At 58.4% G+C, this 57,671-nt stretch carries 38 protein-coding genes and 3 tRNA genes; 25 read left to right on the top strand and 16 right to left on the bottom strand.

From position 1 onward, the window contains the following. Positions 1 to 211: 211 nt before the first annotated feature. On the bottom strand, positions 212 to 1,678 hold the full coding sequence (locus AB8C10_RS02815) for an NCS2 family permease (RefSeq protein ID WP_368866775.1): 1,467 nt from the start codon (positions 1,676 to 1,678) through the stop codon (positions 212 to 214). 347 nt (positions 1,679 to 2,025) lie between these two features. On the opposite strand from AB8C10_RS02815, the gene AB8C10_RS02810 reads away from it, so the two are divergent. Further along, on the top strand, positions 2,026 to 2,430 hold the full coding sequence (locus AB8C10_RS02810) for a DUF2218 domain-containing protein (RefSeq protein WP_368866774.1): 405 nt from the start codon (positions 2,026 to 2,028) through the stop codon (positions 2,428 to 2,430). A 296-nt stretch (positions 2,431 to 2,726) separates the two neighbouring features. After that, positions 2,727 to 4,130, top strand: a complete 1,404-nt coding sequence (locus AB8C10_RS02805) for an FAD-dependent oxidoreductase (RefSeq protein ID WP_368866773.1) — start codon at positions 2,727 to 2,729, stop codon at positions 4,128 to 4,130. A gap of 356 nt (positions 4,131 to 4,486) precedes the next feature. Here AB8C10_RS02805 and AB8C10_RS02800 read toward each other — a convergent pair whose 3' ends face one another. Then, positions 4,487 to 5,068 (bottom strand): hypothetical protein, encoded by a 582-nt coding sequence (locus tag AB8C10_RS02800; RefSeq protein ID WP_314363369.1) that lies wholly within the window; start codon positions 5,066 to 5,068, stop codon positions 4,487 to 4,489. Between the two features lie 1,007 nt (positions 5,069 to 6,075). Between AB8C10_RS02800 and AB8C10_RS02795 the strand changes: the two genes are divergently transcribed. The 7 genes from AB8C10_RS02795 to AB8C10_RS02765 all read left to right on the top strand — a co-directional run bounded on the left by AB8C10_RS02795 (position 6,076) and on the right by AB8C10_RS02765 (position 10,097). Further along, positions 6,076 to 6,148: transfer RNA gene (locus AB8C10_RS02795), tRNA-Glu, on the top strand. 68 nt (positions 6,149 to 6,216) lie between these two features. Beyond that, a tRNA-Asp gene (locus AB8C10_RS02790) sits at positions 6,217 to 6,290 on the top strand. Positions 6,291 to 6,363: 73 nt separating this feature from the next. Further along, positions 6,364 to 6,436, top strand: a tRNA-Phe gene (locus tag AB8C10_RS02785). A gap of 277 nt (positions 6,437 to 6,713) precedes the next feature. Further along, on the top strand, positions 6,714 to 7,664 hold the full coding sequence (locus AB8C10_RS02780; RefSeq protein WP_368866772.1) for an ABC transporter ATP-binding protein: 951 nt from the start codon (positions 6,714 to 6,716) through the stop codon (positions 7,662 to 7,664). Then, on the top strand, positions 7,661 to 8,425 hold the full coding sequence (locus AB8C10_RS02775) for an ABC transporter permease (protein ID WP_368866771.1): 765 nt from the start codon (positions 7,661 to 7,663) through the stop codon (positions 8,423 to 8,425). The genes AB8C10_RS02780 and AB8C10_RS02775 overlap by 4 nt, the downstream gene beginning before the upstream one ends. Before the next feature lie 3 nt (positions 8,426 to 8,428). Next, positions 8,429 to 9,127 (top strand): ABC transporter permease, encoded by a 699-nt coding sequence (locus AB8C10_RS02770; protein WP_368866770.1) that lies wholly within the window; start codon positions 8,429 to 8,431, stop codon positions 9,125 to 9,127. Positions 9,128 to 9,131: 4 nt separating this feature from the next. Continuing rightward, on the top strand, positions 9,132 to 10,097 hold the full coding sequence (locus AB8C10_RS02765) for an ABC transporter substrate-binding protein (RefSeq protein ID WP_368866769.1): 966 nt from the start codon (positions 9,132 to 9,134) through the stop codon (positions 10,095 to 10,097). 156 nt (positions 10,098 to 10,253) lie between these two features. On the opposite strand, the gene AB8C10_RS02760 is transcribed toward AB8C10_RS02765, so the two are convergent. Further along, positions 10,254 to 12,059 carry an alpha,alpha-phosphotrehalase gene (locus tag AB8C10_RS02760; RefSeq protein ID WP_368866768.1) on the bottom strand — a complete coding sequence of 602 codons (1,806 nt, stop codon included), beginning with the start codon at positions 12,057 to 12,059 and terminating at the stop codon, positions 10,254 to 10,256. 427 nt (positions 12,060 to 12,486) lie between these two features. Between AB8C10_RS02760 and ilvD the strand changes: the two genes are divergently transcribed. Next, positions 12,487 to 14,331, top strand: a complete 1,845-nt coding sequence (ilvD, locus tag AB8C10_RS02755; protein WP_368866767.1) for a dihydroxy-acid dehydratase — start codon at positions 12,487 to 12,489, stop codon at positions 14,329 to 14,331. A 253-nt stretch (positions 14,332 to 14,584) separates the two neighbouring features. Continuing rightward, positions 14,585 to 15,619, top strand: a complete 1,035-nt coding sequence (locus tag AB8C10_RS02750) for a 2-oxoglutarate dehydrogenase (RefSeq protein ID WP_368866766.1) — start codon at positions 14,585 to 14,587, stop codon at positions 15,617 to 15,619. 130 nt (positions 15,620 to 15,749) lie between these two features. Here AB8C10_RS02750 and AB8C10_RS02745 read toward each other — a convergent pair whose 3' ends face one another. Then, positions 15,750 to 16,028 carry a putative quinol monooxygenase gene (locus AB8C10_RS02745; RefSeq protein WP_044150828.1) on the bottom strand — a complete coding sequence of 93 codons (279 nt, stop codon included), beginning with the start codon at positions 16,026 to 16,028 and terminating at the stop codon, positions 15,750 to 15,752. A 282-nt stretch (positions 16,029 to 16,310) separates the two neighbouring features. On the opposite strand from AB8C10_RS02745, the gene AB8C10_RS02740 reads away from it, so the two are divergent. Next, positions 16,311 to 17,507: an RNase H family protein gene (locus AB8C10_RS02740; RefSeq protein ID WP_368866765.1), complete on the top strand. Its 1,197-nt coding sequence runs from the start codon at positions 16,311 to 16,313 to the stop codon at positions 17,505 to 17,507. A 253-nt stretch (positions 17,508 to 17,760) separates the two neighbouring features. Further along, positions 17,761 to 18,861, top strand: a complete 1,101-nt coding sequence (locus tag AB8C10_RS02735; RefSeq protein ID WP_368866764.1) for a YdcF family protein — start codon at positions 17,761 to 17,763, stop codon at positions 18,859 to 18,861. Between the two features lie 126 nt (positions 18,862 to 18,987). On the opposite strand, the gene AB8C10_RS02730 is transcribed toward AB8C10_RS02735, so the two are convergent. Together AB8C10_RS02730 and cls are read right to left on the bottom strand one after the other, a co-directional pair. Then, positions 18,988 to 19,545 (bottom strand): hypothetical protein, encoded by a 558-nt coding sequence (locus AB8C10_RS02730; RefSeq protein ID WP_368866763.1) that lies wholly within the window; start codon positions 19,543 to 19,545, stop codon positions 18,988 to 18,990. A gap of 62 nt (positions 19,546 to 19,607) precedes the next feature. Then, a complete protein-coding gene (gene cls / locus AB8C10_RS02725) occupies positions 19,608 to 21,086 on the bottom strand; it encodes a cardiolipin synthase (protein ID WP_049340251.1) in 1,479 nt (492 codons plus the stop codon). A 113-nt stretch (positions 21,087 to 21,199) separates the two neighbouring features. Between cls and AB8C10_RS02720 the strand changes: the two genes are divergently transcribed. The 11 genes from AB8C10_RS02720 (at position 21,200) to AB8C10_RS02670 (ending at position 40,835) form a co-directional block, all read left to right on the top strand. Further along, positions 21,200 to 21,871, top strand: a complete 672-nt coding sequence (locus tag AB8C10_RS02720; protein ID WP_304274324.1) for a TetR/AcrR family transcriptional regulator — start codon at positions 21,200 to 21,202, stop codon at positions 21,869 to 21,871. A 126-nt stretch (positions 21,872 to 21,997) separates the two neighbouring features. Further along, positions 21,998 to 23,740 carry an MDR family MFS transporter gene (locus AB8C10_RS02715; protein WP_368866762.1) on the top strand — a complete coding sequence of 581 codons (1,743 nt, stop codon included), beginning with the start codon at positions 21,998 to 22,000 and terminating at the stop codon, positions 23,738 to 23,740. Positions 23,741 to 24,266: 526 nt separating this feature from the next. Continuing rightward, positions 24,267 to 25,262, top strand: a complete 996-nt coding sequence (locus AB8C10_RS02710; protein WP_005507218.1) for an ABC transporter permease — start codon at positions 24,267 to 24,269, stop codon at positions 25,260 to 25,262. Next, positions 25,259 to 26,260: an ABC transporter permease gene (locus tag AB8C10_RS02705; RefSeq protein ID WP_005507216.1), complete on the top strand. Its 1,002-nt coding sequence runs from the start codon at positions 25,259 to 25,261 to the stop codon at positions 26,258 to 26,260. Before AB8C10_RS02710 ends, AB8C10_RS02705 begins: the two co-directional genes overlap by 4 nt. Continuing rightward, positions 26,260 to 28,353 carry an ABC transporter ATP-binding protein gene (locus tag AB8C10_RS02700; RefSeq protein WP_314672892.1) on the top strand — a complete coding sequence of 698 codons (2,094 nt, stop codon included), beginning with the start codon at positions 26,260 to 26,262 and terminating at the stop codon, positions 28,351 to 28,353. The genes AB8C10_RS02705 and AB8C10_RS02700 overlap by 1 nt, the downstream gene beginning before the upstream one ends. Before the next feature lie 431 nt (positions 28,354 to 28,784). Beyond that, complete coding sequence (locus AB8C10_RS02695; RefSeq protein WP_294625951.1) at positions 28,785 to 30,485, top strand: ABC transporter family substrate-binding protein; 1,701 nt, start codon at positions 28,785 to 28,787, stop codon at positions 30,483 to 30,485. A 367-nt stretch (positions 30,486 to 30,852) separates the two neighbouring features. Next, entirely contained in the window at positions 30,853 to 32,583 is a 1,731-nt protein-coding gene (locus tag AB8C10_RS02690; RefSeq protein WP_368866761.1) for an ABC transporter family substrate-binding protein, read from the top strand. Between the two features lie 408 nt (positions 32,584 to 32,991). Beyond that, positions 32,992 to 34,692 (top strand): ABC transporter family substrate-binding protein, encoded by a 1,701-nt coding sequence (locus tag AB8C10_RS02685; protein ID WP_368866760.1) that lies wholly within the window; start codon positions 32,992 to 32,994, stop codon positions 34,690 to 34,692. Between the two features lie 442 nt (positions 34,693 to 35,134). After that, positions 35,135 to 36,844: an ABC transporter family substrate-binding protein gene (locus AB8C10_RS02680; RefSeq protein ID WP_368866759.1), complete on the top strand. Its 1,710-nt coding sequence runs from the start codon at positions 35,135 to 35,137 to the stop codon at positions 36,842 to 36,844. Positions 36,845 to 37,176: 332 nt separating this feature from the next. Further along, positions 37,177 to 38,877 (top strand): ABC transporter family substrate-binding protein, encoded by a 1,701-nt coding sequence (locus tag AB8C10_RS02675; protein WP_368866758.1) that lies wholly within the window; start codon positions 37,177 to 37,179, stop codon positions 38,875 to 38,877. A gap of 254 nt (positions 38,878 to 39,131) precedes the next feature. Next, entirely contained in the window at positions 39,132 to 40,835 is a 1,704-nt protein-coding gene (locus tag AB8C10_RS02670; protein ID WP_368866757.1) for an ABC transporter family substrate-binding protein, read from the top strand. Between the two features lie 182 nt (positions 40,836 to 41,017). Here the strand turns inward: AB8C10_RS02670 and AB8C10_RS02665 are convergent, their stop codons facing one another. From AB8C10_RS02665 to AB8C10_RS02635, 7 genes are all read right to left on the bottom strand, one after another. Beyond that, positions 41,018 to 42,046, bottom strand: coding sequence for a dihydrodipicolinate synthase (locus tag AB8C10_RS02665; protein WP_368866756.1), 1,029 nt, complete (start codon positions 42,044 to 42,046; stop codon positions 41,018 to 41,020). A 183-nt stretch (positions 42,047 to 42,229) separates the two neighbouring features. Then, positions 42,230 to 44,314 (bottom strand): glucose PTS transporter subunit IIA, encoded by a 2,085-nt coding sequence (locus tag AB8C10_RS02660; protein WP_368866755.1) that lies wholly within the window; start codon positions 44,312 to 44,314, stop codon positions 42,230 to 42,232. A gap of 556 nt (positions 44,315 to 44,870) precedes the next feature. Further along, positions 44,871 to 47,429: an HAD-IC family P-type ATPase gene (locus AB8C10_RS02655; RefSeq protein WP_368866754.1), complete on the bottom strand. Its 2,559-nt coding sequence runs from the start codon at positions 47,427 to 47,429 to the stop codon at positions 44,871 to 44,873. Positions 47,430 to 47,670: 241 nt separating this feature from the next. Further along, positions 47,671 to 48,441, bottom strand: a complete 771-nt coding sequence (locus AB8C10_RS02650; protein ID WP_368866753.1) for a heme ABC transporter ATP-binding protein — start codon at positions 48,439 to 48,441, stop codon at positions 47,671 to 47,673. After that, complete coding sequence (locus tag AB8C10_RS02645; protein WP_368866752.1) at positions 48,438 to 49,517, bottom strand: FecCD family ABC transporter permease; 1,080 nt, start codon at positions 49,515 to 49,517, stop codon at positions 48,438 to 48,440. Before AB8C10_RS02645 ends, AB8C10_RS02650 begins: the two co-directional genes overlap by 4 nt. Further along, positions 49,517 to 50,680 carry a hemin ABC transporter substrate-binding protein gene (locus AB8C10_RS02640; RefSeq protein ID WP_368866751.1) on the bottom strand — a complete coding sequence of 388 codons (1,164 nt, stop codon included), beginning with the start codon at positions 50,678 to 50,680 and terminating at the stop codon, positions 49,517 to 49,519. The genes AB8C10_RS02645 and AB8C10_RS02640 overlap by 1 nt, the downstream gene beginning before the upstream one ends. Positions 50,681 to 50,875: 195 nt before the next feature. Beyond that, complete coding sequence (locus tag AB8C10_RS02635; protein WP_368866750.1) at positions 50,876 to 53,242, bottom strand: HtaA domain-containing protein; 2,367 nt, start codon at positions 53,240 to 53,242, stop codon at positions 50,876 to 50,878. 234 nt (positions 53,243 to 53,476) lie between these two features. On the opposite strand from AB8C10_RS02635, the gene AB8C10_RS02630 reads away from it, so the two are divergent. Next, positions 53,477 to 54,139: a heme oxygenase (biliverdin-producing) gene (locus AB8C10_RS02630; protein WP_368866749.1), complete on the top strand. Its 663-nt coding sequence runs from the start codon at positions 53,477 to 53,479 to the stop codon at positions 54,137 to 54,139. Between the two features lie 94 nt (positions 54,140 to 54,233). On the opposite strand, the gene purL is transcribed toward AB8C10_RS02630, so the two are convergent. Genes purL through purS form a run of 3 tightly spaced genes read right to left on the bottom strand, consistent with a single transcriptional unit; the run spans position 54,234 to position 57,647 of the window. Next, positions 54,234 to 56,552 carry a phosphoribosylformylglycinamidine synthase subunit PurL gene (purL, locus tag AB8C10_RS02625; RefSeq protein ID WP_368866748.1) on the bottom strand — a complete coding sequence of 773 codons (2,319 nt, stop codon included), beginning with the start codon at positions 56,550 to 56,552 and terminating at the stop codon, positions 54,234 to 54,236. A 25-nt stretch (positions 56,553 to 56,577) separates the two neighbouring features. Beyond that, a complete protein-coding gene (gene purQ / locus AB8C10_RS02620; protein ID WP_368866747.1) occupies positions 56,578 to 57,390 on the bottom strand; it encodes a phosphoribosylformylglycinamidine synthase subunit PurQ in 813 nt (270 codons plus the stop codon). Between the two features lie 5 nt (positions 57,391 to 57,395). Beyond that, positions 57,396 to 57,647: a phosphoribosylformylglycinamidine synthase subunit PurS gene (gene purS / locus AB8C10_RS02615; RefSeq protein WP_005507194.1), complete on the bottom strand. Its 252-nt coding sequence runs from the start codon at positions 57,645 to 57,647 to the stop codon at positions 57,396 to 57,398. Positions 57,648 to 57,671: the final 24 nt, after the last annotated feature.

Below are 57,671 nucleotides of genomic sequence, written 5' to 3'. Positions count from 1 at the left end.
GGCGCCGCCTCCTAGCTTGTGCCGTTGAAACGCGTTGTGTGCGGCGGTTCAGTCGGTGCTGTGGTGTTTCCCCGACCCCTGCACCCAGAATCGGTGGTTGGGGCAGAGGGAAGAATAGCGCAGGGCGGGGTACCGGCAACCCGAAGGTGCCGATACCCCGCCCTGATGGCGCCCGCGCCTCCACATGTGGAGGGTGAGGCACCTGATGTATTTAGTGCATCCAGCCGGTAATCAGGCCGTTAGCGAAGAAGATGAGGAACACTGCGGAAACCACGTACATGAGCCAGTGAACTTCCTTGCCGCGACCCTGCACCAGGCGGATGAAGACGTAGGACAGGAAGCCTGCGCCGATACCGTCCGCGATGGAGTAGGACAGGGGCATGAAGATGATGGTCATGAACGCGGGGATACCCAGACCCCAGTCGTTCCAGTCGATGTTCACTGCCTGGCGGATCATCAGGAAGCCAACGAACACCATTGCGGGTGCAACAGCTTCGAAGGGCACGATGGTGACCAGCGGGGACAGGAAGATTGCGACGAGGAACAGTGCGCCGGTGACGACGTTCGCGAAGCCGGTGCGTGCGCCCGCGCCGATACCGGTTGCGGACTCCACGAAAATCTGGCTGGAGGAGGAGGAAGTGCCACCGCCGACTACGGAGCCGAGGGCGTCCACGAGCAGGACCTTGTCGACGTTCTCGATCTGACCATCCTTGATGGTGCCTGCTTCGGTCGCCAGACCGACGGAGGTGCCCATTGCGTCGAAGAACGCGGAGATGAGGATGGTGAAGATCAGCAGAACTGCAGCCATGCCCCCGAGGGTGCCGAAGGCACCGAACAGGTCAGCGGCACCGAACAGGGAGAAGTTGGGCAGCTTGCTGGTGTTGGAGTCCCAGACGGGGACGTTCAGGGACCAGCCGGTCGGGGACTGAAGCGAGCTGCCGGAGGGCACGACCTTCTCCAGGATGATGGAGAGGGCGGTGGAGGCGAGCACGCCGTAGAGGATTGCACCCTTCACATTGCGGATGAACAGCGCAATGGTGAGGAACAGGCCGAACAGGAAGACCAGGGTGGGCCAGCCGAGCAGGTGGCCGCTCACGCCGAAGGAGACGGGCACGGTGGAACCGGCTGCGTCGGGCATGCGGCGGATGATACCCGCGTTAACGAGGCCGATGAAGGCGATGAAGAAGCCGATACCGACGACGATTGCGACCTTGAGCGATTCGGGGACCGCGTTGAACACTGCGGTGCGGAAACCGGTCAGCACGAGGATGGTCATCAGCACACCAGCCCAGACGACGAGGCCCATGATGGCGGGCCAGGTCAGTCCGGGGGTGGAGGCGATGGTGGTTGCCAGCAGCGCGTTCACGCCTAGGCCTGCCGCCATGGCGAAGGGCTGCTTGGCGATGACGCCCATGAGGATGGTCATGACGCCTGCGACCAGTGCGGTCATTGCTGCGACCTGCGGCACGCCGAGCGCGTTGCCGGATGCGTCCTTGCCGAGGCCGATAATGAGGGGGTTCAGCACGACAATGTAGCTCATCGCGAAGAAGGTGGCGAGGCCGCCTCGGAATTCTGCTGCGATGGTGGAGCCACGTTCGCTGATTTTGAAGTAACGGTCCAGTGCGCCCTTGGCTTCTGCCTTGGGGTTCTGGGGAGCCGCGGTGTTCTCAGAAGACATTCGTGAAAATCCGTAGATACTCTTAGTAGGGGCGGGCGCCGGGGTTCCGAACCCGCATAAAAAAGTGCCACTTCCCGGTGTGTTGGGGAGGTGACACTGTTGTTACCGAAATATTCTACGGTTAAAGTTTCTCTGAGCGTTAATCCAGGAAATTCCCAGCTTTCGTTCAGTGGGTCTGTCTTGGGCAGTGTCATAGGGCTTAACTATCCCTCGCTCCGCGCGAACACCGGTGACATATAAGGTTAGTGAACCCTAAGTTCCTGCTATATTCGAGGTGAAACAACGCGTCGCCGGATGCAGGGTTCCGTGTGGTGAGCCTTTTCGGCATAGATAAGAAGGAGTCCGCCGTGACTGAAACCCCGCAGGAAAAAACTGCTGCCCCCGCTGAAAACCAGCCTGCTGAAAACCAGTCTGTCGAGAACTACCCCGCCGCAGAATCCCTGCCGGTACGCCAGCGCGCCGTCGTCGCAACCGCCCGCCCCGCCCGATACATCAAGCAGCTCGGCTCCCACATGGGCCGCAAACTTGGCACCGCAGAACTGCCCGACGGCCTGCGCCTCACCTTCAATCGTGACGGCATCTTCCGTGGCTACGGCGACCTGCGCGAAACCGACGGCGCACTCATCATGGAGGTGCGCGCCGCTAATGACGAGTTGGCCGCTGGTCTGGCGGATGTGCTGGGCCGCCACCTGGTCCGCTTCGGTGAACGCGAGGAACTGGTCGTAACCTTTGAGGCGGTACCCGCCTCCTAGTCCCTGCTTTCTAGTCTTCGTTACCCTGCCCCGCCCTCCTGCACCTCGGAGGGCGGGGCAGCTTTTATGCCCGCTACGTGCGGAGGCGCCCGGAACCGACCGCGCCGCATCTCCCCGGATTAGGTGACCCCGCCCGGATTAGGTGACAGAAAATTGTCCTATTTAGTGGGCGAAGACATATAAGCCCCCGAACACCCGTCAATCCCCGGTAAAATAGGCAGGAAGTGAACACTAAGCTCACCGCCTGTTCGCGCCGCACCGGGCGCCTGACGGTGAACTTCGAAAGGAAGATTTTCGTGTCTGAAGCAGCACGCCCCCTGCGCGTCGCCGTTATTGGTGCAGGTCCCGCCGGTATTTACACCGCCGACATCCTCACCAAGTCTGAAGAGGTCCGCACCGGCGCCGTCGAGGTCGCCATCGACATCTTCGACCGCTACCCCGCCCCCTTCGGCCTGATCCGCTACGGTGTGGCACCGGATCACCCCCGCATCAAGGGCATCATCACCGCACTGCACAAGGTCCTGGACCGCGGCGACATCCGTTTCTTCGGCAACGTCGAATACGGCAAGGACCTGACCCTCGCCGACCTGCGCGAACACTACGACGCCATCATCTTCGCAACCGGCGCGATTTTCGATGCACCCCTGAACATTAAGGGCATCGACCTGGACGGCTCCTACGGCGCAGCAGATTTCGTCTCCTGGTACGACGGCCACCCCGACTACCCCCGCACCTGGCCGCTCGAAGCTGAGCAGGTCGCAGTGCTCGGTAACGGCAACGTCGCCCTGGACGTCTCCCGCATCCTCTCCAAGCACGCTGACGACCTGCTCGTCACCGAAATCCCCGACAACGTCTACGAGGGTCTGAAGGCTTCCCCCGTGACCGACGTGCACGTCTTCGGTCGCCGCGGCCCCGCACAGATGAAGTTCACCCCGCTCGAGCTGCGCGAACTCGCACACTCCCGCGACGTGGACATCGTCCTGTACGAAGAGGACTTCCAGTTCGACGAGGCTTCTGAGGAAGCCATGGAGAAGAACGCCCAGACCAAGGTCATGATGAAGACCCTGCGCGGCTGGCTGGAAGACCAGAAGACCAACGAGCAGACCGCATCCCGCCGCCTGCACCTGCACTTCCTGCAGTCCCCGCACGAAATCCTCGGCGAAGACGGCAAGGTCGTGGGCCTGCGCATGGAACGCAACAAGCTCGACGGCAACGGCGGCATCATCGGCACCGGCGAGTACGTGGACTACCCCGTACAGGCTGTCTACCGCGCAATCGGCTACTTCGGTTCCGAACTGCCCGAAATCGGTTACGACGACAAGCGCGGCGTCATCACCAACGTTGAGGGTCGCGTCGTGGACGAGAACGGCGAGGTCGTTCCCGGCCTGTACGCATCCGGTTGGATTAAGCGCGGCCCTGTCGGCCTGATCGGCTCCACCAAGTCTGACGCGCTCGAGACCATCACCCACCTGCTCGAGGACCGCGAGAACCTCTACACCGCAACCGAGCCGGAGGCAGAGGCATTCAGCGCCTACCTGGACTCCAAGGGCATCAAGTACACCACCTGGGAAGGCTGGCACCGCCTGGACGACCACGAGAAGGCACTGGGCGCCGCATCCAAGGACGCTGCCGGTGAGCCTCGCGCCCGCGTGAAGGTTGTGGACCGCGACGAGATGATCAACATCTCCCGCGGCGAGTAATCCTTACCTCTAGTACGTAGAGCATAGAAATCGACCCCGTACCGTGAGCCGGTGCGGGGTCGATTTTTGTCTGTATATAAGGAGGTGGGGGAGTCACGGGGTGCAAGCCCGAGAAGCTCCTGCCCGGAAGAGTTATCGAAAGAGCGGTTAAAGAAACCCACCCCGCACCATGAGGTCATGCGGGGTGGGTTGGGTAGGTGCCGAAGACACTCGAGGACATACCCTCCGGCTACCCGGACGCGCAGCGAGCCCATGCAGTGACTCCACGTGCGGCGCATCCCTTAACGGGGTCTAGAAAGCTAAAGAAACACCAAGATTAGCTCTCTAAACAAGTGCATAGCCGTACGGTGTGTAGACTATGCACACTTTTTGAGGACGTCTTCAATGCCCAAAATGGCCTTGAGTACGGTTTCAGTTTCAGTACCCAGCTTCTTGCGGGCTTCACCAGAAATGACGGCCTTCACGATGTTCTTGAAGGTCTTCCACTGCTTGAAGGCGTTAACGAGTGCCTTAATAAGCTTGTAAATGGCGATGCCTAGCTGAATGACAAACTTTGCAATACTGACAACGCAGGCAATAACACCAACGGGGGAGAGTGCTGCGTGGGCGCGTCCATCAGACTTACGAACAGCGGCCTTAGCGCTTGCAATCTGACGGCCTGCGTCAGTGCCCTGGACGGTGGTCAGGTTGCCCAGTGCGCTCTCAATGCCGCTATTAACGCGGTTGGAGGATCCAGGCTTCGCATACTTCAAACGGGCAGGTACCTGCTCTAGGCGGCGCAGAATCAGCTTGAGCTGCTGGTCGGCAGTCATTGCCTTCTGCGGATGTGCGATCTGCTGTGCCTGCGCTGCGGGTGCAGCTGCACAGCCGAGAGCGATGGTTGCGGTGCCTACGCCGAGTGCACGGAATGCTGTGCGGCGATTCATCGTTGCGGACACTGGATCCCCCTTTGGATCTCTATGCGGTTTATCGGTGCTGTAATGTGCGGTGACTTTACGTCTGGGGCTCCGGAAGTGGCCCCGTGCAAGGTCCGGAAGTGACCTCACGCCCTCTATAGTACGGTGCTCAAAGAGGGGGCTTCAAGCTATTTCAGGGGGTATTTTCAGCTGGCTTTCATCTCTCCTTGTCAATCGCTAGAGGTTTATCAAATCTTTATATTTCTGCGTCGTCATAATTGCGTAGATATCTGCACTGAGAGAAAAATAAGCGTCTGACAAGCCGGTTTATTGTATTCCCAAGAGTGAATATTTGCATCTACGTGCATTCTGGCCTGTAGTTGCTTTGCGCGGCAGAATTTTGTGGGTCGCTTGAAGGTTGAGACGAGTCTTGCTGAAGGGATGCGCCGCCAGATTCACCGAAGATGCACCACGGAGTCCATCGCAGGATTCACCACAGAATTTGCCGCAGGATTCACTGCAGAATTCGCCGTGCACTCTCTTGCGTTTTTGCACTCCGGGTAGCGCCTCCGTGTGCACCTTATATAGGCGCTGCAGAAAGTACTGAAAATTTTTTGGAGATTTTTTGGACTGCCGTGAGGCGAGTGGGGGAGCGGAAAACGGATTTTCGGAACTCTTGTGAAGGGTCGTTCAAAGATCTTTGACTCTCTTTGGAGCAAAATTTTGAAAGATTCTGAAGGAAATTTGTAGAAATCAGAGCAAAAAATAGGGCTTCCTCGAGGCCTCTGTAGGCGCCCAAAAGTCGCTAAAACCCCTCCAAAAGCCCCTGATATGGGGTGTTGTGAAGAAATTTTAAAATTTTTTGAAGTTTTTCTGAATCCTCATTGACAAGCTTAAATACATATGTGCCAGGCTATAAATCGTCGAAAATGGGGGTCAAAATCGGGCAAAATCGAACAAAACGGTTTGCGCGCCTCCGCAAACCTGTCATAGACTAGTGGAGGTTCGAACGACGGGATGAAGAAAACGGAACCTGTTCGATCGACTAGGCCCCCATCGTCTAGCGGCCTAGGACGCCGCCCTTTCACGGCGGTAGCACGGGTTCAAATCCCGTTGGGGGTACTTGCAAATCTCACGATTTGCAAAGCCAAGTTAGATGATATAGAATTTACTTCTGTTGATTCCAACAAGGCCCCGTAGCGCAGTTGGTTAGCGCGCCGCCCTGTCACGGCGGAGGTCGCGGGTTCAAGTCCCGTCGGGGTCGCTCTGGCCGCGTAAGTTCAGATGATTATTCATCCGAAGACGCGGTCATTGCGTATCTAAAAGTAAATACGCAAGGCTCTGTAGCTCAGTTGGTAGAGCGTACGACTGAAAATCGTAAGGTCACCGGATCGACGCCGGTCGGAGCCACGAAATCCGCCTCCAGGCTTCTACAGTGGGGCGGGTTTTGTTTTTAAAAAACTTTGCGGTTGCAGATACTGCAAAACCGTCGAAAAGGCGGCATTTTGGGAATAAAACCCTGAGATGCCGCCTTTTGTATAAGAAAACAACGCCACGCTCACTCTAGAAAGCTTCCCGCAGAAAACTGACCCAAATATTTCTGCGGGCACGGCGCATGCACCGGGTTATAAAACCGGGCTGTAACACCAGGCTGTAACACCAGGCTGTAGAAAGGATTGCCGCACCCATGACCGCTCAGAATCCCAGCGCTCAGCCTCCGGAAATCTCACCCCAAATTCCGGGCTCACCCCAGATTCCCTGGGCAAAAAATGCTGCTGTCGATAGTGCTCAGGCGGGCGGAATCCGCTTCGAGAACATCACCAAAAGCTACCCGAGCCGAACCGGTGAACCCACCACGGTGTTACAGAACCTGAACCTGCACATCCCCGCCGGGCAGATTACCGTGTTTGTCGGCCCCTCCGGCTGCGGTAAAACCACTAGTCTGCGCATGATTAACCGCATGGTGGAGCCCAATAGCGGAACCATCACCATTGACGGCGTGAACGTGCACGAGAAGAACCCCTACGAGCTGCGCCGCGGCATTGGCTACGTGATGCAGCAGGGTGGGCTCATGCCGCACCGCACCGTCGCGCAGAATATTGCCACCGTACCGCGCCTGCTCGGGGCATCCCGCAAGGAGGCGCAGGCGCGCGCCCTCGAACTGCTCGAAGTAGTCGGTCTGGATTCTTCGTACGCCAAGCGCTACCCCGCCCAGCTTTCGGGTGGCCAGGTGCAGCGCGTCGGTGTGGCGCGTGCTCTCGCTGCCGATGCGCCCATCCTGCTGATGGACGAGCCGTTCTCCGCGGTGGACCCGGTCGTGCGCACCGACCTGCAGCGCGAGCTGCTGCGCCTGCAGGCTCGCCTCGCCAAGACGATTGTGTTCGTCACCCACGATATTGATGAGGCGCTCCTGCTGGGAGACCGCATCGCCGTCTTCGCGGAGGGCGGTCGCCTCGCGCAGTTCGGCACTCCCGAAGAGATTCTGTACAGCCCAGCAGATGATTTTGTGCGCTCCTTCGTGAGCCGCTCCGTCGCCGGTCTACTGGATGAACAGACGATGCGCCAGGTGCGTGCGCGCCGACTTGCCGCCTCCCGAGAAGCGCAGAATAGTGCTGTAGAAGGCGAGAAAAGCGAATGAGTCTTCTAGAAAATAGTGTGCTGGCGGCACCACCTATTGCCGCATCACCGCTCGCGGCAAGTGACATGCACTGGGAGTGGGTCGCCGCCAATAGCCAGCGCATCCTCGAGCTGACCCTCAGCCACCTCTACCAGGGCGTCGTGCCCGTCGCGATTGGTGCTCTCGTCGCGCTGCCGGTCGCCTACTACGCGAGCCGTCGCCGCGACCGCGGTTCCGAACGCCGCATCGGTGCGCGAACCCTCATACATCTCTCCTCGCTGCTGTACACCATCCCCTCAATCGCACTGTTCGTGCTGATGCCGCTCATTCTGGGAACCTCGATTATTTCCCCGCTGAACGTGCTTGTCGCCCTGAGTGTCTACTCCTTCTCTCTGATGGTGCGCTCCGGCGTGGATGCCTTCGACTCCGTTCCCGATAGCGTGCACGAATCTGCCCGCGCCCTCGGATACACGCCCCGACAAGCGCTGATGGAGCTATACCTGCCCCTCGCGGCGCCCGTCATCATGGCGGGAATCCGCGTAGCAACCGTCGCCAATATTGCGATGGTGTCCGTGGGTGCCCTCATCGGTGTGCCCTCGCTCGGCACGCTCTTCACTGACGGCCTCGCACGCAATATTCCCTCGGAGATTCTCGCTGGCGTGATTCTCAGCCTGCTGCTGGCGCTGGTGCTCGACCTGCTCCTTATCCTTCTGACCAGGCTCTTTACCCCCTGGCAAGCAGGAACGTCCGCACGCCACCGAAGCCCCGAGAGGAGAGCGTAAACCGTGAACGTTATTGAACGAACCCTCGCCTACCTCATGGATGGCGCCAACTGGCAGGGAAGCACCGGAATTCTCGTGCGTCTGCTTGAACACGTGGGTGTTACCGCCCTCGCCACCGCCTGCGCGGCACTCATTGTGGTGCCCCTCGGCCTCTGGGCTGGGCACCACCGCCCGGGTTACGGCACCAACCGCGGCCGTAGCAACCTGCTCATGAGTACCGTTGCCGCCACCCGCGCGCTGCCCGCACTCGGTCTGCTCACCATCCTGGCACTCTGGCTGGGCGTCTCAACCCTGCCCTCCCTGATTGTGCTCATTATTATTGCGGCGGCGCCCCTGCTCGCCGGAGTCCTCGAAGGCCTCGCCGCAGTACCCGAAGACCTCGTGGACGCCGCCCGCGCCCAGGGACTCACCGAATGGCAGATTCTGACCGGCCTCGAAATCCCGCTCGCCGCCAACATGATGCTCGGCGGGCTCCGCTCCGCACTCGTGCAGGTCATCGCAACCGCGACCATCGTCGCCTACCTCAGCGGCGGAACCCTCGGCAGGTACCTCTTTGATGGGCTCGCCGTGCGCGATTACCCGCGTATGCTCGTCGCAACCCTGCTCGTGGCGCTTCTCGCTTTCGCCGTGGACGCGCTCATGGGCCTCGTGCAGCGTGCGCTCACTCCCGCGGGGCTCACCATCAACTGGAAGAAGGCATGAACCGATGAATCAGACGCATCAAACCTTCACGCGCCGTACCGTATCTCGTCGCGTTGCACTCACCGCCGCCGGTGCACTCGGCATGGCGGGTATTCTTAGCGCCTGCGGGCTCAGCGGCGATAAAGTCTTCAGCGGCGAACATGAAGGAATCATCGTCGGCTCAGCCGCCTTCGCCGAATCCCAAATTCTCGCCGAAATCTATGCCGGAGCCCTCGCCCGGGCGGGATTCAATGCCCGCACCCAGCTAAGCATCGGCGCCCGCGAAGCGTACCTGGGGGCACTCGCCTCCGGTGCGGTGGACGTTATCCCGGACTACTCCGGCAACCTGCTTCTTTACCTGGACCCGAAGGCTACAGCTAACACTGCGCAGGAGATTCTGCAGGCGCTACCTGCCGCCCTCGGCACCCTCACCACGGGTGGCTCCGGGGCTGAAATCCGCGCCCTGAACGCCTCCGAGGCGGAGGATAAGGATTCCCTGGTCGTTACCGCGCAGACCGCCCAGAAATACGGTCTGCGAAGCCTTGAAGACCTCGCCTCCCGCTGCACGAATCTGAAGCTCGGCGCCGCCCCGGAGTTTGCCGAGCGCGCCTACGGCATCCCGGGTTTGAAAGAGAAGTACGGATGCGTCCCCGCCGAGTTTGTGCCCCTCTCGGATGGTGGTGGCGCGCTGACCGTCAAGGCCCTGCTGGATGACACCGTGCAGGTGGTTGACCTCTACTCGACCACCCCCGCAATTGAGCAGAATCAGCTGGTGGTGCTGGAGGATCCGAAGAACATGATTCTGGCTCAGCAGGTGCTGCCCATTATCAATACGTCGCGAGTTCCCGACTCCGCGGCGGAGGTTCTGAACCGCGTCTCGGCGAAGCTCACTACCGCCGATTTGCGTACTCTCAATGACCGTGTTTCGGGTACCTCTAAGCAGGAGCCCACGCAGGCGGCGGCTGCCTGGCTGAACGAGCACGGCTTCTAAGATTCTGCCTGATATTCCATATAAATTCCTCTATAGGAATGTCTATAAACAAAACCGACCTGGGAATATTCTAGAAATAGAATATTCCCAGGTCGGTTTATATTGCCCATCTCCCACACGTCTCCCACAGGTTAGGGGAGGGGCATGTAGTAGCTTTTAGCCCTCAATCAGCAGCGCCAGAGCCTCGTAGGGACGCAGACTCAGCGTCACCATCTCAGCCGAATCAGATACAGCAGAATTCTTGTAATTACATACCAGCACGCGACCGGAACGAACAAACTCAGCCGGAACCTCAACCTCGGTCGGCTCACCGTAGAAGTTCGTCAGCACCAGCAGGCGCTGCGCCGGGCTACCGTTCTCAGCATTAGCCTCAGCGGGCAGCTCACGCAGGTACGCAAACACCCGCTCGTGATCCAACGCGTAGGGCGCGTACGAACCCACAGAGATGACCGGGTACTGCTTACGCAGGGCAATCAGGTTGCGGTAGTAGGGCAGAATCACGCCGTCGCGTTCCTCGTCCTCCACCGAAATACCGACACCGGTCGCCGCATCACGCACCGGGGCGGGAGCCAGCCACGGCGACGTGGAACCAAAACCGGCAGTCGCTGGATCCGCGGTCCACTGCATCGGCACACGCGAATTATCGCGAGCCTTCGACGCCACAATCTCCAGTGCCTGCTGCTCGCTCAGACCACGCTCACGCAGCATCGCGTAGGCGTTGTGCGCCTCCACATCCACGTACTGCTCGATCGAGGAGTAGACCGGGTCAATCATGCCGATTTCCTCGCCCTGGTACACGTACGGGGTGCCGCGCAGCAGGTGAATCACGGTCGCCAACATGGTTGCCGACTCGGCACGGTAACGCTCAACGTCACCAAAACGGTTCAGTGCGCGCGGTTGGTCGTGGTTATTCCAGAACAGTGCGTTCCAGCCGCCGCCGGCCTGCATACCCAGCGCCCAATCGTTCAGGATCTGCTTCAACTCGGCAAAACGGAACGGCACCTTCGACCACTTCTCGCCGTTCTCGTAGTCCACCTTCAGGTGGTGGAAGCTGAACACCATGTCCAGTTCGTGGTTTGCCGGGTTGGAGTAGCCCACGCAGTTTTCGATGCTGGTCGAGGACATTTCGCCCACGGTTACGGTGTCATCATGCTGACCGAAGGAGGCGCGGTTCAGCTGCTGAATGCGAGTGTGCACAATCGGGGTGTCGGTGTATTGTGCCTTGTCCACGGTGCCTTCGGGGGCGTCGAGCAGCTCCTCACCCTTGCCGATGACGTTAATAACGTCGAAACGGAAGCCGCGCACGCCCTTCTCGTACCAGAAGTTCACAACCTTAAACAGTTCCTCGCGCACCACCGGGTTGTACCAGTTCACGTCCGCCTGGGTGCGGTCGTACAGGTGCATGTAGAACAGGGGAGTGCCGTGCTCGTCCGTGTACTCGCCGAAGCGGGACCAGCAGGGACCGCCGAACTTCGACTCCCAGTTGGTGGGTTCGCGCAGCTGACCGTCCTCGGTGTACTTGCCGGGGCGAATGTAGAAGTAGCCCCAGTACTCGCGTTCACCGGCGAGGGCACGTACAAACCATTCGTGCTCGGTCGAAATGTGGTTGAGGACCATGTCGAACATGACGCCCACACCGTGCTCGGCGAGGGCGGCAATCATCTCTTCGACGTCCTTCATGGTGCCCAGGTCGGGGTTGATGGCGTAGTAGTCGGAGATGTCGTAGCCATTGTCGTTCTGCGGGGAGGCGAAGAACGGGTTGAACCACACCATGTCCACGCCCAGAGAAGCAATGTAGGGAACCTTCTCGATGACGCCGCGCAGGTCGCCGTAGGCGCCACCGGCGGAGGAGTAGAAGGACTTGGGGTACACCTGGTAGATGACGGAGGACGCGAAATCCTTACCGCCTGCCGGGGTGGTTGCTGGCGTGAGGGTGAGCGATGCGGTGGGTGCCTGTGTCATAGAAACCTTCTGAAATGTAAGCAGGGTTCAGCGTGTATAAAAGCGTGTATAAATCAGTGCGTTGGCAACGAACCGCGCCGGTGCAACGTATGCTGCTACCTATGTTGCTACGTATGCATAGCGAGGCCCGTACGCGGCAGACACGGCAGCCCGCCGCCTCCCGGTGCGTTCGCCGACTGAATATCGACGCCCGCAACCTGGGCTCATTCCAGATTAGGGGGCATAATGGGGTGATGTCCCCCATCTACCCCAAAGGGGGCAATTCTGCCGCAGATCCGGCACAACACCCGTGGCCTCAACCCTCCCACCGATAGGCGGTTGCAGGCTCGTGCGCGTTTCGATGCATGAAACCAAAGTGACCCTGAGCTGAAGAGCGTTGGACGCCGCGCGTAAAATCAGTACTTGCATCACTACGGAAGGTAAAACAATGCCAGAACTGCGTTCACGTACTTCAACTCACGGCCGTAACATGGCTGGTGCCCGCGCCCTGTGGCGTGCCACCGGCATGGGCGATGACGACTTCGGCAAGCCCATTATTGCTATCGCGAACTCCTTCACCCAGTTCGTGCCCGGCCACGTGCACCTGAAGGACATGGGTGAGCTGGTCGCCGGCGCGATTCGTGAGGCTGGCGGCGTCGCCAAGGAATTTAACACCATCGCTGTTGATGACGGTATTGCGATGGGTCACGACGGTATGCTCTACTCGTTGCCTTCCCGCGACCTGATTGCTGACTCGGTCGAGTACATGGTCAACGCGCACCGTGCTGACGCGCTGGTCTGCATCTCTAACTGTGACAAGATCACCCCCGGTATGCTTCTGGCGGCTATGCGCCTGAACATCCCCACTATCTTTGTGTCCGGCGGCCCCATGGAGTCCGGTGAGGGCATTGAGGGTATTGTTGAGCACCGCCTCGACCTCATTGATGCCATGGTGATGGCTGTTGATGACAGCGTCAGCGATGAGGCGCTCGCTCAGGTTGAGAAGAACGCGTGCCCGACCTGTGGCTCGTGCGCGGGTATGTTTACCGCGAACTCCATGAACTGCCTGAATGAGGCGATTGGTCTGGCGCTGCCCGGTAACGGCACCACCCTGGCTACTCAGGTTGCTCGTAAGGAGCTGTTCCTGGAAGCTGGCCGCCGCATCGTTGAGCTGTCCAAGCGCTACTACGAGCAGGATGACGAGTCGGTTCTGCCCCGCTCCATCGCGACCAAGGAGGCGTTCGAGAACGCTATGGCGCTGGATGTGGCGATGGGCGGTTCGACTAACACCGTGCTGCACACCCTGGCGATTGCTCACGAGGCGGGCGCTGACTTCACCCTGCAGGATATTGACCGTATTTCGCGTCAGGTTCCCTGCCTGGCGAAGGTTGCCCCGAACTCCACCAAGTACCACATTGAGCATGTGCACCGTGCCGGTGGTATTCCCGCACTGCTGGGTGAGCTGAACCGTGCCGGCCTGCTGCACAAGAACGTTCATTCTGTTCACGCTGATTCGCTGGACGAATGGCTGGACGAGTGGGATATCCGCGGCGGCAAGGCGAGCGAGAAGGCGAAGGATCTGTTCCTCGCAGCTCCCGGCGGCGTGCGCACCACCCACGCGTTCTCCACCGCGAACAAGTACGAGTCCCACGAGACTGACTCCGAGAACGGTTGCATCCGCGCCGTGGAGCACGCGTACACCAAGGACGGCGGCCTGGCGGTCCTGTACGGCAACATCGCCCAGGACGGCGCAATCATCAAGTCTGCCGGTATTGATGAGGAGCTGTTCCACTTCAAGGGTCGCGCTTTCGTGGTCGAGTCGCAGGACGAGGCTGTGTACGAGATCCTGTCGAAGAACGTGAAGGAAGGCGACGTTGTCGTCATCCAGTACGAGGGCCCGAAGGGCGGCCCCGGCATGCAGGAGATGCTGTACCCGACCTCCTACCTGAAGGGCCTGGGCCTCGGTAAGAAGTGTGCGCTGATCACCGACGGTCGTTTCTCGGGTGGTACTTCGGGTATTTCGATTGGTCACGTCTCCCCGGAGGCGGCTGCTGGTGGCGCTATCGGCCTGGTGCAGACCGGCGACGAGATTGAGATTGACGTGAACAACCGCATCCTGCGTGTGAACGTTTCGGATGATGAACTGGCTGCTCGCCGCGAGGCGAAGGGTGCCGCACCGTGGCGTCCGACCAAGCCGCGTGAGCGTCAGGTGTCGAACGCCCTGAAGGTGTACGGCATGCTGGCTGCTTCGGCTGATAAGGGCGGCGTGCGCATCCTGCCCGAGGACGCATAAACCCCTCATGTATTTTCTGAGAATTTAATATTCTTGCCCTGATGGGCTGGCGCCCCGTTCCGCGGTTTTCTGCGGGGCGGGGCGCTGTTCTTTGTTCGCTTCTTTGTCTACCGTCGTGGGATATCCGGTGCGGCGTATTGCCTTGTCAGTGGTGTTGCAGTAGGGTGTAAGGAGGTATTTAGGTACCCGATTCACCGACTCAGCACAACCACTCAAACACAACGCAATTCGCAACCCTCACGAGGACGCATTCATGGTTACCCTGCCCGCGCGCGCACAGCGTGCCTTTACTCGTCGTGCCCTGACGGCTCTTGCCTGCATCGGCGCGCTCGCTTTGAGTTCTTGCTCTGCTCAGCCGCAGGCTGATGATTCTGAAACCGCCCCGATGAAGGTCGCGACTTCCTCGGCGTCCGTTGATGCGAAGACCCTGTTCCACGCGGCGGACGGCTCCTGGAAGCCGAATACTGTCCAGATTTCTGCCGGCCTGGATGCGCCGGCAACTTTTGATGCTGTAGCAACCCCCACGGATGAGCCGAGCACCGACGCCGAGTACGAGGCTGCATACGCCACCGCAAGCGGCTCCGCGAACACTATTGATGCGGGTACCCGCTGCGGCGTGACCAGCCTGCTGGGTGGTTCCGCCGGTATTTACGTGTATGACGGTTCGGATTGTGCCAAGGCTCAGGAGGCGGTGCGCCTCTTCAACAGCCGCAAGAACCAGGACGGCGCGGCGAGTGTTGAGTGGTACCAGTGCGCTACGAAGGTGCAGGGCCGCGACTACATTACGGGTGCCTGCTTCACGCAGGGTGGTAGCGTTGAGAAGCCGCGCCTGGCGCTGATTCCGGCACAGACCCGCATGCTGTCGGGTACGCTGACCTTCGCTGCAGCTTATGGCGGCGGCACTTTCGGTCAGGGTGATTCTGCGAAGACTGTTGAGGCGCTGCGTTTCACCAGCCCGGACTCTAAGGTCGCGTGTTCGGTGACCCCGTCAGGTGTGGACTGCCAGGCGCTGGTGGGCGTGACCCTGGAGGGCTGGGATGCCGCATCCGGTAAGGCGCAGCAGCGCGTGCACATGGTGCAGGGCCAGGCGCCCGAGGTGAGCCTGGTCGGTCAGACCGCCACCCCGGAGCCGGTGAATACTGAGGGTATTGTTGCCCTATCTACCGGTCAGGTGGTGACTGCGTACGGTTACACCTGCAAGTCGGTGAATACCGGTAAGGTGCATTGCGTGAGCGCGACGAATGGTTTCACCCTTGATTCGGTGGAGGTTGGCGTAGAGCGCCGATAAGCCGAGAGCGCCGCTAAACCGAGAATGAAGGCGCGCTGCGAGTAGCTGCTCTCGCCTCCATAACTGACATGCGAAGGTGCCCGGCACCCCTCACTTAGGGGGTGCCGGGCACCTCGGTCTTTAACGTCGTTTAGCGGAAGTTGACGATGCGAACGTCCAGCTCGGAGGAGAGCAGCGGCTCCCATGCGGCGACAGCCTTCTGGAAGTGTTCGGTGCCCATGTGCTTTTCGAGCAGTTCCTGGGATTCCCAACGCTCGATGAATGCGAAGTCGGTGTCGGAGACGGCACCGAAGTCGTAGCTGACGTTGCCTTCGTCCTGGCGGCTTGCGGTCACGAGCGGTTCGATGGTCTTGAGGAATTCTTCGACGTGCTCGGGCTTGACGGATACTCCGGCGTAGACACCAATCATGGGGCTCTCCTTATCGGATGGTGCGGCGGGCTGCCGCGTCGTATATGACTCTTTTACCGTACACCTTCGCCTCCGCTACGGGGTGGTATGCGCGGGGTTTCTCGCGCTGTGTTCCGTACTGTAGCGACGCGTGCGAGGAGTTGCGGTTATTCCATTCGCTGACTGTAAAAAAAGGTGTTTTATATTTGCGTGTCTCTTTCTGTTCGACCTATAAAAGAATGAGGACGATACACCGCACGAATGGAAGGAGAAGCGGTATGGCACGCATGGGGGGTGACACTCATGGGATTTTCACCGGCGCACATCAAACGATGTACCCTGACCTGGGAGGCACCCGACTATAGCGCCTCGTACCCTGCCGGTTACACGGATCAGGGCGTTGCTGTGATTGCGGTGGCTCAGGAGCATCGTAAGGCACAGGGCTTTTGTTATTCCGCCTTGTCAACGGTGGTTTTTATTTCTAAGCAGGACGGCACTCGCACTGTGGTGAATGAGGAGCAGATACTCTCTACCCACGTCCATTCCCTCATGGAGTGCTGCGATGAGGTGCATCCGCGTCTGCTGGGTCGCGCCGTGCTCTCGGCGTGGGATGTTGTTCCGGAGCAGTACCGCCAGAACCTGGTGACGATTGCTGCGGATCGTAAGAATTTGAAGCAGCTTTTCCGTGACTGTGACCAGTTGAAGGCGATCATGGAGTACCGCGCCTTTGAGAAGGTGCTGGACCCGTACGATAACCATTCTTTGGGGGAAGTGCATGTGAAGCTTGCCGGCACGCCCGCGTATGAGCGGGTGCAGGCTGAGGTGTGCGCTGCACGTACCGCTGTGGATGAGATGGTGGAGGAGGCGCTGACCCCTCGACCGCTGGATCAGCTGCAGGACTATAGCGTTTTCACGGATTGTTCGTTCCGTTCGACTCACAATAAGAAGTATCAGCGTGGCGGCCGTATGGGCATCGCCGGCGTAAGTGAGGACGGCTTCTATTTTCATGCCCACTATGATGGCGTGAATATTATGACCGGTGAGCTGTCTGCAATGTTGGCGGCTTATACGGTGTTCCATAGCGGTTCGCGCCGCCTGATTATTCATACAGATTCGTTGGGTGCGTTGACGTTTGTGTTGCGTTTGGCGCATAGCCGTTGGGCTTTTGAGACCTGGGCTTCTGAGGGTATTCAGGACGAGCGTGTGGTGGCTCAGATGAGCGCTTTGACGGAGGATATCCGTGAGAAGCGTGTGCTGGTGAAGCATGTTCCGGGCCATACGGGCCACGGTTTGCAGGAGAGTAGCGATTCTGTGTCGAAGATGCATCGCCATTTTCCGGGGCAGATTGTGGATAAGCGTCATCAGAGCGAATTTAATCAGCGTTGCGAGTCGATTATTACTGCTTTGGCGGGTTGTGCGAAGGCTGTTCGCCTGCTTGCGCCGGAGTGGTTGCAGATTAAACCTTCTTCAATCCACACGGGAAACCGTTTATGGCGCTAAACTAGTCCAGGGTAGAAATGAACGCGCGATACATTCGCCGCATACGAGGGTATGCGATGACGGAGGTGTCGCGTGTTTCTTTTTGCCTTTTTCGCCCTTTTGGCGGCTGTGTGTTTCTGCCGGCGCTTATACCTGCGCTTCTACCCAAAGCAGGTTTAGGGTGGTGGGGATAGAGGCGGGATAGAATTGTGTGAAGAATTTTCGATTCTCCCGATTTTTAGCGGGCACACACTTATTTTTTTGGGACCCTTATATGTCTTTTCTTCCTCCTCCCGACTCGTCTCCCTTTAATCCGCTGGTGGTGCTGTATGCCCTGACGGCGCTGTGCCTTCTCGGCTTTATTGGCCTCTACCTGCGGGAACGCCGTAGCGTGTTCGTGGGCTGGTTGCTGATTGCTACCGTGGGGCTGCTGGGTATGAGCCTGGGTGTGACGGCTATTGTGTCGGAGAACCAGATTTTGTTGGTGCTGGCGTTCCTTATTGTTATTATTCCGGCGTTTCTTTCGATTTTTACGCCTCTGGGCTTGACCGGTCTTTTCCTCTATAGCGGTATTCGCCTCATTGTTCGTGAGGGTTTTTCGCTTACTAATTCTTTGGCGTTGGTTGCCGGCGCGGCACTGATTGTGGGCCCGTTCTTTGTTCCCGGCCCGGCGGAGAATGTTCCGCTGGGCGGCGTGTGGGGCACTATTTATTTCTATTTTTCGTTGGTGCTGACCTATTTCACGATTTACGCGGTGGGCTTTACCGTGGCGGCTGCGTTGAACCTGGTTAATTTCCGCAAGCAGGCTGACTATGTGGTGGTTCTCGGTTCGGGTCTGATGGGCGATCAGGTAACTCCTTTGTTGGCGGCGCGTATTGATCGCGGTATTGAAATTTACCGTAAGAACCCCGGCTCGAAGCTGATTATGTCTGGCGGCCAGGGCGCGGATGAAAAGATTCCCGAAGGCGTGGCAATGACCCGTTACGCTATTGCCCGCGGTGTCCCCGAGGCGGACATTATTGTGGAGGACCGTGCGGTAAACACCCGCGAGAACCTGCTCTTCTCCTACGCACTGATGCCCGAGGTCGCCGAGGGGAAGACCCCGAAGGTTGCTGTGGCAACAACCAGCTACCACCTGTTCCGTGCGCTGCTGCTGGCGCGTTCGCTGGGTCTGAAGTGCTGGGGCGCAGGCGCACCGACGAAGGTGTATTTTGCGGTGAACGCGTTTATCCGCGAGTTCATCGGCTACTTGAGCATGACGCGCCGCCGCCACATCATCACGCTGAGCGCGTGCACGGTTCTCTACATTGCGGTGGCTCTCTTTGTCTGGTGGATGTACTCCTTCGGCCTGGTGGGTCCGGGCGAACCGATGTAGCCTCCAGCAGCGGCTCTTACTGGTAGCCCCGCGCATCCTGCAATGGTGCGTGGGAAAAGAATGCGGGGGAAACGAAAGCTCCCCCTGAGCGTCGAATCAATCGAACTCAGGGGGGGAGCTTTTAGGTTATTTACCAGCGTGGGTGAACATAATCTTCACAATCGCGAGAACAATAACGGCGAGGGTGAGCCACACGGCGCTTCGGACAGTACGCCAGCAGATTGGCTCGCCGCGGTAGCGAGCAATCGCGAAGTTGAGGCTAAAAATACGCCACACCACGGTCACAAGACAGAGAATAATAGTGCAGTCAAAAATAATGTCGTAGGTGCCGCCGGGCGGTAGGAATGCCGCCAGAATCAGGAGCGCCACGGGGTACACAGTCGTACCCAGAATAGGGCTCGCGTTGCCCAGCGCGTGCTTGACGAAATCTCGCGGCGGGGTGCCGCCGTGCAGCACCCGGTACTCCTGCATTTCTGAGATGACGTGGGCAATATAGGTGGTCAGACCGGTACCCGTAATGTAGAGGATCGCGGTGCCGTCAAAGATCGCGTTCGCGTCGTGAATGCTCAACAGAGCCGCCAGCACCAAGAAATTACCGTAGGTGTACGCGGAGATACGGTGGGCTACATCGTGCGCATCGAGTTCAGCGAATTTACGGCGTGCTTTACGGAATAGAAGGGGCATTCGATAGTCCTTTGGCGGGTGCGGGGATGAAAACTCAGACCCCCGAGTGTGTGACAAATAGCTTAGAGGAGCGATGACCACAGTCGGCAGAGGTTCTCCACCATCTTGATGCGGCGCGGGCGCTCCGCCCACTGGGTGTACAGCAGCTCGGTGCAGACCTGCTCGTATTCGGCGCATACTTCATCCAGCATCGCGACCATGCCGCGGTCAATGACGAACGTTGACACTTCCATGTTCAGTGAGAAGGAACGCGGGTCCATATTGGACGAGCCAATGAACGTAATTTCGTCGTCGACCATCATGAACTTGGAGTGCAACACGGTCGGGCTGGGGTACTGCAGAATACGCACACCCGCCTGCAGCAGCTGCTCGTAGTAGGAACGCTGCGCCATGTTCGGCAGGAACTGGTCGCCCTTCTCGCACACAATCACGGTGGTTTCAATACCGGAGTAGGCGGCGTTCGTGAGTGCCTGCAGTAGGGTCTCTTCGGGCACGAAGTAGGGCGAGCAGATGGTAATACGCCGCTCGGCGTTGTAGATCAGGTAGTTAATGAGGCGCAGGTTGTTTTCGGTTTCAAAACCGGGGCCGGAGGGCACAACCTGGGCGCGCATCCCATCCTTGTAGTAGGGGATATTGGTGTTAATTTCTGCCAGGATCAGCTGGTTCGTTTCGGAGTACCAGTCGGAGACGAAAACGGCGTTGAGCTCTTCAACGATGGGGCCGGTGCAGGAGAAGGTCAGGTCCTTCCACTCCAAGCCCTTCTTAATGTTTTCGGGCATGTCGTAGGAGCGGTGAATAGCGTTCTGCGAACCGGAGAACGCGACGCGTCCGTCCACGACGAGGACCTTGCGGTGGTTACGCAGGTCGGGTCGCTGCCACTTGAGTTTCCACGGTTTGAGCGGCAGCATGAGGCGCCACTGCATACCCGAGTCGTTGAGCATTTTCACGAGTTTCTTATAGGACGGGTATTTGCGGGAGCCGATGTGGTCGAGGAGTACGCGCACCTGTACACCGCGTTCGTGGGCTGCGAAGAGGGCGTCCCAGAGGACTGCGCTCGCCTCGTCGTAGGCGGTGATGTAGAACTCGAAGTGCACGTATTTGGTGGCGCGGTCGACTTCTTCCGCCATGGCGACCATTGCCTCGTGGTTGTCGGTGTGGAGGGTGAATTGGTTGCCGCCGACCAGGGGGAGTGAGCCCAGGGTGTAGTTGAGCTGGCTGGCTGCCTTTGCGGGGTCGGAGAGGTCGTCGGTGCGGGTGAGGAAGGGCTTGTTCTCGCTGACTTCGCGGATCAAGTCGTTCATGGCGTGTTGGCGTGCGCGGCGGTAGGCGGGCAGGCGCGAGGAGCCGAAGACGAGGAATGCGATGAACCCTACGAAGGGGATGAAGAAGATGGCCATGAGCCAGCCCAGTGCAACCACGGGTTTGCGGTTGTAGGGGAGCCAACAGAGGGCTGCGAGTCGGATGAGGATATCGGCGATGCCGAGTGCGAGGCGTAGCCAGTCTGGCAGGAAATCGAGATAGGCGGGGGCAAACAAGTTCATCCCTCTATTATGCCGATGTTTTGTGTGGGGCTGGAGCTTAGCTGGCTATGCTGTGGGCCTTAACGCCAAAAATGCACTTGAGCATTGTGTGCAGTGATGAAATAATTGCAGTTATGCAGAAAAAGGAACAGAGCCTTCGCGAACGCCGCCGCGAACAAACCTGGACGGCAATCCACGAAGCAGCCCTCAAACGCGTCCGCGAACACGGGATGCGCGGAACCACCGTTGAAGAAATCGCCCAGGAGGCGGGCGTCTCCCCGCGTACCTTCTTCAACTACTTCCCCTCTAAAGAGGATGCCGTCCTGGGTCTGCGCGAACCGGTGGTCAGCGAGGAAATCCTCGAAACAGACCGTGCCCACGAGGATGACAACACGATCATTCGTGTAACCCACCTTCTGTGGCAGGTCATTTTCCAGAGCTTCCACTACGCCAAGGGCAAGGATCCCCGAGCTCCCTATCAGGAGTTCCCCGAGTCCGCGAAACGAATGAAAATGCACTACATGAAGTGCGAGCAGGTGCTCACCGAGTACCTCAACACCATCGACTGGGTTGCTTTTGATGCGGCCGGTCGCCGCGGCCCCTTCCCGCGCCGCACTCCGGCTGACCCGCTGACTGACCACTTCCGGGAGCGTTCCCGCGCGAAGGTGCAGCTGGCATCGGCGGTACTCCGCCAACTGGAATTCGCCCGCAACTTGGAAAGCGAAGAGGAAGTCGCCCGCTCTATCCGTCAGACGGTGAAGACCTTCCAGTTCCTGCTGTTTGAGCAGAATAGGCCCGCAATTTAGCGGCGGACTCACTGTCGTGGGATATACCCGGCTATACACGGGGCTACAGAAACCCGCCGGAACCAGACGAAAAAACCCGGCGGGCACTCGCAACAGACATATATAGAACGTAACTAAGGATTATCGATGAGTACAGAGGAAAAGAAGCTACCTCAGCCGCCAGCCGGCGAGGCTAAGCAGGAAAGCAAAAACCGCATCCGCGCCATGTTCCTGGGCCTGGTCATTGTGATGCTCATGTCCTCGCTGAACCAGACGATTCTGGCGCCGTCGCTGCCCACGATTGTGGGTGAGCTTCACGGTGTGGAGCACATGAGCTGGGTGATTACCATTTTCATCCTGCTTTCGACGATTACGATGCCGGTCTACGGCAAGCTTTCCGACCAGTTCGGACGCAAGCCCTTCCTGATTTTCGCGATTGTCTCCTTCATGGCGGGTTCGATTGTTGGCGCGCTCGCGCAGAACATGAACTGGCTGATTTTCGCTCGTGCCCTGCAGGGTCTGGGCGGTGGCGGTCTGATGATTCTGTCTCAGGCTGTGATTGCTGATGTGATTCCTCCCCGCGACCGCGGCCGTTACATGGGTATTATCGGTGGCGTTTTTGCGTTCTCGTCGGTGGCTGGTCCGCTGATTGGTGGCTGGATTACTGAGGGGCCGGGTTGGCGTTGGGCGTTCTGGCTGAACCTGCCGCTGGCTATCCTGTCGATTCTTGCGGTGATTTTCTTGCTGCCGCACCGCCCGTTCCGTGACCGTGAGAAGCACAGCATCGACTACCTTGGTTCGCTGATTCTGATGGCGGGCACGAGTGCGCTGGTGCTTGCCACGATTTGGGGCGGTAACCAGTACGAGTGGACTTCGCCGCAGATTATTGGTCTGCTGGTCTTCTCGGTGGTTGCTGCGCTGGTGTTCATCCCGGTGGAGAACCGTGCGGTTGAGCCGGTCATGCCCATGTACCTGTTCAAGAACCGTAACTTCCTGCTGACTCTGTGTGCTTCGCTGGCGCTGGGTGTGGTGGTGTTCGGTGCTGTGGAGTACATCCCGACCTACCTGCAGATGGCTCTGGGTGTGAGCGCTACGGTTGCCGGTCTGCTGATGATTCCGATGATGGGTGTCATGCTGGTGGTGTCGATTGTGACGGGTCGCGTGGTGTCGAAGACTGGTCGCTATAAGCGTTACGTGACGAGTGGTACCGCGATTGTGGCGCTGGGCCTGTTCCTGCTGTCGACCGTGACTATTGAGACTCCGACCTGGCTGTTCTGTACTTACCTTGCGGTGATGGGTGCCGGTCTGGGTATGTCCCTGCAGTTCTTGACTCTGATTGTTCAGAATGCGTTCCCGGTGAGCGTGGTGGGTACCGCGACGGCTGCGAATAACTTCTTCCGTCAGGTGGGTGCTACTGTGGGTGCCTCGCTGGTGGGTGGTCTGTTTACCTCGCGTCTGACCTCGCTGATTTCTGAGCGTATGCCGCAGCAGGCGCTGCAGTCTTCGGGTAGCCATGCGTCTTCGTCTCTGACTCCTGAGCTGGTGGCGTCTTTGCCGGAGCCGGTGCACGGCATCATTGTGAATGCGTATAACGATGCGCTGATTCCGCTGTTCCTGTACTTGGTGCCGCTGGGCCTGGTCTCTACGCTGCTTCTGTTCTTCATTCGTGAGGATGCGCTGGCGACGACCCTGGAGACTGAGCCGGCTGTTGATGTTGCTCGTGCGGCGACCGGTGCGATTCCGGTGATTACTCCGGAGATGGCGGCTAAGGATGCTGAGGCTCTGAAGAGCATGCACGCCTCTGCTCGTGCTCGTATTGATGAGTCGTTGAGCTCGGAGGCTTCGCCTGAGGCGGGTTCTTCGGAGGATGGCGGCTCCTCGCGTTCTTAGAATGAGGGATAACGAAAAGGTGCGCGCCGGAGGCGTTGCCTTCCTATATAAGCGGCGCCCCGGTGCGAGTCGTGTGCTCGTGCCGGGGCGCCGTTTTTGGCTGAGTTGCCTTAAATAGCGCGCTTAAGAGGTGTGCCTTAGTGCTTGGTTTAGGGGTTGGAAGTGTTGGTTTAGTCCCTTAAATAGTGGGTTTACGTGGTGTTTTGCCCCATTAAAGCGCTTATCGAAAAGGTTATTACGTCCCTATGTCGAGAGAATTGTTTCCGATGTAAAATTTTCGTAAAAATTGTTAATCCGCCCCTTTTCCCCGGTATTCCGGGGCATTTTTTTACCCAGCTCCCTTTTAGCTTGCATACAGGCTGTTCTAAGGGGTGAAAGTGCCCAATGTGGGTTTGGTGGAAGTGTTACAGGCTATATAAGATAAAGTACATATGCTCCTAGTGACAGTCATCACGAAGCAGTGCGCTAGGACAGCATGACACACATGCCTTAACACCGACATCTACACAAGGAGGGGAACCGTCCCATGTTTAGGTACATCCTCCAGCGATCGCTGACGTACCTCGTCATGGTCTTTATTACGACCACGATGGGTTACTTTGCAGCGGTTACTGCCCTGAAGCCTGCCCTCTTGGAGCAGGAAAAGGTTCCGAAGCCTAGCCCCGAGCAGGTGAACCGTAACTTCGCATCCCTGGGTCTCGATCCCGAAATGAACCCCTGGGACCGCTACGTTCAGTGGCTGACCAATGTGGTCACCAAGTTCGATTGGGGCCGTAGCCCCAACGGCGCGTACATTAACCAGGAATTTGGCCAGCGCGTGTGGGTTTCTACCCGCCTGCTGCTGGTGGCTACCATTCTCTCGATTGTGATTGGTATTGCCCTGGGTGTGTACTCGGCAGCTCGCCAGTACAAGTTCTCTGACCGTGTTATCACCGGTTACTCCTACCTGGTCTACATCATCCCCGCTCCCGTTGCTTACTTCGTGGTGCAGCAGGGCGCGACCACTATCAACAACATCGCCGTTGCTAATGGTGGAGAGAAGATTTTCTATGTGACCGGTATTTCGACTCCGGGTCTGACCGGATTCTGGGAAATCACCATGGATATGGCGGCGCACTACGTCGTGCCGACCTTCTGTATGACCATCTTCGGTTGGGCTGGTTACCAGATTGCACAGCGTCAGTACCTGCTCGATAACGTGAACGCTGACTTCGTGCGTACCGCTCGTGCTAAGGGCTTGACCCGTAACCAGGCGATTACTCGCCACGCACTGCGCGTCTCCTTCATCCCCGTGGCACAGTCCATCGCGTACCAGATTCCGATGATTTTTGCGGGTGCATTCTTCGCCGAGACCGTCTTTGCATGGCCCGGTATCGGTAAGTGGTCGATTGACTCCATTTCCGCGCAGGACGTGAACGCTGCGACCGTGACCCTCGCGTACGGTTCTGCACTGTTCGCTGTCGGTGCGATCATCGCTGATATCGCTACCACCATCGTCGACCCCCGAGTGAGGATCTCATGAGTCAGGTAACTGCAACTTCCTCCGTACCGGTGGTACAGGAGAACGGTGACTTCAAGGTCATCAACAAGAGCGTTATTATTCTGCGCCGCTTCCTGCGTAACAAGGCTGCAGTCTTCGGTCTGTGCGTGTTCATCGGCATGGGTCTGTTCGGTCTGTTCGGTAAGTACCTGACCAAGTACAAGCCCAACGACATTGACTACATGGCGCTGGGTGAAGGCCCCTCGGCCGAGCACTGGTTCGGTACCACCATCGCGGGTAATGACGTGTTCGCCATGATGTCTGAGGCCGTCTGGACCTCTCTCCAGATTGGTGTGGTCGTCGGTTTGGCCACTGTGTTCATCTCCGCAGTTTACGGTTGTGTGATGGCGTACTTCGGTGGCTGGATTGACAAGATTATGCTGTTCATCCTCGAGACCCTGATCATGGTTCCCTCGCTGCTGATTCTGGCAATTCTGATTAACGGTCAGGTTGGTAAGCAGATTCAGAAGAGCGTCCCCACCTGGGTTCTGCTCTCTGCAGTGCTGATTGCCTTCGGCTGGATGGGTAGCGCCCGTGTTATTCGTGCAATGGCGCAGTCCCTCATCAACCGCGACTTCGTGAAGGCTGCACGCTACATGGGTGTGCACCCCTTCAAGATTGTGATGCGCCACCTGGTTCCGAACATTGGCTCCCTGCTGGTTCTGAACTTCACCAGCGGCATCATGGGCGCTGTGCTCTCTGAGGTCGCTTACTCCTTCATCGGCATCGGTATTAAGTACCCCAACTACTCGCTGGGCTCGCTGATTTCGGATGCTTCGCAGCAGATTAACACCCTGCCGCACATGTTCTGGTTCCCGGTTCTGTTCTTCTTCCTGCTGGTTGGTCCGCTGGCCCTCATGAACGACGGTCTGCGTGACGCATTCGACCCGACTTCGATGTCGGTCGGTAAGATCAAGAAGTCCAAGAAGAACGAGAAGGCAGAGGCACCCGCTGCCGCTGCAAAGGAGGCGAAGAACTAATGAGTACCTCTCCCGTTCTGAGCGTTAAGGACCTCAACGTCCGCTTCAACACTGAGAATGGCGTCGTGCACGCTGTTCGCGGTGTGAACTTTGACCTGTACCCCGGTAAGACCCTGGGTATTGTGGGTGAGTCCGGTTCCGGTAAGTCCGTTGCTTCCATGGCGATCATGGGCCTGCACCCGACCACCGCTGACATCACCGGTTCGGTTAAGTACAACGGCACCGAGCTGCTGGGTCTGAGCGATAAGGAAATGTGCGCATACCGCGGCAAGGAAATCTCTATGATTTTCCAGGATCCGCTGTCCTCGCTGACCCCCGTGTACACCATTGGTGACCAGATTGCTGAGGTGCTCAAGGTCCACAACAAGGGCATGAGCAAGCAGGCTATCAAGGACCGTTCCATCGAACTGATGCGTATGGTGGGTATTCCTTCGCCGGCTGACCGCCTGCGTTCCTTCCCGCACGAGTTCTCCGGTGGTATGCGTCAGCGCATCATGATCGCTATGGCGATTGCGAATGACCCCCGCGTGCTCATCGCCGATGAGCCCACCACCGCACTGGATGTGACCATTCAGGCGCAGGTGTTGGAGGTTATGCAGAAGGCTCAGGATGAGACCGGCGCAGCGACCATCATGATTACCCACGACCTGGGTGTTGTGGCTGGTATGGCTGACGACATTCTGGTGATGTACGCCGGTAAGCCGGTGGAGATTGCGAAGGCAGAGGACCTGTACAAGCATCCCTCCCACCCGTACACCATCGGTCTGCTGGGTGCGGTCCCGCGTGTGGACCGTTCCGAGAAGGTTTCCCTGGTTCCGATTGAGGGTACCCCTCCGAACCTGATTAACCCGGTGACCGCGTGCTCCTTCCGCCCGCGTTGCCCCATCGCTAAGAGCGGTGGCCAGTGCTGCCAGGACTCCAACGGCGAGCCCGATCTGCAGCTGCTGGAAGGCGTTGGCGAGGGCCACTACTCCTCCTGCACCATCTCTCAGGAGCTGGTCGGTAAGACCGCTGACGAGCTGTACCCGGTTCCGGAGCCCCCGGTATCGAAGTACGACGGTATTCCGCGTGAGGAGCGTGCCCCCGTCCTGGAGGTTCGCAACGTCAAGAAGCACTTCCCGCTCATGAAGGGTGCGCTGATTAAGCGCCGCGTGGGCACTGTGAAGGCTGTGAACGGCCTGTCCTTCGACATTCGTGAGGGTGAGTGCTTCTCCATCGTGGGTGAGTCCGGTTGTGGTAAGACCACCACCCTGCTGGAAATCATGGAGTTCAACAAGAACACCGACGGTGAGATTCTGATCAACGGAACCTCCACCAAGGACGGCAAGTCCGCGGGTGAGATTCTTGAGCTGCGTAAGAACCAGCAGATGGTGTTCCAGGACCCCACCGGTGCTTTGGATCCGCGCTTCACCGTTTACGAGGTGCTGGCTGAGCCCCTGGAAAACCAGGGCATGAACAAGGCAGACATCAAGAAGCGCGTCATCGAGCTGATGCACATTGTGGGTCTGCAGCCTGACCACGTGAACCGCTTCCCGAACCAGTTCTCTGGTGGTCAGCGTCAGCGTATCGGTATTGCTCGTGCGCTTGCTGTGAACCCCAAGCTCGTGGTTCTGGATGAGCCGGTGTCCGCACTGGACGTGTCCGTCCAGGCTGGTGTGATCAACCTGCTGGAGGAGCTGCGTGCAAACCTGGGCCTGAGCTACCTGATGGTTGCTCACGACCTCGCGGTGATTCGCCACGCATCCGACCGCGTTGCAGTGATGTACCTGGGTCGTATTGTTGAGATTGGTGACGTCGACCAGGTGTTCGACAACCCGATTCACCCGTACACCCGTGCACTGCTCTCGGCGATTCCGGTTCCGGATCCCGAGGTTGAGGCAAAGCGCCACCGCATTATGCTTGAGGGCGACCTGCCCACTCCGGTGAACGCGCCTAAGGGTTGTGGTTTCTCGAGCCGTTGCCCGGTCTTCAAGCTGCTGCCTGAGGACAAGAAGCGTCGTTGCCTGGAGGAGATGCCGGAACTGACCCCCGTTGAGGGCCAGGATCACGGTTATGCTTGCTACTTCCCGGAGGCTGAGGCCGCTACGGTGTAGCTCTAGAGTCGGCTGAATAAGTCGCATGTGTGCCGAGGGGCGAATATTCGTTGAATATTCGCCCCTCGGGTTTTTTAATGCCCGGTACTGGTGAGGCGCGTGCAGCTTGAGATTGTCACCTGGTGAGACGGCGGGAGCCTCAGAATGTGGCGCTTGGCACTGAAACCAGCAAGAAAACAGGAAAAACTGCACTGACTAGGCGTAACCTTTCTCACCATTCAAGATATGAATATTTATAGGCGAGCTTCTATACCGCGGGTAAGCCATAATTAAGCCTGTGGGTGCGCCGCTAGGGGCGTACCCGAAGGAACACATTCATAGACCGGCACTAATTCATCGCTCACCGCACCCTTTGGGCGGCGCATGAGCAGGGAATCCTTGACGCTTTCCTGCGGGATTATTGAGGGTCAAACGTATAAGAGGACACTCTCATGGAGAAGAATTTCATCCTGAACCGTCGTACCGTTCTCGGTGGCGCTGCAGCACTGGGTACCGTGGGCGTACTGGCTGCGTGCGGCTCGTCCAAGGACTCCAAGGCAACCACCCAGGGTGCAACCGTGGGCACCGATGCCAAGGAGCTTTATGACCTTGGTGAGGCAGCTGTATCTGAGCTGAAGGATGGCGGCACTCTGCGCCTGGCTATTCCCGGTATTGGTCCGGACTTCAACCTTTTCAGCGCGGACGGCAACTCCCTGTACACCCAGACTGCTATGAGCCCCGTGGCTTACGCAGGCCTGTGGCAGGGTGACCCCATGGGTAAGCGCACTCTGGCTCCCGATTTCGCGAAGAGCTTCGATGTTTCCGAAGAAAACGGTCTGCCCGTTGTCTCCATTGAGCTGAACCCCCAGGCTAAGTTCAACGACGGTACCCCCATCGACTACAAGGCTCTGCAGGCTACCTGGGAGGTCCTCAAGAGCACCGATGGCGGCTACAAGATTGGTACCAGCGGCATCTACAGCAGCATTGCTTCCGTGGAGCGCGACGGTGATGACTTCAAGGTGAAGGTAACTTTCTCCGCACCTTACTACCCGCTGGATACCCTCTTCGCTGGCATTATGCACCCGGCTCTGCTGGACAAGGAACTCTTCAACACTGGTTTCGTTGACAAGCCGCACCCCGAGTACTGGGTTGGCCCCTTCACCATTGCTGAAGGTGGCTGGAACTCCACCGAGAAGACCCTGACCCTGACCCGCAATGAGAAGTGGTGGGGCGAGAAGCCCGTTCTGGAGCGCATCGTCTTCCGTCAGATGGATACCGCTGCTGAGCGCGCGGCATTCAAGAACGATGAGCTTGACGCGATTGGCGCTACCACCGCTTCTGCATACAAGGAGCTCAAGGAAGTTGCTAACACCGAGATTCGTCGCGGTGCTCGCCTCTTCGCCGGCGGTCTGACCATGAACCCCGCCCGCATGCAGGATGTTGCTCTGCGTCGCGCTGTGGTTGTTGGTCTGAACCGTGAGGCTCTCGCTAAGGTTCGTTTCCAGGGTCTGGATTACGAAGAGAAGCTCCCCAACTCGGTTATTCATATGCCCTTCACCGAGTACTACCAGGACGACTACCCGACCCCGAACAACGATGCTACTGCAGCATCCAAGATTCTGGAAGAGGCAGGCTACACCAAGAACGGTGAGTTCTACGAGAAGGACGGCAAGCAGGCTGCCTTCAAGTTCTCCATCTTCGGTGAGGACCCCACTGCCAAGGCTGTCGGTCAGACCCTGGTTCAGCAGCTGAAGTCCGTCGGTATTAATGCTGAGCTCGACTCCCGTGCTGTGAGCGAGTTCAACAAGACCATGGCATCCAAGGATTACGACGCAACCTCCTCCGGTTTTGCTCCGACCTCCCCGGATGCTACCGAGGCTACCGAGCAGTTCTACATGCGTCGTAAGCCCGAGGAAGCCGGTTCCGATGAGATCAATGAGATGATTGCAAAGATGAAGCTCATTGCTGACGACAAGGAACGCAACCGGGCTTGCAGCGAGATCGAGAAGAAGCACCTGGCTGAGTTCGCAGTGCTGATTCCGCTCATCAACGGCCCCGAGTACAAGTTCGTGAAGAAGGGTCTGCGCAACTACGGCGTGTCCCTCTTCCAGGGCACCGGTATTCACTGGCAGAAGGTTGGTTGGGCTAAGTAAGTCCTTATCCCTTCACCTAATAGGTGAATAGTCTAGAGCTACTGAAAGTGTCCACCCGGATTATCCGGGTGGACACTTTTTGCATATCTGGAGGAATTGCTTTGGGCATTTTGTGTACCGGTGCAGGGGAGCGGTGGCATAGCTATCCGGCAAAATCCGAAAAATTCGCGCAAAAACAGGGTATTCATAGTATGAATATCCAAAAGACACGATAAATATTAAGAAATATTGTAAAAATGCTTGGTTTTCGATCCTGGGGCGCGCTACAGTGGAGTCATACAAAGTTATGCAGTGCTCTGCATAAATAATCAACACTTCGGGGATACGGGATACACCCGCCCACGCAAGACAGAAGGAAACCACTCCCATGACCGCCCACACCGCATACACCGCGAGTAGCCACGAAGCGACCAAGAACAGCTTCAGCCGCCGCGCCCTCATTGGCGGCACCGCGGCTCTGGGAGCTGTAGGTCTGCTCAGCGCCTGCGGCAACGGCAGCGCAAGCTCTGAAAAGACCAAGGCCGCCGGCGCCGGTGCCAATATCGAAGACCTCTACAACATCAACGCTCAGGATGTGAACAGCCTGAAGAAGGGCGGCACCCTGCGCCTGCCCGCCGGATCCATCGGTCCGAACTTCAATTTCTACACCCAGAGCGGTAACACCAGCGATAACGTCAACGTTATGAGCACCATCAGCCAGGCCGGCATGTGGAACCTCGACTTTGACGGCACTTACAAGCTGAACACCGACTTTGCTGTCTCCTTCGAGCACAGCAAGAAGGGCGACAAGGTTCAGGTTGCCGTCAAGCTCAACCCCAAGGCTGTCTTCAACGATGGCACCCCCATTACCTACAAGGCGCTCCAGTCCACCTGGAACATCTTCAAGAGCCTGGATAACGGCTACAACATTGTCTCCAGCGGCATCTACGAATTCGTCGAATCCGTAGAAAAGGGCGAAGACGACTACAGTGCAATCGTCACCTTCTCCAAGCCCTTCTATCCGCTGCAGAGCCTCTTCTCTGAGATTCTGCACCCCGCACTGGAAGACGTCGAGCTCTTCAACAACGGCTTCGTGGATGCGCCCCACCCCGAGTACTGGGCTGGCCCCTTCACCCTGGCGGATAAGGGCTGGGACTCCACCGCGAAGACCTTCAGCGTTGTACCCAACGACAAGTGGTGGGGCACCAAGCCCCTGCTGGACAAGATTGTCTTTACCCAGATGGAATCCAGCGCTGCACGTGCCGCGTTCAAGAACGATGAAATTGACGCTATCGGTGCAAGCACCTCCTCCACCTATGCCGAGGTGAAGAACATTGCGGGTACCGAACTGCGTAAGGGCACCCGCCTCTACGCTGGCGGCCTGGATATTAACCCCCGCCGCGTCAAGGATGCTGCCCTGCGTAAGGCAATCTTCGTCGGCACCAACCGTGAAGCACTCGCAAAGATTCAGTTCCAGGGTCTGCCCTACGAGGAAGCTATCCCCGGTTCGATGATTCACATGCCCTTCTCGCCCTACTACCAGGATTCTTACCCGACCCCGAATAACAGTGTTTCGGAGGCGCAGAAGATTCTGGAAGCCGCCGGCTACACCAAGAACGGCGACTACTACGAGAAGGATGGCACGAAGGCTGGCTGTGCAGTGGTGGTCTTCGGTGATGACCCGACCACCAAGGGTAAGGCTCAGACCTTCACTCAGCAGATGAAGGATGTCGGTATCGAGATCCGGATTGATCAGCACGCCGATAGCGAGTTCGCCACCATTCTGGGCAACTGGGACTACGATATTTCCTTCAGCGGCTACTCGGTCTCTGCTGACGCGACCGAGAGTACCAAGCAGTTCTACTACTCCGAGAACAACGAAGGTATCGGCAGCAAGGAAATCGATGCCCTCATCGACGCCATGACCCTCATTGAGGATGACAAGGAACGTAACCTCGCCTGCAACGAGATTGAGAAGAAGCACATGGCGGAGTTCGCCTTCCTGGGCACCATTACGAACGGTCCTGACTTTGTGATGGTCAAGAAGACTCTGGCTAACTACGGTCCGCGCCTGTACAAGTCGATGGACTGGGCTGCTGTGGGCTGGATGAACTCCTAAAAGGTGCCTGTCTTGCGAGCGGGTCGAATGCGTATATGCGCGTTCGGCCCGCTTTGCTGTGCCCGTTGGCTATTTCTGGAGGTGGGGGAGGGGTGTTGCGCGAAGGATAGTGGGGTTGTGTCGATATGGATTTAGGCCCGCTGCATTAGGGTCGGGCGTAATAATTGAGAAATATTTATCGTGTTGCGCACCTGTAGTGATTTATGTGGTGTACACTACTAAAAATATTAAATGTGGCTTAGAACATAGCTTTAGGTCACATTATTTTGCATGGCTTGACCTGCCCGCCCATCACCGCAGATAGCAGGCGCTCCTGCAGACGGAAACCCCGCCTCCAGAGCACGCAAGCCACCCACTCTACACTGCAAACACTGCATCAGCGCAGTCCACACCCACAAGGAGCCCATCATGAGCCCCCACCCCATCCCCTCCCTCTCCGGATTCAACCCGATCATGAGCCGCCGCGTACTGTTCGGCGGCGCAACCGCCGTCGCTGCTGCCGGCGTACTGAGCGCTTGTGGCTCCTCGTCCTCCAAGACCGAGCACAAGGCAAGCGAAACCCCGTTCTATGAAATCAACGAGCAGGATGCCTCGAAGCTCAAGCAGGGCGGTACCCTGAACCTGAGCACTTACTCCCTTGGTCCGGACTTCAACCGCTTCTCCCAGAACGGCTCGAGCACCTCCGTCTCCGAAACCATGGGCGTTATCGCCGGTGCCGGCATCTGGCGCAGCACCTTCAAGGGTGAAGATGAGCTCGATCCCAACTACTGCCTCGGCTTCGAAGCTAAGGAAGTAGACGGCAAGATTACCGCCGAGGTTCGCCTGAACCCCAAGGCAGTCTTCAATGACGGCACCCCCATCGACATCGACGCTCTCAAGGCAACCTGGCAGATTCAGCGTGACCCCGAGGGCGCGTACAAGATTGGCGCTGCAGGTATCTACGAGTTCATCGAAAGCGTTGAAGCTATCGACGGCGACCGCTACCACGCACGCGTTGTCTTCAAGACCGCACACAACCCCGTCAAGGGTCTGCTCTTTGGCGGAATCCTGCACCCGGCAATGCTCGACGTAACCCTCTTCAATGAAGGCTTCGTGGACAACCCCCACCCCGAGCTCGGTTGCGGCCCCTTCACCCTGGCACCCAACGGCTGGAACTCCTCCGAGAAGACCTTCACCGCTGTGCCCAACGACAAGTGGTGGGGTGACAAGCCCAAGCTGGACCGCATCGTCGTGCGTGAAATGGCAGACGCTGCAGCTCGCGCCGCCTATAAGAACGGCGAACTGGACGTCGTGGAAGCACGTACCCTCAGCGCCTACAACGAGATGAAGGATGTCGCGAACTCCGAAATCCGCCGCGGTCGCCGCCTCTTCGCCGGCGGCATGAACCTGAACGCACAGCACATCACTGATACTGCCGTGCGTAAGGCAATCTTCCTGGGTATCGACCGTGGTGCTCTGGCAAAGATTCGTTTCCAGGGTCTGCCCTACGAAGAAGAAGTTCCCGGCTCGATGCTTCTGCTGAGTTCCTCTCAGTACCACCGTGACAACTACCCGGCACGTAACCCGGAGGAAGCACGCAAGGTCCTGGAGAAGGCAGGCTACACCAAGTCCGGCGACTTCTACGCGAAGGATGGCAAGACCATCACCCTGAAGCTGACCACCTTCGGTGATGACGCCACCACCAAGGGTCAGGCACAGACCTTCATTCAGAGCATGAAGGAAATCGGCATTAACTTCGAGCTCGATTCGCGTGCGCAGTCCGAATTCTCGAAGGTTGTCGGTAACCGCGAGTACGACGTGAGCATTTCGGGCTTCGGTGTGAGCTCCGAACCGACCAGTGCTGCCGAGTACTTCTACCACTCCAAGAACTGGGACGGCGTCGGCACCCCCGAAATTGACGCTATGGTCGACGAGATGGTCACCATCCTCGACGACGCTAAGCGCGCCGAGAAGTGCAACGAAATTGAGAAGAAGCACATGAGCGAGGTTTGCCTCTTCATCCCCTTCCTCAATGGCCCGGACTTCAAGGCATGCCGCCCGAAGCTCGCTAACTACGGTGCGTTCCTCTTCAAGAGCACCGATTGGTCTACGGTCGGCTGGATGGCATAAGCCGCAGTTTTAAGCTCCCTGCCCCTATACGTTTTCGCAGTGTCGTATGGGGGTGGGGAGCTTTTTCTTGCGGAGGGTTCAGTGCGCTTTAGCTGCCTCGGCGCTGTGCTTGTAACTTGTAACGATTCTCAAAGCACCGGATGTGACGCGCTCGCGCGCCAATGCGACATAATATTTCATTTTTTAGTTTTCGCACGCGGCTTCCGCGTGATGATGCGGGTTTAGGCGCTGAACCCGTGATTTTTAGACGGTGTATAGTTCTTCCACGGATTGGACTGTGGTCTGCGTCGCTTCTTTTGGGGGTATACTGTGTTTCAACCACAAACAATGTGGGGGCTCTCACAAGGGTGATTGGCAGAGGCTTCGTCGCCACTGCACACAAGACGCACAACATCGTGCGCCATACGAAGTACACCCGAGCCCTCCGGCACGAGGAGAACACATGACTCATCTGCGTATTAACCGCCGTACCCTGCTGACCGGCACTGTTGCCCTGGGTACCGTCGGCCTGCTGGCTGCGTGCGGTGGCGGTTCGGACAAGAAGATTAGCGGTAAGGCTGCATCGAGCACCGAGGAAATCGTCAAGAACCTCGAAATCAACAAGCAGGACCGCTCCTCCCTCAAGCAGGGTGGCGAGTTCCGCGGTAGCGTCTCTGCAATCGGTCCGAACTTCAACATCCTGACCCAGAGCGGCTACACCACCGAAAACCTGACCGCATTCGGTGGCGCCTGCAACATCCCCTCCGCTATCGGCTTCACCTCCCTGAGCCCCGCTGGCGACTACAGCCTCAACGACGACTACGTCTCCGATTACAAGGCAGAGACCGTTGGCGGCGTGCAGACCATCACCTTCAAGCTCAACTCTAAGGCTGTCTTCAACGACGGCACCCCCGTTGACATTGAGGCAATCCGCGCCGCGTGGACCGTCTATCGCAACCCTGATGACGGCTACAACGTTATCGCCGCTCCCTTCTGGCAGCAGGTAGCATCCATCGACCCCGTGGATGGCGACAAGACCCGCGTCAAGATCGTCATGTCCAAGCCCCTGTATCCTGCCGAGACCCTCGGCCTGCTCGGTCTGCACCCCGCACTGACCGACAAGGAGCTCTTCAACAACGGCTTCGTGAACAAGCCCATGGATCAGTACTGGTCCGGCCCCTTCAAGATTGGCGAGTGGAACTCTTCGGCTAAGACTCTCACCCTTGTGCCCAACGACAAGTGGTGGGGTGAGAAGCCGCTGCTGGACCGCATTATCTGGCGTGAAATGGGCGACGAGGCAGAGCGCGCAGCGTTCAAGAATGGCGAGCTGGACAGCATCGGCTTCGCTGGTCTGGCAACCTACAATGCCGTTAAGGATCAGCCCGGTGTTCAGATTCGCTCCGGCCAGAGCGTTGGCGTGATCAACCTGCAGTTCAACCCGACCCGCGTGACCGACACCGCCCTGCGCCGTGCAGTCTTCGCCGCGGTTAACCGCTCCCAGCTGGCTAAGGTCAAGTTCGGCCAGATCAACTGGGATGAGCCGCTGACCGGCTCCCTGATTGCTATGCCCTTCCAGAAGGGTTACCAGGACGCTATGCCCACCAACCCCGGTGCCGAGGCCGCGGCAAAGATCCTGGAGGCAGCAGGCTACTCCAAGAACGGCGACTACTACGCTAAGGATGGCAAGACCGCGGGCTTCTCCATTACCTACTTCGGTTCGGATGCAACCTCCCTGGCTCAGTTCCAGAACCTCGAGCAGCAGCTCAAGGCAGCCGGTATCAAGCTCGAGCAGGACAACCAGCCGCAGTCCCAGTTCAACTCGGTGATGGGCTCCAAGCAGTACGACTGCGCCTTCTCCGGTTGGGGTATTGGTGCTGACCCCGCAGACAGCGTTCAGTACTTCTACACCAGTGAAATCAACGAGGGTGTGGGCGATCCCGAGCTGGATAAGTACATTGCGTCTATCTACGAGAAGGAATCTCACGAGGAGCAGCTGAAGATGGCTGCTGAGGCTGAGAAGCAGCACATGGAGAAGGTCGCTATTTACTTCCCCTACGCTAACGGCCCCAGCTACGTAGCTGTGAAGGAGAAGCTGGCTAACTACGGTCCTTCCCTCTTTGCAACCAGCTACACCGACCCCAAGCGCTGGGTCAATGTGGGTTGGCAGAACTAAAGCCACAGGTTAATTTTTTGGATTCTTATTCGGTAGTTTCTGAATTTTTGGAGGCGCCGGTATAAGGCTCCGGAAGGGTAAAGTCCCGCGGTATTCCGCCTCAGAGGCAGGGTGCTGCGGGACTTTTCTGTGTTTTTGATGGATGGTTCTGTGGTGGGGCGGTTTCGGGAATTAACTGAAATATTTTCCCTGAAACGGTGAACTGGGTCATAGTGGGTGGGAAATGTGTGTATACTATTGCCAATGCAAAATGTGCGTGCTGTCACAAAGGTGTGCGGGTTGTGTTCCCCCGCGTACAGCAAAGCAGCATCCCACCTAACTGAGGAAAACTAATGACCACTTTCTCCCTCAACCGTCGTACCCTGCTCACCGGCACCGTTGCCCTGGGTACCGTCGGTCTGCTCGCAGCCTGCGGCGGCAACTCCACCAAGAACGAGAACAGCGCTCTCTCCGCGGGCGACGACCTGTCCAAGGCAGTCTCCTACAACGAGAAGGACCGCTCCGCCCTCAAGGACGGCGGCGAGCTGCGACTGAGCGCAGACGGCATTGGCCCGAACTTCAACATCCTCAACACCAACGGCTACACCGCAGGTAACCTGAACATTCAGGCGGCAATTAACTCCTCATTCACCGGCGGCTACTACGCTGACTTCCGCGGTGAAGGCCACATGAACGAGGACTACGTCACCGAGTACAAGGCTCAGACTGTTGACGGCGTGCAGACCGTCACTTTCAAGATCAACCCGAAGGCAGTCTTCAACGATGGCACCCCCATCGACATCGCTGCTGTCCGTAGCTACCTGACCATCTACCGCGGCCTAGCAGAGGGTAAGGACTACCAGATCACCCCCGCGCCGCTGTGGGAACAGGTCGCAAGCGTCGAAGAGGTCGACGGCGACTCCCGCCACGTCAAGGTCACCATGTCCAAGCCCTGGTACCCCATCGAAGGTAGCTTCACCTCCTTCCTGCACCCGGCATTCGTCGACGTCGCATTCTTCAACGACGGCATGAACGGCAAGCCCCTGGACAAGTACTGGGCAGGCCCCTTCAAGGTCAGCGAATGGGATTCCTCCGGTAAGGTCCTCACCGTGGTCCGCAACGAGAAGTGGTGGGGCACCAAGCCTCTGCTCGAGCGCATCACCTGGCGTGAAATGAGCTCTCAGGCAGAGCAGGCAGCATTCAAGAACAACGAAATCGACTACGCTGACGCAAGCACCCTCAGCTCCTACAACGAGCTCTCCAGCCTCAGCAACATCGACATCCGCAAGGGTAGCGCACTGGCTGTCGGTAACTACGAAATCAACCCCGAAAAGATGCCCCTGCCCGTACGCCGCGCGTTCGTCGCAGCCCTGAACCGCGAGCAGCTGCTCAAGCTGCGCTACGAGAAGCTCGGCTGGAAGGAACCCCTGCCCGGATCCATGTGCATGCTTCCCATGCAGGAAGGCTACCAGGACAACTACCCGACCAAGCTCGGCAAGGACGTTGCCACCAAGATTCTCGAGGATGCAGGCTACACCAAGAATGGCGACTACTACGAGAAGGACGGCGTTAAGGCTTCCTACTCGGTGACCACCTTCGGTACCGACCCGGTCGTTAGCTCCACCGCGCAGTTCCTTACCCAGCAGATGAAGGAAATCGGTATTGAGCTGAGCATCGAGAACCACGGTGCATCCGAAATGGCAAGCATCATCTCCGCGAAGAACTTCACCATCAAGAGCGGCGGCTACGGCATCACCACCTCCCCGGTGGATGCAGCGAACTACTTCTACATCTCCGCGACCAACAACGGTCACGGTAAGGACCTGGACTCGCTGGCTGCAACCATGATGTCCACCGAGGACCCGAAGGAACAGCTCAAGATTATGAACGAGCTGGAGAAGCGCCACCTGGACGAAGTCGCAATCTACGTCCCGACCAACAACGGCCCGAATTTCAAGGCATGCCGTAAGGGTCTGGCGAACTACGGTCCCATGCTCTTCGGTCTGCCCTACTACAACCCGAACGTATGGATCAACGTCGGTTGGGAAAAGTAAAAATCTAAGCGCTGAGCACAGCTCACACGCCCCATAAGGGCAAAAGTGCTGCCGCGGCGTGTTACAAAAGGATTAAAACCTTCTGTAGCACGCCGCTTTTCCATGCCCTAGAGAGCAGCAAGGATATACTTAAAAACAAATGTGGGCATTCTGCCCACCCCGGCAGAGACTGTCCTCCCGCCGGGTTGGAGTGCTGGCTACGCACCGTTCGCGTACCGACTTCACAACACTGCGAATACTCTAGGAGAAATTCCATGAAGAGCATGTCTGTCTCTCGCCGTACCCTCCTGACCGGCACCGTTGCCCTCGGCACCGTCGGTCTGCTGGCTGCCTGCGGTAGCTCGAAGGAAAAGGTTGGCGGTAGCGCCGCTAACAACGCTGAAGATATTCTGAAGAACCTTCAGGTCAACAAGCAGGACCGTTCCTCCCTCAAGCAGGGCGGTACCCTGACCCTCGCAGCTACTGCGCTGGGCCCCAACTTCAACCTGCAGACCCAGAGCGGCTACACTTCCAGCAACCTGGATGCGCTGGCACCCTGCAACATCCCCGCTGTCATGGGCTTCTACACCATGAGCCCCGACGGTGAAGGCACCCTCAACCCCGAGTTCTGCCTCGAGCACAAGACCGAAACCGTCAACGGCGTGCAGACCGCGATCTTCAAGATCAACCCCAAGGCTGCCTTCAACGACGGCACCCCCATGGACGTGAAGGCTGTGCAGGCTTGCTGGAAGGTCTACCGCGCAACCACCGACAACCCCTACCACATCACCGACAACACCATGTGGCAGCAGGTTGAAAGCATCGAGGCTATTGACGGCGACAACTTCCACGTCAAGGTCACCATGAAGGCTCCGTACTACCCCTCCGAGGGTCTGTGCGCCTTCGCAATCCACCCCGCACTGGAAGACGTCAACCTCTTCAACGACGGCTTCGTTGACAAGCCCCTCGACCAGTACTGGGCAGGCCCCTTCAAGATTGGCGAGTGGAACTCCTCCCAGAAGGTGCTCACCTTGGTCAAGAACGACAAGTGGTGGGGCGAGAAGCCGGTGCTGGACCGCATCGTCTGGCGTCAGATGGACTCCGAAGCAATCCGCGCAGGTTTCAAGAACGGCGAGCTGGACGCGTTCACCTTCGTCGGCGCAACCAGCTACAACGCTGTGAAGGGCCAGGCAGGCACCGAGATTCGCCAGGGCCAGAACACCAACGTCAACATCATTCAGCTGAACCCCAAGCGCATTGAGGACCTGGCACTGCGCCGCGCAATCCTCGCCGCTGTGGACCGCGAGCAGATCGCTAAGGCATACTTCTCGCAGCTCGGCTGGACCGAACCGCTGCCCGGCTCCATTATCGCAATGCCGTTCCAGAAGGGCTACCAGAACAACTACGCTGGTGACAGCGGTGCACAGGCGGCAGGCAAAATCCTGGAGGCCGCAGGCTACTCCAAGTCCGGCGACTACTACGCCAAGGACGGCAAGGTTGCTGGCTTCGCCCTGACCTCCTTCGGTTCCGAGGCAGTCTACCAGGCTGTTTACCAGATTCTGGAGCAGCAGCTGAAGTCTGCAGGTATCCGCCTGAGCGCAGACAACCAGCCGCAGTCCAACTCCAACTCTGTGCTCGGCCAGAAGAGCTACGAAGCTATCTTCACCGGCTGGGGCGTTCTGCCCGACCTGGCTTCCTCGGCACCCTACTTCTTCACCACCGAAGTGTTCGGAGTCGGTGACCCCGAAGTAGATAAGCTTATCGAGAAGCTGCAGAACACCGAGAACGATGACGAGCGCATCAAGATCGCTAACGAGGCGGAGAAGCTCTACTACGAGAAGGTCGCAGTGTACCTGCCCTACGCAAACGGCCCGATGTACGCCGCTGTCAAGGCTAAGGTTGCAAACTACGGTCCGTCCCTGTTCAAGCAGAGCTACACCAGCGCTGACTACTGGGTCAACGTTGGCTGGCAGGAATAGAGTAGGCGAGAGTAATACCGCTTTCGGTAACACTCTAGCCGTCCTGTAGGACAACAGAATCCCGGGTGCTCTTATACAGGGAGCGCCCGGGATTTTTCTGTGCCCTCTAAGTTTCTGTGCCCTCTAGCGGGATATGTAATTACAAAAAACGAGTGGGAGGGGAGCGCCGCCCTAACCGGTTGCTACCACTCGCCCAGGTACAGGGCGCGCTCCTGCAGGTACCTCAACATCTTCGGGTTCTGCCGCAGATAGAAGATGCGGTAAATGCCGCCTCCAACGACGATAAACGCCAGCGGGAAACCCAAAATGACGAGCACGCGGCTCATATTGGCGGACAGTTCAAAGGGATCACCGCTGGTTGCGACCAGCACAATCCAGAGAGAATAGCCCACGCAGGCGAGCAGAGTGCCCCACATGCCGCGCACCAGCCAACTCACCATCGTCACCGCAATGACCCACGCCAAAGCCAGCGTGAACTGGTGCCGCTCCGCTTGAGCCCACGGAAGCGCCCCCACGTAAATAATTGCGGGGATGCCCAGGTACCCGGGGATGTTCAGCGAGGCAAGAATGTTCACGCAGAAATAGCCCAAGAAAATAGCGCTCAATGACGAGGACAGGAACAGGTGCAGGGGAATCATGCCGTCGCCGCTATAGACCGCGGTGGGGCCCGCGTACACGGTTTCAAACATGAGGGTCAGCGGAGTCATCATGTACTCAATCCAGACTACCAGTGCGAAGGCGCCGAAAATGCCCAGAGCCTGCATCAGCGCAATCAGCCGTGAACGCGCATCCCGAGGAATCGTGAAGCTCTGGCCCTTCGCCTTGACGCCGCAGAGATGAACGACAGCCACCATTGCCGCAATGCACAGCACCCAGCGCACGAGGACGCCCGGCAGGTCAGGAAGACCTCCGTAAGCCCCCGTGGAGGGGTTACCCCAGGCTCCGGGGAGCAGCGTAATGGCGTGAGCACCCTCGGGAAGGTTTGCGGAGGAAGCAAGCCGGTGCGGCTCATAGATAACCCACCACAGAAGGCAGGCTGGAATCAGCGCGGAGAGCTTACGCAGTAGAACCGGGAACGGCGCGGACTCGTAGACGAGCGCCTCAAGATTGAGCCGGCGCATCAGCCGCCGAAAAGGAGAAAGAGCGCGCAACTCTTTTTGCTGCTCTTCCCACACCTCGGTATCCCATACCCTAGTATCAGAAGACATCATCGTACTCCCTATCACTTGAGAACTTCCTTGTTGAGCTTATTATCACACTAGCAGAAATACCCCCCCGGCTAGTGTGTAACGCCAAGCTGATCCCCACTCGAATATCAGGGCATAAGGAAAAGGGGGCCCCACCGTAATGGTGGGACCCCCTTTAGAGCCATAGTTAGAGCCTCAGAAAGCGAACTACTTAGTGGTCACCTTCAGGACAGTGCTCAGGTTCTGGTGAGCAACGCCCGGCAGGCCCTTCACCTCAGCGAACTTGCGGGTGTTGGTCACAATCACCGGGGTGATCAGCGGGTAACCCGCCTCCTTGATGACCTCAGGATCGAACTCAATCAGAGCGTCACCAGCAGCAACAACATCGCCCTTAGCAACCTTCACGCTGAAGCCCTTACCGTCCAGGTTCACGGTATCCAGACCAACGTGAATCAGCAGCTCAACACCGTTCTCCAGCTTCAGACCAACAGCGTGGCCCGAGGGGTAAGTCGCAGCAACCTTACCGGCTGCTGGAGCAACAACAGTGGTACCGGTCGGCTCAATCGCCACACCCTCGCCCAGCTTGCCAGCAGCGAAGATCGGGTCCGGAACATCAGACAGAGCAACAGCAGTACCCTCAATCGGAGCGTGCAGCTCAATCACAGAGCCAGCCTCAGCGGACTCAGCAGCAACAGCGGTGGTCGCAGCAGCGGCAGCAGCCGGAGCCGCCTTAGCAGCAACAGCCTCAGCCTTAGCCTTGGGGGCATCCTCAGCAGCCTCTTCCTTTGCGCGCTGAGCAGCATGCTTCGCAGCATCAGCCTTCGACTCATAACCGAAAATCAGAACACCGGTCATAGCGCCGAAGAACGCAATCGCCAGACCAATCGCGTACAAGTGAGAAGGCTGCATAGCCGGAATCGACAGCAGCGAAGTAAACGCAAACGCGTAGGACTTAACACCCAGGAAGGAAATGGTAGCGCCACCAATAACAGCGGGAACCAGAATAATCGGAATCACGCGCTTGTAACGTAGCACAACACCGTACAGGGACGGTTCAGAAATACCACCGAGCAGACCGGACATCGACGCACCAACAGCGGTCTGACGTAGCTCACGGTCGTGCTTAGCCTTGATAGCCACACCGGTCACCAGACCGAACACAGCGAAGTTGTACGCACCCATCGGGGACTGAATGAAGTCAGTACCCATGGTCTGCAGGTTGTTAATCATGACAGCGTTCAGCGGCCAGTGCAGACCCAGCGGAACCATGAACAGGTACAGGCCAGCAATCAGAGCACCAACCAGAGCCGGAGCCTGGTCGTTAACCATCTTCAGGAAGTCAGAGATGCCCATAGCCACACCAATACCGATGGGGCCAACCAGGAACGCAGTCACCGGAACCAGAATGATGACCGAAATCATCGGCACGAACACCATCTGCAGCATCGAAGGAATAACCTTCTTCAGGAAGCGCTCAAGCGGAGCCAGCAGAGCAACAGCCAGCAGCGGGGGGAAGACCTGACCGGTGTAGCTGAACGCGTACAGCGGCAGATCCAGACCGAAGAACGGAACGTTCAGAATCTTGGTCGCGGGGTCAGCCAGAGCAGTCAGATCGGTGAAGGTACCGGTCATCAGTGCAGCGGGGATAGCTGCACCAACCCACATGTTCGCGCCCAGACGCTTAGCAGCGGTAGCACCCAGCATGATGGGCATGAAGTTCAGAACAGACAGCGAAGCAGCCTTCAGGATGTACCAGAAAGCAAACTGCTGCATCCACTGGTTGTTCAGAGCCTTAGCAGCCTCCGGGTCAGCCACACGAGCACCGTTAATGATGTCGATGTTCACGCTCTGACCGGTCAAGTCAGTGTACTGGCCGAAGAAGCCCAGCTGCTGCATGAACACAATCAGGGTCAGAATCATCGAGGTACCCAGAAGTGCCCACAGCAGCGGACGGAAAGAGTCAGACAGAACGTCGAAGACGTTGGTAAGCCAGCCGGACTTCTTGCCCTCAGCCTCAACCTTGGTGTCACCCTCAGCGTGGCCAGACATAGAAGGCAGAGCGTTGATCTCGTTGTACACAGCCTCAACGCGCTCACCCAGCACCACCTGAGTCTGGCCGGACTGCTCAATCACAGAGAGAACGCCGGGCAGGCCCTCAATCTTCTTGTTCTGCACTGCATCGTTGGACACAGGAGTGACACGAAGGCGGGTTGCACAGTGAGTAATGTGCGCGATGTTCTCGGGGCCACCCAGGCCGTCAAGAATCTTCTCGCCAAGTTCGCGGTTATTCACGATACTTCCTTAGATATGCGGTCAATGTCTACTCAACGTTGCTACAGGAGGCTGCGCTCACTGAAGAAAACCCAAACTGGGGAACCCCAGAACGGGGAAACCCAGAAGCGGGAAACACCCCAGAAAACACAAAAGACCCGAGTCTCTCGACCACCGGAAGCACTACACTTTGTGCCCACTATGGAGCTTCGGTACAGCAAATAGAGGGGATTATCGGCAGATACAAACTGCCGTCCCATACGGTGTTGAGTAACTCAGGTCTTGCCTGCCAAACCAGTAACAACCCTGAAGAAGGTTTCCCTTCTCAAATAGTTCCCTGTAACTCTAAGGGTTTTCCCAGGTTAAGAGCAAGGTGAGAGAGAGAAGCTATCAGAAGCTGTTAAATGTTTCACCCAAGTGATAGCTGAGACACACCATCGGCAGTGCTAGTAGAAGTGCCCAGGCTGGCTCCGGAACACTCCGGCACGCCCCAGACCGGGTGCCCCTTGAAGACGCGGAAGGGCCCCGCATCCACAGGATACGGGGCCCACACACTACCGAAGCAGCTACCTTTCGACTACTTAGCCGGGAAGAAATTCAGCGGAGCAACCTCCAGCTCAGGGTAATGACGCTTCTGCCAACGGCGGTTACGATGCGCATTCACCTCAATCAGAGCCGCACCCAGGGCACCGGCACCGATTGCGGTCCACAGCAGGTGCGGAAGCACCGTAACGAACTGGTGGTACTCCACCAGAACCGGCACGAACAGCGCCGCGAAGAACACCGCAAGCAACGCGCCAAACAGCAGAACACGAGCACGGTTGAACGGACGAGCCACCGCAGCCAAGTTCCACAGACCCATCATCACCAGGGTGATGAACGAAGCCGTCTGAATCTGGCGGATATCCTCAACACCCATGCCGCGAGCTGTGAACGTCACCGCCAGCAGCATCGCAACCACAATAATCGAGTTCGGAACCGTGTAATTCAGCACGCGGCGCAAGAAGCCCGGCACGTAACGGCGCGAATTCGGCAGCAGAGTCAACGCGAAGGACGACGCGCCCACAATCAAGAAGTCAGCAGTCGAGTACTGACGCGGCAAGAACGGGAAGGTCAAACCGAAGAGGCTGAACAGAACACCCAGCAGAATCGCGAAACCGGTCTTCGTCAAGAACAGGTTCGCCACCATCTCAATGTTCGTAATGACCTGACGGCCCTGCTCCAGCGCAGCCGGCAGAGACGAGAACTTACCGTCCAGCAGAACCAGGCGAGAAACAGCCTTCGTCGCCGGAGCCGCGTTACCCATCGCAATACCCAAGCTTGCATGCTTAAGCGCCAGAGCATCGTTAATGCCGTCACCGGTCATCGCCACCACATGGCCGCGCTCCTTCAGAGCAATCACCATGTTCTTCTTCTGCTCGGGCGACACACGACCGAAAATATTGTGAGTAGCCGCAGCCTCAGCAAGCTCCGGACCGTCCTCAGGCAGAGTCGACGCATCAACCGCGCCTGCGGAAGTATCCATGCCAGCAGTCTTCGCAGCCGCAGCCACAGTGAACGGGTTATCACCCGAGAAGACCTTCAAAGTCACGCCCTGACGGTGGAAATACTCCACAATCTCAGGCGCATCCGCACGCACATTCTCACGGAAAATCACGAACAGAACCGGGGTAGCATCCGACGGGATCTTCTGGATCGGCTCATCCTTCTCATTGCGGACCACCGCAGAAGCATGCGCCAAAACCATCGTGCGCAGGCCCAGAGCCGCCAGTTCGGCCGCACGCTCACGCTCAGCGGTGCCCTTGGCGAGAAGCGCCTCCGGAGCACCCAGAAGCCACGCACCCGAATCCTTAAACTCAATCGCGCTAAAACGCAGAGCCGACGAGAACGGCACGATACCGCTCACCGACGCCGAAGAAGCATCCGGGAAACCGCCGGTCAGAGCCGCCGCGGTCGGGTTCGCGTTCTCATCGTGACCGAACCATGCCAGCGCCTCATTCCAGCCGGCGGGCAGAGAAGCACGCCAGGAAGTGTGCTCCGCCGAGTCAGCGTCGGGGCCCTCAGCCTCAGCAGTAGTGTCCAGCGGGCGTACCGAATCAAAAATCACGCCACCCTCAGTGAGAGTACCGGTCTTATCGAAGCAGACCACGTCCACACGAGCCAGAACCTCAACCGCAGGCTGCTCCTGCACCAGGATGTTGTGCTTACGACCCAGCGCCACAGCCGCCGCCGCAAATGCCAGAGTAGTCATCAGCGCCAGACCCTGCGGAATCATCGAAGCAACCGAGGACACCACAGCAATAGAAACCTGCTCCCACAGGTGGTTCTGCTGCACGGTCTCCAGGCCACCAGCCGCCTGAATCTGACCCCACGACACCACAGGAATAATGACCGCAAGACCCACCGTAATCCAGCGGACCACACGGTTCAGCGCATCACGCAGCTCAGACTGAATACGCGAGAACTGACGCGCCTCATCAGAAATCTTGCTTGCACGAGAATTCGCACCCACGTGAGAGAGCAGGACGCGGCCGGTACCACCCAGCACACTGGACGCCGACAGCACCATATCGCCGGGGCGCTTAGCAATCGGGTCGTTCTCACCGGTCAGCAGGGACTCGTCCAGCTCCAAAGAATCGGAGGTGAGCACAACAGCATCCGCGGGAACCTGATCGCCGCGCTTGAGGATGACAACGTCACCCTCAACCAGCTGCTCCATCGGAACCTCAATGTTCTTACCATCACGCACGGCAGTAGCGGGGGAGCGGTCCAGCAGGGAGATGCGGTCCAGCTCAAGCTTCGCCTTGTACTCCTGCACAAAACCAATCACCACGTTAGCGATAACAGCCGCCAGGAAGAGCAGATCAGCCCAACGCTGGTACATGATCACCACGGCACCACAGGCACCCAACACAAAGTTGAAGACCGTGAACAGGTGCGCACGCATAATGCTCCACAGCGTGCGAGAAGACTTATTGTTCTGGGTATTGACCCTACCTTCAGCAGTCAGGCGGGCAACATCATCGCTGCTCAAACCGTGCTGGGCAATATCGAAAGATCCGCTATGCGGTGTTTCAGAATATTCGGGAATGTAGCCGGCAACGGCAGGCGCTGCCGTTTTCTGCTGAGGATCCATGCGGGGGTCTCTTTCTCGAATGGATGGAATGCTGAACTGAATAGAGTTCAGTATTGCGGACACTACCTTTCAGTGTATCCGTGCAGGAGGGGATAAAGATAATCTCCGCCCTGTAATGAACTGATATTTACAGCCATTCCAGAACGGAGATTTAATATATGCGAATACTGGCATATTTTGATGTGGAAAGTGTTTGCGGGATGGTTCGCTAACGCCCCATAAAATCAGCGCGCCAGCAGACTCAGCGCTCCGGCAGAATCAACAAACGATTCGTTACCGGATGCCTCAACACCTCAATCGGATGCTGATACACCTCAGACAACAACTCCGCCGAACACACCTGCTCAGGGGCGCCCGAAGCAACCACCTCACCACCACGCAACAACACCATACGGTCAGAATACGCAGCCGCCACATCCAAGTCATGAAGCACCGTCAACACTGCAGCACCCTCAGCAGCCAACTCACGGCTCACCCGCAACGTCTGTTCCTGATGCGTAATATCCAATGCCGCAGTCGGCTCATCCAAAAGAATCAGCGGAGTCTGCTGAGCAAACACACGCGCCAAATGAGCACGACCACTCTCACCACCGGACAGGGTCGTAATATCGCGATCCGACAAATGAGTTACCGACGTACGCTCCATCATCGAAGCAACCACGGAGTCATCCTCTTCAGCGCGCTCCGTACCCTTCCACGGGGTGCGGCCCATCTGAACCACCTCATGCACCGTGTACGAAAACGCCACATTCAACTTCTGTAACAGCATCGCACGCTGACGCGCCATCTGACGGGCAGGAATCGAACCCAGCGGGGTGCCATCCAACAGAATCTCACCGCTACTCGGGGCAATATCACCAGCAATCACACCCAACAGAGTGGACTTACCGGCACCATTGGGACCAATCAGCGACACAACCTCGCCCGCAGAAACCGACAGAGATACATCATTCAGAATCTGACGCCCACCAGCGTTAAAAGACACGCCAGAAAGGCTCAACAACTCACTCACGAAGCACCTCCGCCCTGACCCAGGGAACGACGCAACAATACAAAGAACGTCGGGCCGCCCACCAGAGCCGTAAAAATACCAATCGGCAAATCAGCAAAAGGCACCAGCGTACGCGCACCCAAATCAGACAGCGCAATCAACAGCGCGCCACCCAATGCCGAAGCCGGCAACAACACACGATTCGACGGACCCAAAATCATGCGCAACAGGTGAGGAATAATCAGACCAATAAACGCAATAATGCCCGCATACGCCACCGCAGCACCCGTCAACAAAGCCGTCGCCGCAATAGACACCGCACGCAGACGCTCCACGTTCACACCCGAATGCTGCGCCGCACGCTCACCCAACGCCAGAACATCCAGCGAAGAAGCCATCACGAAACACGCCACCAAACCGATGAGAATAACCGGCCACACGCTCGCAACAGCCTTCCACGTGGCGCCGTTCAGCGAACCCATCTGCCAGAACACAATCTGATCGCGGCTCGTCGTATCAGCAATGAACATGAGGAACGCAATAATCGCATTCGCCACCGCGGTCACCGCAATACCCGTCAAAATCATCGACAGGACCTTCGCACGACCCGAAGAACGCGACAGGAAATACACCAGCGCAGTAGCCGCCAACGCACCCACAAACGCGAATGCAGGAGTCGTGAAAATACCGAAAAACTGCAGGTTCAACACAATCGACAAACACGCGCCAACCGCCGCACCCGACGAAACACCAATCACGCCCGGCTCAGCCAGCGGGTTACCAAACACCGACTGCATGACCGCGCCGGAAGTACCTAAAGCGGCACCCACCAGCACGCCCAACAGCACACGCGGGAAACGGATATTCCACAGGGTGCTATCCGCCAGCTGCATCGCCGGGTTCTCCGGGGCAAGCCCCAGGCGGCGGCCCACAGAAGCAACCACCTGATCAGTCGGGATATTGTACTGACCCAAACCCGCAGACAGCACCATCACAACGCACAGTGCCACCGCCAAAAACGTAAACGTCAGACCGGCACGACGCCGACGTGAAGCACGATAATCCCGCGCACCCGCCGCACTCTTTACGGTAGCCACTACTGGGCTCCCGCAGGAGTGGAGTACGCAGCCTTAGCCAGCGACAGCAACACCGCCGGAGTGTTCGGGCCATACGACAGAACCTGGCCGTCACCCATATCGATAATGCGCTTATTCTTACCGGCAGTCGTCTCACCCACACCCGGGCGAGCCAAGAAACCATCCAAACCGCCGGTGGACTTAATGCCGCCGCTCATGGTCAGAATGACGTCCGGGTTCAGCTTCACCAGCGCCTCACTGGTTGCCGGAATAATATTCGTCGCGTTCTGCTCCGACGCCACATCCTTGCCGCCAATAGCCTGAATCAAATCATCAGCGCCAGAGCCCTTACCGAGCACGAAGAACACGCCAGCAGTACCGCGCACGTACAGGAACGCGAACGACACCTGCTGCTCACCCTTCGGGGCCACATCCTTGAGCACCTGCAGTGCGTAATCAAGGTCCTTCTGCACGCGGGCAGCAACCTGCTCGCCAGCCTCCGGAACGCCAAGTGCCTGCGCCACAGCCTTAAGCTGCGGAATGATCTTATCCATACGACGCTCATGATCGAAGACCACCACGGTCACGCCCGCCGCGCGCAACTGGTCCACAATCTCAATCGGGCCGTTGCTCTTATCCCACAGCACCAGGTCCGGGGAAGTCGCCAGAATCGCCTCAGCGTTCAGGTCGTGGCCGTTCTGAGTCACCAGCGGAAGATGAGCTAGCGACTGCTCCGTCGAGGAGGTGACACGACCGACCAAGCGACTGCCCAGACCCAGCGCAATCATCTGCTGAGCCAGAGTGCCGTACAGGTCCAGAGCCAGCACACGGTCAGCGGACTTAACGGTCACCTCAGTGCCGTTGAAATCCTTGAAGGTCACCGGGAAAGCCGGAGTGGGGGTATCGACCATCGGCTGAATTTCGGGGGTATCCGCCGCGCTATTGGGGCCGCGCAGAGCCTTCTGATCAGGGGCAATAGAAGAACGCAGCTGGTCTGCCAGGTTCTCCAAAACGGTGCGGGTGCTCTGCTCATCCACCACAGCCTGGGAGGTGTTTGAAGAAGCAGAGGGGTTCTGAGTACCCACGCCGCAAGAGCTCAACAGGAACGCGGAGGTGATGGAGAACGCCGCATACTTCATTGCATCGCGGCGGTTCAGGGCAGAAGAAGAAAGGGAAGAAAACATCGTCGTCTCGCAGAGAAAAAGGGAGCTAGAAAAACTGGGGTGGCGCCGGGGTAAAACCTGGCACCTGAAGCGGGGGTGCAGTACACTCTGCACCCCCGCATGAGCCGCGCCGACTCACCGATGAGTCTCAGGGTTGAGTCTCAGAGTTGGTTCTCACAGGCGAGCCGACAGTGTGGGCATCCTCGTGAGGTGCCTTTATGCCTTCTTGCGGCGGCGAGTGTACACGACGGTACCTGCACCGGCTGCAACAGCGATGAAGCCTGCAACCAGGGTGCCCTCAACACCGGAGGCGCCGGTGGACGCCAGAGGCTTGCCGGTGACCGGGTCGCAACCCTCACCCTCGTAGACGGTTTCGGACACGGTCTTGGTGGTGGTCTTCGCGCCGTTAATCGCCGCGGAGAAGCTCAGCGGAGCCATGTCCTTACCCGCCTCGTAGAAGCCAGCGAACGCCTTCGCGCCCTCAGCGGTCAGGGTGGTTGCCGCACCGTTGACGCTCACAGCGTCAGCGGAGCTCTGCAGACCGGACAGATCCACCTTCAGCAGCGCCACCTCACCGTAGTTAGTTGCCTTGCCGGAGGAGTCATTGCTGTTCATGGTCGCGTAGAGAGTGCCGGAATTGCCGTTAATCTCAAGGCGAGGGTTCGCAATGGTGGTGTCCAGAATGCCGTGGTGACCGGTGAAACGAACCGAACCGCTGAAGGAGATGGAACCCTTACCGCCCTTGAAGGTGCCGGTGCCGTTAGACCAGTTGAACGCATCCGAAGAGTAGGAGGTGCCGTTCAGCTCCCAGCTGCCGTTCGCGATGCCGCCGCGCACGTAGTTGCGGAAGGAATCACGCACGCCCCAGCCGAGGTTTGCGCTCTTGATGGTGCCGTCGGATGCGCCCTGCTCCTGCACCTCGCGGGTGCGGGTGACGGGTACGCAGACCGGCTGTGCCGGGTTGTTGCTGACAGAGCCATTCGAGGAGGAACCGCCGTTAGAAACGCTACCGGAGGTGCCTGCCGAACCACCAGAACCGGAGTTGCCGGTGGAGTTCGAGGAACCGTTGTCGGAAGCGCCGTTCTCAGAACCCTTGTTCTCGAAGGAGCTGCTATCGGAGGACTTGTTCTCGGAGACGCGGGGAACCTCAACGGTGTTCTCAGCGGTCTGCTCGCTGAGCTTTACGGAGAAGCTCAGCGGCGCCATGGCGTTGTCGGAGCCGCGGTACTGGCCCGCGAAGAGAACCTCGGAACCTTCATCGGTGAGGGCAACTGCCGCGTTCTGCGCCGAGAAAACGCCGTCCTTCACGCTCGCGCCGGAAAGGTCCACCTCGGCGATAGCCAGGCCGGTCTTGGAAACGGACTTACCGTCGCGGGTCAGTGCGTCCACGTCAGCGACCAGGGTGCCCTTGCCGTTGACGACGACCAGGCGCATGTTCTTGATGGTGCTCTTGAGCTGACCGTTGTGGCCGGTGAATTCTGCGGTGCCCGCGAAGTTGATCTGACCGGTCTTGGTCTCGGGGTTGTACACGCCGGATGCCTGAGTGTACTTGAAGCCGCCAGCTGCGGTCTTCTCCATGCCCTCAACGTTCACGGAGCCGTGCGCGAAGCCGGTCAGGTACTTCAGGAAGGACTCGCGGATATCCCAGCTGAGGGTGCCGGACTCGACGACGTTGCCGGTGACCTTTTCTTCACGCTTGGGCTCGGTGGTTGCGGCGGGGGAGGAGGGTGCCGCGGAGGTGGGAGCTGCGCTCGGTGCTGCAGAAGTGGGCTCTGCGGGCTTGGGTGCCTCGCTGGTCGGTGCGGAGGAAGGCTCAGCAGGCTTGGGCGCCTCGGTGCTGGGCTCCGCGGTCGGCGCTGCGGTCGGCTCAGCGCTGGGCTCAGTGGTCGGCGCGGGTGCTTCCTTGGTCACGACGGTTGCGGAGAAGCTGAGCGCATCCAGCTCCTGGCCTGCCTTGTAGAAGCCCGCGAAGGCGCCGGTCGCCTCTTCGGAGAGCTTGACGCGGGTGCCGTTTTCCTCGTCAACGCTGGGCAGAGTGATGGTGTTGCCCTCAACCTTCAGGCCGGATGCGTTGAAGGTGCCGATGGTCATGTTCTTGGTTTCGACCAGGTCGTTCGGGGTGGTGTTGCCGTTGTAGGGGCGCGACTGAACGTTGGCGCGCACGGTGCCCACGCCGTCCTTAATGGTGACGGAGAGGTCGGAGATGATGACTTCCAGCAGGCCGTGGTGTGCGGTGTAGTGGATCGAGGAGCCGGTGAAGGTGACGGAGTATTCGCCGTTGGCTACGGTGCCTTCGGCGGAGGTGAAGTGGTAGGAGCCGTCTTCGTTGGTGGTGACGCCGGTCAGTTTCTGGGAGCCCTGGGAGAAGGGGCCGTTGATGTAGGAGCGGAAGGACTTCTTGAGGCCCCAGTTGACGGTGACGTCCTGCAGGCTCTGCTCTGAGGCTGCGGTTACCTCACCGGCGCTGATGTGGGAGTTGGTTTCAGCTGCGAAGGCTGCGGGTACGCTGGCGACGCCGCTGAGGCCGATGGTTGCCGAAGCCAAGAACGCCCAGGTGCGCTTGGTGAGAGAGGGGGTAGACATTCGGTGTCTCCTTGAATTAGTGATTGTGGTGTTCGTATCAAGTCTAGACCTATTAGCCTATGTTTGTGTAACTTAATGCCTAGGGTGACTTGCTCATAAGGTTTACCTTAGCAAATTTTTTGTGGGGGCTATTGCCAAAACCGGTTTTTGGTGACAATATGTCATTAACAGTTTGGTGACACAGTGTCATCAAAACCTTTATTGTTCACCCACAAGCCGCTATAGGAGCTCACCATGACTATTACCGCCCCCGAAACCACCCAGGAACGCTTCTCCGCACGCCTGAAGGAAAGCACCAAGCACGTTCACGACAACGCCGAACACTCCACCTTCATGGAAGACCTCATGGGCGGCTCCCTCAACACCGAGGCATACCTGCGCCTCATCAACCAGTACGTGCACATCTACGAAGCACTCGAAGCGGTCTCCGAACACTACCGCGCAGAACCCAACCCCATCACCGACCCCTTCACCCACCCCGGCCTCGACCGCGCAGAATACATCCGCGCAGACATCCGCGCACTCGGTCAGGACGGCGACATCGACGCGCCCCTGCCCGCAACCGCAGAGTACGTAGAGCGCATCCGCGCCACCGTTAACTCCCCCGAACGCTACCTCGCACACCACTACCTGCGCTACCTCGGCGACCTCTCCGGCGGTCAGGCAGTCGCAGCACTCGTCAACCGCCACTACGGCATCCCCGCCGAAGCACTGAGCATGTACCGCTTCACCGAACTGCCCAAGCCCAAGGTCTTCAAGGACGGCTACCGCGAACTGCTCGACAACGCACCCCTGACCGACGAGCAGCGCGAAGCCCTCATCGAAGAGTGCATCGAAGGCTTCCGCATCAACGCCTCCCTGTTCGCGCAGCTGGGACGCCAGCTGGTCGCCGCATAACGTCTCAACGCACAAATATGCGGGCATAACAAAAGGGGCGGATGCTTTCGCAAGCATCCGCCCCTTTCGGCGTTAGTCTCAAACTAGCCGAAGACTAGCCCTTCGCAACCTCACCGAAGTGAGCTGCAAGAGTACCCTCGTGAGCTGCACGCAGCTCATCCAGGTCAATAGAAACCTCATCCTGGAAGTCCAGAGCGTTCGACGCAGCATCCACCACACCAATACGTGCGAAGGGGAACTGGCGAGCGGTGCACATATCCTTGAAGCGCACCTCCTCAGAACGCGGAACCGAAACCACAACGCGGCCCAGGGACTCCGAGAACAGCAGGGTGAACAGGTCCAGACCGTCACGCTCAGCAACCTCACCCAGACCAATGCGGGCACCGGTGTTGAAACGCAGGCAAGCCTCCGACAGAGCAGCAGCCAGACCACCAGCAGACACGTCGTGTGCAGCATCAATCATGCCGTCACGAGACATGTTCACCAGCATGTCACCCAGCTGACGCTCCAGAGCCAGATCAACCTTCGGCGGCTGACCGCCCAGGTGACCCTTGAAACGAGCCCACTCGGAGCCGTCCAGCTCATCGCGAGTGGTACCCAGCAGGTAGATAGCCTGACCGTCATGCTCAGGAGCCCAACCCGAAGGGGTGCGGCGGGTGACGTCATCCATCACGCCCATCATCGCCACCACGGGGGTCGGGTTAATAGCTTTACCACCGGTCTGGTTGTACAGGGACACGTTACCGCCGGTCACCGGAACACCCAGCTCCATGCAGCCATCAGCCAGGCCGCGAACAGCCTCAGCGAACTGCCACATGACGTCCGGATCCTCGGGAGAACCGAAGTTCAGGCAGTCAGACACAGCCACGGGGCGTGCACCAACGGTCGCAACGTTACGGTACGCCTCAGCCAAGGACGCGCGAGCACCCTCGTACGGATCCAGGTAGGTGAAACGCGGGGAGGCGTCGGTCGCCAGAGCAACACCGAGGTTGGTGTTCTCGTCCACGCGCACCACGCCGCCGTCGTCCGGCATGGACAGGGCGGTGTTGCCCTGAACGTAGCGGTCGTACTGGTTGGTGATCCAGGACTTGGAGCACATGTTCGGGGACGCCATGAACGCCTTGATTGCCTCGCCCAGCTCCTTACCGCGCGGGCGGGAATTGTCGGCAGCCGAACCGGTGAAGTGGTTAGCCTGGACGTCATCCTGCCACTCGGGGCGTGCGTAAGGACGCTCGTAGGTCGGGCCGTCGTGCGCGACGGTGCGGGGGTCAACATCCACGATGACCTCGCCGTCCCACTCGATGACCAGGTGGCCAGAGTTGGTGACCTCACCGAGGAAGGAGTACTCCACGCCCCACTTGTTCATGATCGCTTCGAAGCGCTCCACGTTCTCGGGGGAGACAACAGCCATCATGCGTTCCTGAGACTCAGACATCAGAATCTCGCCCGGGGTCAGGGTGGGGTCACGCAACAGAACCTTGGTCAGGTCGACGTGCATGCCGCCCTCACCATTAGAAGCCAGCTCGCTGGTTGCGCAGGAAATACCCGCAGCGCCCAGGTCCTGAATACCCTCAACCACGGAGCCCTTGAACAGCTCCAGGCAGCACTCAATCAGAACCTTCTCAGCGAAGGGGTCGCCCACCTGAACGGCAGGACGCTTCGAGGGCTTGGTGTCATCGAAAGACTCGGACGCCAGCACCGACGCACCGCCGATACCGTCGCCACCGGTGCGTGCACCGAACAGAACAACCTTGTTGCCCACGCCCGATGCGTTCGCCAGGCGGATGTCCTCGTGGCGCATAATGCCCACAGCCAGTGCGTTGACCAGCGGGTTTGCCTGGTAGCAGGAATCGAACTCAACCTCGCCGCCGATGTTCGGCAGGCCCAGGGAGTTACCGTAACCACCAATACCGGCAACCACGCCGCCAATAACGCGGGCGGTGTCCGGGTGATTAATCGCGCCGAAACGCAGCGGATCCATCACAGCAATCGGGCGTGCACCCATGGAAATAATGTCACGCACAATACCGCCCACACCGGTCGCAGCACCCTGGTAGGGCTCCACGTACGAGGGGTGGTTGTGGGACTCAATCTTGAAGGTAACAGCCCAGCCGTCACCAATATCGGTCACACCGGCGTTCTCACCGATACCGACCATCAGGTCCTTCTTCATCTCATCGGTGACCTTCGCACCGAACTGCTTCAGATGAACCTTAGAAGACTTGTAGGAGCAGTGCTCGGACCACATGACCGAGTACATTGCCAGCTCAGCCGCGGTAGGACGGCGACCAAGAATCTCCTTAATATCCTCGAACTCGTTCTCCTTCAGACCCAGTTCAGCCCAGGGGAGTTCGGTGTCCGGGGTTGCCGCCGCGTGCTCGACGGTGTCGAGGTTAAACTGCTTTTCGCTCATAACTTCTTAGAATCCTTGTCGTGCGTTAGCGGGCGTTAATCAGGTTGGCAAGAACGGAGGTGAACACGCCGAGACCATCGGCGCCACCGCGCAGAGAAACCTCACCAAAACCGGAAGAGGAAGGACCGAAGCCGGGCTCCACAGCGTGCTCCGGGTGCGGCATCAGACCGACCACGTTACCGCGCTCATTGCTGATACCAGCAATGTCGTTACGGGAACCGTTCGGGTTGAAACCAACGTAGCGGAACACCACGCGGCCCTCAGCCTCCAGCGCTTCCAGAGTCTTCGGGTCAGCAACATACTGACCGTCCTGGTTCTTAAGAGGGACAACAATCTCCTGGCCAGCAGCGTAGTTGCTCGTCCAGGAGGTGGAGTTATTCTCAATGCGCAGAACCTGGTCACGGCAAATGAACTTGCGGTGATCGTTCTTAATCATCGAACCGGGCAGCAGGTGAGACTCAGTCAGAATCTGGAAACCATTGCAAATACCCAGAACAGGCAGGGGAGCGGAACCGGAGGTACCAACAGCGTTAGCGGCATCAATCACCGAACGCATCACGGGAGCCTTCGCAGCAATAGCGCCAGCACGCAGGTAGTCACCGTAGGAGAAACCGCCAGGAATAATGACGGCATCAACGTTCTTCAAATCAGCGTCGTCGTGCCACAGCTCAACGACGGTACCGCCAGCCAGACGGACAGCGCGCGCAGCGTCACGGTCATCCAGGGTGCCGGGGAAAGTCACCACGCCAACGCGTGCGTCAGCGAAAGCGGGGTTCGGGGAGTAGCTAGAGAAGTCGCCAACCAGGGGGACTTCAGTGGGTGCGAGGGACTCTGCCATAGGTATTAGTCCTCCAGAACCGAAACGTTCACAACGTCTTCGATGACGGGGTTCGAGAGCAACTCTTCAGCAGCCTTGCGGGCAGCCGCGAGGTGCTCCTCGGTTGCCTCACCCTCGACGGTCAGCTCGAAGCGCTTACCCTGGCGAACATCAACGAAGGAATCAACGCCGATACGGGGCAGCTCGTGAGAAATAGCCTTACCCTGCGGGTCAAGAATTTCGGGCTTGAGCATAACATCAACAACAATACGGGCCATGTGTGGGCACTCCTTGGGTGCGTG

It is taken from the genome of Rothia mucilaginosa (assembly GCF_964210535.1).
Taxonomy (GTDB): Bacteria; Actinomycetota; Actinomycetes; order Actinomycetales; family Micrococcaceae; genus Rothia; species Rothia mucilaginosa_F.
This window is presented reverse-complemented; position numbering and strand designations above follow the sequence as displayed.

Excerpts from the sequence above, each read along its gene's own strand:
- AB8C10_RS02765 (WP_368866769.1), top strand. The coding sequence starts at position 9,132 with ATGAATCAGACGCATCAAACCTTCACGCGCCGTACCGTATCTCGTCGC.
- AB8C10_RS02640 (WP_368866751.1), bottom strand. The coding sequence starts at position 50,680 with ATGTTTTCTTCCCTTTCTTCTTCTGCCCTGAACCGCCGCGATGCAATG.
- purQ (WP_368866747.1), bottom strand. The coding sequence starts at position 57,390 with ATGGCAGAGTCCCTCGCACCCACTGAAGTCCCCCTGGTTGGCGACTTC.
- AB8C10_RS02630 (WP_368866749.1), top strand. The coding sequence starts at position 53,477 with ATGACTATTACCGCCCCCGAAACCACCCAGGAACGCTTCTCCGCACGC.
- AB8C10_RS02715 (WP_368866762.1), top strand. The coding sequence starts at position 21,998 with ATGAGTACAGAGGAAAAGAAGCTACCTCAGCCGCCAGCCGGCGAGGCT.
- AB8C10_RS02635 (WP_368866750.1), bottom strand. The coding sequence starts at position 53,242 with ATGTCTACCCCCTCTCTCACCAAGCGCACCTGGGCGTTCTTGGCTTCG.
- AB8C10_RS02665 (WP_368866756.1), bottom strand. The coding sequence starts at position 42,046 with ATGATGTCTTCTGATACTAGGGTATGGGATACCGAGGTGTGGGAAGAG.
- AB8C10_RS02695 (WP_294625951.1), top strand. The coding sequence starts at position 28,785 with ATGGAGAAGAATTTCATCCTGAACCGTCGTACCGTTCTCGGTGGCGCT.
- AB8C10_RS02720 (WP_304274324.1), top strand. The coding sequence starts at position 21,200 with ATGCAGAAAAAGGAACAGAGCCTTCGCGAACGCCGCCGCGAACAAACC.
- AB8C10_RS02685 (WP_368866760.1), top strand. The coding sequence starts at position 32,992 with ATGAGCCCCCACCCCATCCCCTCCCTCTCCGGATTCAACCCGATCATG.
- AB8C10_RS02700 (WP_314672892.1), top strand. The coding sequence starts at position 26,260 with ATGAGTACCTCTCCCGTTCTGAGCGTTAAGGACCTCAACGTCCGCTTC.
- AB8C10_RS02655 (WP_368866754.1), bottom strand. The coding sequence starts at position 47,429 with ATGGATCCTCAGCAGAAAACGGCAGCGCCTGCCGTTGCCGGCTACATT.
- cls (WP_049340251.1), bottom strand. The coding sequence starts at position 21,086 with ATGAACTTGTTTGCCCCCGCCTATCTCGATTTCCTGCCAGACTGGCTA.
- AB8C10_RS02705 (WP_005507216.1), top strand. The coding sequence starts at position 25,259 with ATGAGTCAGGTAACTGCAACTTCCTCCGTACCGGTGGTACAGGAGAAC.
- AB8C10_RS02735 (WP_368866764.1), top strand. The coding sequence starts at position 17,761 with ATGTCTTTTCTTCCTCCTCCCGACTCGTCTCCCTTTAATCCGCTGGTG.
- ilvD (WP_368866767.1), top strand. The coding sequence starts at position 12,487 with ATGCCAGAACTGCGTTCACGTACTTCAACTCACGGCCGTAACATGGCT.
- AB8C10_RS02690 (WP_368866761.1), top strand. The coding sequence starts at position 30,853 with ATGACCGCCCACACCGCATACACCGCGAGTAGCCACGAAGCGACCAAG.
- AB8C10_RS02670 (WP_368866757.1), top strand. The coding sequence starts at position 39,132 with ATGAAGAGCATGTCTGTCTCTCGCCGTACCCTCCTGACCGGCACCGTT.
- purS (WP_005507194.1), bottom strand. The coding sequence starts at position 57,647 with ATGGCCCGTATTGTTGTTGATGTTATGCTCAAGCCCGAAATTCTTGAC.
- AB8C10_RS02815 (WP_368866775.1), bottom strand. The coding sequence starts at position 1,678 with ATGTCTTCTGAGAACACCGCGGCTCCCCAGAACCCCAAGGCAGAAGCC.
- AB8C10_RS02780 (WP_368866772.1), top strand. The coding sequence starts at position 6,714 with ATGACCGCTCAGAATCCCAGCGCTCAGCCTCCGGAAATCTCACCCCAA.
- AB8C10_RS02740 (WP_368866765.1), top strand. The coding sequence starts at position 16,311 with ATGGGATTTTCACCGGCGCACATCAAACGATGTACCCTGACCTGGGAG.
- AB8C10_RS02730 (WP_368866763.1), bottom strand. The coding sequence starts at position 19,545 with ATGCCCCTTCTATTCCGTAAAGCACGCCGTAAATTCGCTGAACTCGAT.
- AB8C10_RS02745 (WP_044150828.1), bottom strand. The coding sequence starts at position 16,028 with ATGATTGGTGTCTACGCCGGAGTATCCGTCAAGCCCGAGCACGTCGAA.
- AB8C10_RS02775 (WP_368866771.1), top strand. The coding sequence starts at position 7,661 with ATGAGTCTTCTAGAAAATAGTGTGCTGGCGGCACCACCTATTGCCGCA.
- AB8C10_RS02710 (WP_005507218.1), top strand. The coding sequence starts at position 24,267 with ATGTTTAGGTACATCCTCCAGCGATCGCTGACGTACCTCGTCATGGTC.
- AB8C10_RS02680 (WP_368866759.1), top strand. The coding sequence starts at position 35,135 with ATGACTCATCTGCGTATTAACCGCCGTACCCTGCTGACCGGCACTGTT.
- AB8C10_RS02760 (WP_368866768.1), bottom strand. The coding sequence starts at position 12,059 with ATGACACAGGCACCCACCGCATCGCTCACCCTCACGCCAGCAACCACC.
- AB8C10_RS02675 (WP_368866758.1), top strand. The coding sequence starts at position 37,177 with ATGACCACTTTCTCCCTCAACCGTCGTACCCTGCTCACCGGCACCGTT.
- purL (WP_368866748.1), bottom strand. The coding sequence starts at position 56,552 with ATGAGCGAAAAGCAGTTTAACCTCGACACCGTCGAGCACGCGGCGGCA.
- AB8C10_RS02750 (WP_368866766.1), top strand. The coding sequence starts at position 14,585 with ATGGTTACCCTGCCCGCGCGCGCACAGCGTGCCTTTACTCGTCGTGCC.